The 57,671-nt window shown below is 70.8% G+C and carries 47 protein-coding genes (1 of these 47 running past the window's edge); 21 read left to right on the top strand and 26 right to left on the bottom strand.

Annotated features, from left to right (window positions below; genetic code table 11):
• From N4G66_RS25480 to N4G66_RS25470, 3 genes are all read right to left on the bottom strand, one after another.
• On the bottom strand, window positions 1-590 hold the start of the coding sequence (locus N4G66_RS25480) for a hypothetical protein (protein ID WP_261706521.1). Its footprint begins 622 nt before the window's first position; 590 of the gene's 1,212 nt are visible here — the first part of the coding sequence; its start codon is at window positions 588-590; its stop codon lies off the left edge, out of view.
• Between the two features lie 124 nt (window positions 591-714).
• Window positions 715-1,893, bottom strand: coding sequence for a PP2C family protein-serine/threonine phosphatase (locus tag N4G66_RS25475; protein ID WP_261706520.1), 1,179 nt, complete (start codon window positions 1,891-1,893; stop codon window positions 715-717).
• Window positions 1,894-1,921: 28 nt separating this feature from the next.
• Window positions 1,922-2,560: an NAD(P)-dependent oxidoreductase gene (locus tag N4G66_RS25470; RefSeq protein WP_261706519.1), complete on the bottom strand. Its 639-nt coding sequence runs from the start codon at window positions 2,558-2,560 to the stop codon at window positions 1,922-1,924.
• Window positions 2,561-2,728: 168 nt separating this feature from the next.
• Here N4G66_RS25470 and N4G66_RS25465 point away from each other — a divergent pair, with 168 nt between their 5' ends.
• Window positions 2,729-3,163 carry a hypothetical protein gene (locus tag N4G66_RS25465; protein ID WP_261706518.1) on the top strand — a complete coding sequence of 145 codons (435 nt, stop codon included), beginning with the start codon at window positions 2,729-2,731 and terminating at the stop codon, window positions 3,161-3,163.
• A 104-nt stretch (window positions 3,164-3,267) separates the two neighbouring features.
• On the opposite strand, the gene N4G66_RS25460 is transcribed toward N4G66_RS25465, so the two are convergent.
• A complete protein-coding gene (locus N4G66_RS25460) occupies window positions 3,268-3,825 on the bottom strand; it encodes an SH3 domain-containing protein (protein WP_261706517.1) in 558 nt (185 codons plus the stop codon).
• 246 nt (window positions 3,826-4,071) lie between these two features.
• Here N4G66_RS25460 and N4G66_RS25455 point away from each other — a divergent pair, with 246 nt between their 5' ends.
• The 7 genes from N4G66_RS25455 (at window position 4,072) to N4G66_RS25425 (ending at window position 15,726) form a co-directional block, all read left to right on the top strand.
• Complete coding sequence (locus tag N4G66_RS25455; protein WP_261706516.1) at window positions 4,072-4,971, top strand: hypothetical protein; 900 nt, start codon at window positions 4,072-4,074, stop codon at window positions 4,969-4,971.
• A 118-nt stretch (window positions 4,972-5,089) separates the two neighbouring features.
• Entirely contained in the window at window positions 5,090-7,024 is a 1,935-nt protein-coding gene (locus N4G66_RS25450) for an FUSC family protein (protein ID WP_261706515.1), read from the top strand.
• A 270-nt stretch (window positions 7,025-7,294) separates the two neighbouring features.
• Window positions 7,295-8,980 carry a VWA domain-containing protein gene (locus N4G66_RS25445; protein WP_261706514.1) on the top strand — a complete coding sequence of 562 codons (1,686 nt, stop codon included), beginning with the start codon at window positions 7,295-7,297 and terminating at the stop codon, window positions 8,978-8,980.
• Window positions 8,981-9,145: 165 nt separating this feature from the next.
• Entirely contained in the window at window positions 9,146-10,870 is a 1,725-nt protein-coding gene (gene metG, locus N4G66_RS25440) for a methionine--tRNA ligase (RefSeq protein ID WP_261706513.1), read from the top strand.
• Window positions 10,871-11,057: 187 nt separating this feature from the next.
• Complete coding sequence (locus N4G66_RS25435) at window positions 11,058-14,147, top strand: FG-GAP repeat domain-containing protein (protein WP_261706512.1); 3,090 nt, start codon at window positions 11,058-11,060, stop codon at window positions 14,145-14,147.
• 243 nt (window positions 14,148-14,390) lie between these two features.
• The gene (locus N4G66_RS25430; RefSeq protein WP_261706511.1) at window positions 14,391-14,867 is read left to right on the top strand and encodes a hypothetical protein; all 477 of its coding nucleotides are present in this window, start codon (window positions 14,391-14,393) and stop codon (window positions 14,865-14,867) included.
• Between the two features lie 112 nt (window positions 14,868-14,979).
• Complete coding sequence (locus tag N4G66_RS25425; protein ID WP_261706510.1) at window positions 14,980-15,726, top strand: hypothetical protein; 747 nt, start codon at window positions 14,980-14,982, stop codon at window positions 15,724-15,726.
• 27 nt (window positions 15,727-15,753) lie between these two features.
• On the opposite strand, the gene N4G66_RS25420 is transcribed toward N4G66_RS25425, so the two are convergent.
• Entirely contained in the window at window positions 15,754-15,936 is a 183-nt protein-coding gene (locus N4G66_RS25420) for a DUF397 domain-containing protein (RefSeq protein ID WP_261706509.1), read from the bottom strand.
• Window positions 15,937-16,189: 253 nt separating this feature from the next.
• On the opposite strand from N4G66_RS25420, the gene N4G66_RS25410 reads away from it, so the two are divergent.
• Window positions 16,190-16,582 carry a hypothetical protein gene (locus tag N4G66_RS25410; protein WP_261706508.1) on the top strand — a complete coding sequence of 131 codons (393 nt, stop codon included), beginning with the start codon at window positions 16,190-16,192 and terminating at the stop codon, window positions 16,580-16,582.
• Between the two features lie 112 nt (window positions 16,583-16,694).
• Here the strand turns inward: N4G66_RS25410 and N4G66_RS25405 are convergent, their stop codons facing one another.
• The 3 genes from N4G66_RS25405 to aspS all read right to left on the bottom strand — a co-directional run bounded on the left by N4G66_RS25405 (window position 16,695) and on the right by aspS (window position 20,935).
• Window positions 16,695-17,678, bottom strand: coding sequence for an intradiol ring-cleavage dioxygenase (locus tag N4G66_RS25405; RefSeq protein WP_261706507.1), 984 nt, complete (start codon window positions 17,676-17,678; stop codon window positions 16,695-16,697).
• 351 nt (window positions 17,679-18,029) lie between these two features.
• The gene (locus tag N4G66_RS25400) at window positions 18,030-18,992 is read right to left on the bottom strand and encodes an intradiol ring-cleavage dioxygenase (RefSeq protein ID WP_261706506.1); all 963 of its coding nucleotides are present in this window, start codon (window positions 18,990-18,992) and stop codon (window positions 18,030-18,032) included.
• 179 nt (window positions 18,993-19,171) lie between these two features.
• Window positions 19,172-20,935 carry an aspartate--tRNA ligase gene (gene aspS, locus N4G66_RS25395; protein WP_261706505.1) on the bottom strand — a complete coding sequence of 588 codons (1,764 nt, stop codon included), beginning with the start codon at window positions 20,933-20,935 and terminating at the stop codon, window positions 19,172-19,174.
• Between the two features lie 167 nt (window positions 20,936-21,102).
• Here aspS and N4G66_RS25390 point away from each other — a divergent pair, with 167 nt between their 5' ends.
• Window positions 21,103-23,424, top strand: a complete 2,322-nt coding sequence (locus N4G66_RS25390) for an ATP-binding SpoIIE family protein phosphatase (protein WP_261706504.1) — start codon at window positions 21,103-21,105, stop codon at window positions 23,422-23,424.
• Here N4G66_RS25390 and N4G66_RS25385 read toward each other — a convergent pair.
• From N4G66_RS25385 to N4G66_RS25375, 3 genes are all read right to left on the bottom strand, one after another.
• On the bottom strand, window positions 23,322-24,440 hold the full coding sequence (locus N4G66_RS25385; protein ID WP_261706503.1) for an AI-2E family transporter: 1,119 nt from the start codon (window positions 24,438-24,440) through the stop codon (window positions 23,322-23,324). The two genes, N4G66_RS25390 and N4G66_RS25385, sit on opposite strands and share 103 nt — an antisense overlap.
• A gap of 206 nt (window positions 24,441-24,646) precedes the next feature.
• On the bottom strand, window positions 24,647-25,618 hold the full coding sequence (locus N4G66_RS25380; protein WP_261706502.1) for a pirin family protein: 972 nt from the start codon (window positions 25,616-25,618) through the stop codon (window positions 24,647-24,649).
• Window positions 25,619-25,806: 188 nt separating this feature from the next.
• Window positions 25,807-26,298, bottom strand: coding sequence for an SseB family protein (locus N4G66_RS25375; RefSeq protein WP_261706501.1), 492 nt, complete (start codon window positions 26,296-26,298; stop codon window positions 25,807-25,809).
• 142 nt (window positions 26,299-26,440) lie between these two features.
• Here N4G66_RS25375 and N4G66_RS25370 point away from each other — a divergent pair, with 142 nt between their 5' ends.
• The 4 genes from N4G66_RS25370 (at window position 26,441) to N4G66_RS25355 (ending at window position 31,872) form a co-directional block, all read left to right on the top strand.
• Window positions 26,441-28,267: an acyl-CoA dehydrogenase gene (locus tag N4G66_RS25370; protein WP_261706500.1), complete on the top strand. Its 1,827-nt coding sequence runs from the start codon at window positions 26,441-26,443 to the stop codon at window positions 28,265-28,267.
• Between the two features lie 187 nt (window positions 28,268-28,454).
• Complete coding sequence (locus tag N4G66_RS25365; RefSeq protein ID WP_261706499.1) at window positions 28,455-29,750, top strand: M18 family aminopeptidase; 1,296 nt, start codon at window positions 28,455-28,457, stop codon at window positions 29,748-29,750.
• Between the two features lie 132 nt (window positions 29,751-29,882).
• Window positions 29,883-31,529, top strand: a complete 1,647-nt coding sequence (locus N4G66_RS25360; protein ID WP_261706498.1) for a hypothetical protein — start codon at window positions 29,883-29,885, stop codon at window positions 31,527-31,529.
• Window positions 31,530-31,632: 103 nt separating this feature from the next.
• On the top strand, window positions 31,633-31,872 hold the full coding sequence (locus N4G66_RS25355) for a DUF6458 family protein (RefSeq protein ID WP_261706497.1): 240 nt from the start codon (window positions 31,633-31,635) through the stop codon (window positions 31,870-31,872).
• A gap of 6 nt (window positions 31,873-31,878) precedes the next feature.
• Here the strand turns inward: N4G66_RS25355 and N4G66_RS25350 are convergent, their stop codons facing one another.
• A complete protein-coding gene (locus N4G66_RS25350; RefSeq protein WP_261706496.1) occupies window positions 31,879-33,726 on the bottom strand; it encodes a thioredoxin-like domain-containing protein in 1,848 nt (615 codons plus the stop codon).
• Between the two features lie 133 nt (window positions 33,727-33,859).
• A complete protein-coding gene (locus N4G66_RS25345) occupies window positions 33,860-34,270 on the bottom strand; it encodes a cupin domain-containing protein (protein ID WP_261706495.1) in 411 nt (136 codons plus the stop codon).
• Window positions 34,271-34,321: 51 nt separating this feature from the next.
• Between N4G66_RS25345 and N4G66_RS25340 the strand changes: the two genes are divergently transcribed.
• Together N4G66_RS25340 and N4G66_RS25335 are read left to right on the top strand one after the other, a co-directional pair.
• Window positions 34,322-35,377: a GlxA family transcriptional regulator gene (locus tag N4G66_RS25340; RefSeq protein WP_261706494.1), complete on the top strand. Its 1,056-nt coding sequence runs from the start codon at window positions 34,322-34,324 to the stop codon at window positions 35,375-35,377.
• Entirely contained in the window at window positions 35,374-35,868 is a 495-nt protein-coding gene (locus N4G66_RS25335) for an LURP-one-related/scramblase family protein (protein WP_261706493.1), read from the top strand. The genes N4G66_RS25340 and N4G66_RS25335 overlap by 4 nt, the downstream gene beginning before the upstream one ends.
• Window positions 35,869-35,972: 104 nt before the next feature.
• On the opposite strand, the gene N4G66_RS25330 is transcribed toward N4G66_RS25335, so the two are convergent.
• Window positions 35,973-36,788: a carbon-nitrogen family hydrolase gene (locus tag N4G66_RS25330; protein ID WP_261706492.1), complete on the bottom strand. Its 816-nt coding sequence runs from the start codon at window positions 36,786-36,788 to the stop codon at window positions 35,973-35,975.
• A gap of 154 nt (window positions 36,789-36,942) precedes the next feature.
• Between N4G66_RS25330 and N4G66_RS25325 the strand changes: the two genes are divergently transcribed.
• On the top strand, window positions 36,943-37,767 hold the full coding sequence (locus tag N4G66_RS25325) for a maleylpyruvate isomerase family mycothiol-dependent enzyme (protein WP_261706491.1): 825 nt from the start codon (window positions 36,943-36,945) through the stop codon (window positions 37,765-37,767).
• A 366-nt stretch (window positions 37,768-38,133) separates the two neighbouring features.
• On the opposite strand, the gene N4G66_RS25320 is transcribed toward N4G66_RS25325, so the two are convergent.
• Together N4G66_RS25320 and N4G66_RS25315 are read right to left on the bottom strand one after the other, a co-directional pair.
• Window positions 38,134-39,432 (bottom strand): MFS transporter, encoded by a 1,299-nt coding sequence (locus tag N4G66_RS25320; protein WP_261706490.1) that lies wholly within the window; start codon window positions 39,430-39,432, stop codon window positions 38,134-38,136.
• Window positions 39,429-40,103, bottom strand: a complete 675-nt coding sequence (locus N4G66_RS25315) for a GntR family transcriptional regulator (protein WP_261706489.1) — start codon at window positions 40,101-40,103, stop codon at window positions 39,429-39,431. The genes N4G66_RS25320 and N4G66_RS25315 overlap by 4 nt, the downstream gene beginning before the upstream one ends.
• 212 nt (window positions 40,104-40,315) lie before the next feature.
• On the opposite strand from N4G66_RS25315, the gene N4G66_RS25310 reads away from it, so the two are divergent.
• A complete protein-coding gene (locus tag N4G66_RS25310; RefSeq protein WP_261706488.1) occupies window positions 40,316-41,212 on the top strand; it encodes a D-alanyl-D-alanine carboxypeptidase family protein in 897 nt (298 codons plus the stop codon).
• 199 nt (window positions 41,213-41,411) lie between these two features.
• On the opposite strand, the gene N4G66_RS25305 is transcribed toward N4G66_RS25310, so the two are convergent.
• From N4G66_RS25305 to pdhA, 3 genes are read right to left on the bottom strand one after another with little or no spacing between them, the layout of a single operon-like run.
• Window positions 41,412-42,875 (bottom strand): dihydrolipoamide acetyltransferase family protein, encoded by a 1,464-nt coding sequence (locus N4G66_RS25305; RefSeq protein ID WP_261706487.1) that lies wholly within the window; start codon window positions 42,873-42,875, stop codon window positions 41,412-41,414.
• Between the two features lie 10 nt (window positions 42,876-42,885).
• Window positions 42,886-43,866 (bottom strand): alpha-ketoacid dehydrogenase subunit beta, encoded by a 981-nt coding sequence (locus N4G66_RS25300; protein WP_261706486.1) that lies wholly within the window; start codon window positions 43,864-43,866, stop codon window positions 42,886-42,888.
• Window positions 43,867-43,868: 2 nt separating this feature from the next.
• Window positions 43,869-45,098, bottom strand: a complete 1,230-nt coding sequence (gene pdhA, locus N4G66_RS25295; protein ID WP_261706485.1) for a pyruvate dehydrogenase (acetyl-transferring) E1 component subunit alpha — start codon at window positions 45,096-45,098, stop codon at window positions 43,869-43,871.
• A 413-nt stretch (window positions 45,099-45,511) separates the two neighbouring features.
• On the opposite strand from pdhA, the gene N4G66_RS25290 reads away from it, so the two are divergent.
• Entirely contained in the window at window positions 45,512-46,174 is a 663-nt protein-coding gene (locus N4G66_RS25290) for a response regulator transcription factor (RefSeq protein WP_315903689.1), read from the top strand.
• 229 nt (window positions 46,175-46,403) lie between these two features.
• Here N4G66_RS25290 and N4G66_RS25285 read toward each other — a convergent pair whose 3' ends face one another.
• Window positions 46,404-47,969 carry a protein kinase domain-containing protein gene (locus N4G66_RS25285; protein ID WP_261706483.1) on the bottom strand — a complete coding sequence of 522 codons (1,566 nt, stop codon included), beginning with the start codon at window positions 47,967-47,969 and terminating at the stop codon, window positions 46,404-46,406.
• A 305-nt stretch (window positions 47,970-48,274) separates the two neighbouring features.
• Here N4G66_RS25285 and N4G66_RS25280 point away from each other — a divergent pair, with 305 nt between their 5' ends.
• The gene (locus N4G66_RS25280; protein ID WP_261706482.1) at window positions 48,275-49,888 is read left to right on the top strand and encodes a protein kinase domain-containing protein; all 1,614 of its coding nucleotides are present in this window, start codon (window positions 48,275-48,277) and stop codon (window positions 49,886-49,888) included.
• 205 nt (window positions 49,889-50,093) lie between these two features.
• Here the strand turns inward: N4G66_RS25280 and N4G66_RS25275 are convergent, their stop codons facing one another.
• Window positions 50,094-50,636, bottom strand: a complete 543-nt coding sequence (locus N4G66_RS25275) for a bacterial proteasome activator family protein (protein WP_261706481.1) — start codon at window positions 50,634-50,636, stop codon at window positions 50,094-50,096.
• Window positions 50,637-50,864: 228 nt separating this feature from the next.
• Between N4G66_RS25275 and N4G66_RS25270 the strand changes: the two genes are divergently transcribed.
• A complete protein-coding gene (locus tag N4G66_RS25270; protein WP_261706480.1) occupies window positions 50,865-51,581 on the top strand; it encodes a hypothetical protein in 717 nt (238 codons plus the stop codon).
• A 338-nt stretch (window positions 51,582-51,919) separates the two neighbouring features.
• Here N4G66_RS25270 and N4G66_RS25265 read toward each other — a convergent pair whose 3' ends face one another.
• From N4G66_RS25265 to N4G66_RS25245, 5 genes are all read right to left on the bottom strand, one after another.
• Entirely contained in the window at window positions 51,920-52,900 is a 981-nt protein-coding gene (locus tag N4G66_RS25265) for an NAD(P)H-quinone oxidoreductase (RefSeq protein ID WP_261706479.1), read from the bottom strand.
• A 30-nt stretch (window positions 52,901-52,930) separates the two neighbouring features.
• Window positions 52,931-54,028: a potassium channel family protein gene (locus N4G66_RS25260; RefSeq protein ID WP_261706478.1), complete on the bottom strand. Its 1,098-nt coding sequence runs from the start codon at window positions 54,026-54,028 to the stop codon at window positions 52,931-52,933.
• Between the two features lie 48 nt (window positions 54,029-54,076).
• Window positions 54,077-55,525, bottom strand: a complete 1,449-nt coding sequence (locus N4G66_RS25255; protein WP_261706477.1) for a molybdopterin molybdotransferase MoeA — start codon at window positions 55,523-55,525, stop codon at window positions 54,077-54,079.
• Window positions 55,522-56,571, bottom strand: coding sequence for a molybdenum cofactor guanylyltransferase (locus N4G66_RS25250; protein ID WP_261706476.1), 1,050 nt, complete (start codon window positions 56,569-56,571; stop codon window positions 55,522-55,524). The genes N4G66_RS25255 and N4G66_RS25250 overlap by 4 nt, the downstream gene beginning before the upstream one ends.
• A gap of 81 nt (window positions 56,572-56,652) precedes the next feature.
• The coding region (locus tag N4G66_RS25245; protein WP_261706475.1) for a dihydrolipoamide acetyltransferase family protein at window positions 56,653-57,671 on the bottom strand (1,019 nt) is incomplete at its 5' end.

Below are 57,671 nucleotides of genomic sequence, written 5' to 3'. Positions count from 1 at the left end.
CCCGATGTCCTCGTCAGGGCCTGCTGGTGGAGCTGGAGGAGAGGAGGACGGTGGCCGCTGCGGAGAAGGGTGGCGACGGCTCTCATGTAGGCCGGCTGCGCCACCGTACGACGGGGCGGCGGCGGGGCGACGCGGCCGTACAGCGCGGTCGCCGGGCCCACCGTGAGAGGGCGCCCGGCGAGGAACGTCCAGGTGTCCGCGTCCGCGTGCAGGTCGATGAAGACGGTCGTCGAACCCGGTGGGCGCAGCCGGAGTTCCTCGGTGACCCAGTGCCAGGGGAAGGCCGTGTAACGGACCGTCGACGGGGTGGTGCGGGCCAGCGCGAGGTGCGGAAGCCGCTGGCGGCGGTCCAGTTGGAGCTGTCCCGTCACGAACATCGTCAGCGGTCCCGGAGCCGTCGCCGCCGCGCGCAGCCGGGTCAGCACGGCCTGCGGCTCCAACGGGTCGGCCAGTTCGACGACGTTCGCGGTGTCGGTGCCCGACAGCACCGACGGGGCGACGGCCGCGAGCACGGGGAGCACGGAGGCCGCGTCCACCAGACACCCCTTGCCCACCGGCGAAGCAGCGAGGAGCAGCACGGTTCCGGGCATAGGTTCCCTCCCCCATCGATCAGGTACCTCAGCACCGTAACGGCTGCGCATGCAAAGGGGGGACGCGAAGAGCGCGAACGCCCGGCCCGGCCCAGTGCCCCGAAGCCCGCGTCCGCCGCCCCGGCTACGTCCCCCGCCCGCCGCGCGCCCGGCGCCGTACGGCGAAGATCGTCGTGTCGTCGGCGAGCCGGCCGCCGCAGTGGTCCAGGGTGGCGTCGCACACGAACCGTACGAGGAGATGCGGGTCGGCGGTGCGCGGGTCCCGCGCCAGCGCCTTCGCGAGGGCGTCGCGGAGCGGGAAGAAGTCGCCCGCCGCGTCCCGGGCCTCCGTCACCCCGTCCGTGACCAGGAGCAGCGTCTCGCCGGGGGCGAGCGGGACACGGAGCACCGGCGGCGGCGCCAGCGTCAACTCGCTGAGACCGAGCGGGAGTCCGTCCCCGGGCGGCAGCCTCCGTACGCCGTCGGGGGTGACCACGAGCGGAGGTTCGTGGCCGAAGTTGATCACCTCGACGGTGGCCGGCGTTTCCTCGGGGAAGGCGACCAGGACTCCGGTCGCGAAACGGTCGGCCTCGTCGCGGCCGACCGCCGCGCAGTAGCGGACGTGCCGCAGCATCCGGATCTCCAGCCGCCCGGCGACCGTGTCGAGGACCCGCTCGTGGTACGCCGCCTCGCGGAAGGTTCCGAGCAGCGCGGCCGCCGCCTCCACCGCCGCGAGTCCCTTGCCCTGCACGTCACCGAGCAGCAGACGGGTCCCGTGCAGGCCGGGCTGGATGTCGTAGAAGTCGCCTCCGACGCGGGCCTCGCTGTCGGCGGTGAGGTAGACGGCCGCGTGGTCCAGGCCGCCCCAGCCCGGCGGCATCGGACGCAGCACGGTTCGCCTGGTCGTCTCGGCGACATCCCGCATGTGCAGCATGCGCCGCTCACCGCGCACCCGCAGGGAACAGGCGAGGGTCGCGAGGACACCGCCCGCCAGGACGAGGATGAAATCCGGCAGGCCCGTCTGGTACTGATGCGGCCACGCCGTGTCCACGGCACCGTAGGTGAGCAGTGACAGCACGCCGAGGGCCATCGTGCCCAGCACCCCGCAGATCGCCGCGGCGACGGCCGGGACCACCACGACCCAGGAGATGATCCGGAATCGGCCGGAGGTGTTCGCGTCGAGCAGCGCGATGCCGACGAGCAGCAGCAGCGGCGGCACCCAGGCGGCGTTGCGCCCGCGCAACCGCAGCGGCTTCTGCCGCTGGACGGCGTCCGGCGGCCCGCCGTGCGGGAGTTGGCCGAGTACGGATCTCCGGTCGGCCACCTCGCCGTACCGCCTCCTTTTCGTTCTCTCAGTAAGCGACGGACATGCGGCCGTGCGGGTGAATGGGCATCTCCAGCTGGTCGACGAAGGCCATCGCGTAGTCCTCGGCGCTGATCCGGCTGTGGCCTTCCGCGTCGGTCAGCATGCGGTCGCCGCCGATCCTGAATTCGCCCGTGCGTTCGCCGGGTCCGATCTCGGCGGCGGGTGAGATGTAGGTCCAGTCGAGGTCGTCGACGTCGGTCCGCAAGTACGCCAGGGCGTCGCGGTGGGCCAGCGCCTCGGGAAGGTAGGCCTCGGGGAAGTCGGGCTGGTCACAGGCGGCCTCGCCGGGGGCGACCTCCAGGGTACCCGCGCCGCCGACGATCACCAGCCGCTGCACCCCCGCCGACCGGACGCCCTCCACCAGGGAATGGTTGAGGGCGAGGAAGGGTTCTCGGGGATCCGAGCCGTCCCGGGGCGGGACGCAGGCCGACCCGACCGCGTCCGCGTCGGCCACCAGCTCGGCGACCTTCGCCGAATCCGAGGCGTCGGCCGCTGTCGCGGCGACCCCGGGAACCGGGGACTGTCCGGACCGGCTGACCGCGACGACCTGGTGTCCGCGCGCCGACGCCTCCGTGGCGATACGGCTGCCGACCATGCCGGTGGCACCAAAAAGTACGAGCTTCATGCACCTCAGCGAAGCACGCGACCATGATCACCGCATCCCGGCGACGCGACGGACCGGGGTGCCGTGGGGGTCCGGTGGGGCGTCCCGTGCGGGGCCCCTTCCCGACTTGCCAGGGACTTCGGCGAGGTGTGACCTGGAAGGCGGGGGCGAGCAGAGAGGAGTCCTTCCATGGCTCAAGCCGCACCCGTGTCAGGGACACCACGTACATCCGGGTCGACCGACGTCTTCGGGGAACAGACCCACACGATCACGAAGTGGGCCGTACCCGTCGTCGGCGGGCTCGTCTACGGCTTCTGGGCCGCCAACATCAACCGGGACGCAGGTGCCGTCACGGGCTGGAACGTGCTGTTCGGCTTCGTGTGCGCCATCGCGTTCGCGGCGGCCTACATGGGCGTCCGCATGCTGGCTCCGCTGATGCGGCGCGAGATGCACGCGCTGCTGTGGGCCGTGTTCGCGGGCTGCGCGTTCGGCTTCCTGTACAGCCAGACCGACGCGACCGTCCTGCGGTCCGTGTTCATGTCGCTGCCGGTGGCGGTGGGTGTGTTCGCGGTGGCCTTCTACCGCTACTACACGCACGAGGACGCGGCGGGAAAGGCGAGCTGACGCCGTACTGTGCCGGTCCTGCGTCGTAGTACGCCGGACCGGCACACGGCGCATGAGGCCCCGGCGGACTGCCGGGGCCTCATGCGTCTCCCTCACTCACCTACTCACCTGCCACCTGGGACCCAGTCCCAGGAGTTCGAGGAGGAGCCGGACACGGTCCAGCTCCACGCACTGGAGACGGTGAAGGTCCAGGAGCCGGAGGCGGTCACACTCCAGCCGGGGTCGTCGGCCGGATTCCGGTTGTTGTCCCAGTGCGCGTTGTGCCACACCCCGTCCTTCTGGTCGGGGCACGGGTCCGAGCAACTCGGCACCCACCGGCCGCCGGTGTCGACGAAGGCCGCGCTGGCCCAGGCATGGGCGCCGACGAGCCAGTACCAGCTGGTGTCGCCGGACACGCTCTGTCCTCTCACCGAGCACTCGACGCGGTCCTGGCTGCCCGGTGAGAGCGCGCCGACGACGGGCGATCCGGTACTGGGCTGAAGCCGCAGGTTCAGTTCTCCACGGGAGACGACGGTGCCCCAGACAGGACTGCCGGAGCCGCCACCGTCGCCGGTGTGCGCCGACGGGACCGCCGCCATGGAGGTGCCGGCGGCCGCGACGGTCAGTACACCGCCGCTGAGCAGGGCCGCGGCGAGAGTCCGCAGGGCCGGGGTGGTGCGCATATCGGCCTCCTTTTCCCCAGATCCAGGAAACACCCGTTCGGGTGAGGGCTCCACCTGAGCGGCCAAGACCCTTGGGGCCACTGGGATGCACGGGGGTGAGCCACGCCGCCGGGGGCCTCCGGCGAGGTCCAGGACGGGGTTACGGGCGGCCCTGCGACTGCGGCGGCTGCCCGTTCGGCTTGTCATATGCGCCCATTTGCAGTCAAACCGGTCGCGCACGGCGGCCGAGAGGCCTTGCCTGAAGACGTGTCCCCTCGTGTCCGGAGCGCTGTGTCGGCCGTGCTGATCGTGCTCGCCTGCCTCCTCGCGCCGCTCGGCGCGCTGTCGACGTGGGCGACGTACGGGCTCGGCGACTCCGAGCGGTACGAGGCCACCATGGCGCCGCTGGCCGCCGACGACGACGTCCGGGACGCCATCGCGGCCGGCGTCACCGACGACATCCTGCGCGAAGTCCACGTACGGCCGAGGCTCCAGGGGCCGGTGAACCACTTCGTGCGGGACGCGGTGCGCTCGTTCACCGAGACCGAGGCGTACCGCACCGCGTGGGAGGCCGCCAACATGGCCGCGCACGACGCCGTGATGCGGGCTCTGCGCGAGGACCAGGAGGGTGCGGTGACCGTCGACCTCGCGCCCGTCACCGAGCGGGTCAAGCGCCGGCTCGCCGACGACCACATGCCGTTGGCCAACCGGATCCCCGTCGAGCACACCGAGATCACCGTGCTCGAGGCCGAGGACCTGGCCCGGCTCCGGAAGGGGTTCCACGTGCTCGAAGTCGCCGGTTTCTGGCTGCCGGTGGCGTCGGTCGTCTTCGCGGCGGTCGGGATCGTCGTCGCCGTACGCCGCCGCCGGGCGGTTCTCGCGACGGGCCTCGGCACCGCGCTGGGCGCCGCGCTGCTCGGTGGCGCGATCACCGTCGGCCGCAGGCTCACCCTCGACGACCTGCCGCCCGATGTGTCCCGCATGGCCGCGGGCGCGGTGTACGACGCCCTCACCGAGACCCTCCGGTTCGTCAGCTGGCTGCTGCTGGCCGCGGGTCTGACGGTGGCTCTGACCTCCGCGCTGGCCGACGCGTACGCGCGCTACCGGCGGGCGGCCGAGGCGCCCCCGCGGACTCCGGCCGAGCAGTCGACACACGTGGGCGCCTGACCCGCCCCGAGCACGCGGAACGCGCCACCGGCCGGACTTCGCACCGGCCGGCCCTCGCAACCCTCCACCAGCGGGACCGAGCCGGAGACCGGCCCCGGGAAACCGCCATACTCGGTACATGTCCCGCGAGTTCCCCATCGGCCTCACCCCTCCCGACTGGCTGGTCAGGAACCTCAAACCGCAGCGGGCACCCGTCAACCGGGCCGCCACCGCCCGCGCCGCCGTCGCCCTGTCGCTCCCCCTCGCCATCGGCCTCGCCCACGACCAGCCCGCGTACGGCGCGCTGGCCTCCATGGGCGCGCTGTCCGGAGTCATCGGCGACACCGCGGACGCGTACCGCATGCGGATCTTCAACATCGCCGTCCCGCAGTTCTTCGGCGCGATCGGCGTCACGATCGGCGCCGCGGTCTTCGGGCACGGCTGGGCCGCCGTCGCCGCCGTGACCGGCGTCGCCCTGATCTCCGGGATGATCTCGTCGATCGGCGCCGTCGCCTCCGTCACCGGACTGCTGCTGCTCCTCAACTGCGTGATCGGCGCCGGACTCCCGCTGCCCGGCGCCTGGTGGCTCGCCCCGCTGCTGATGTCCGGCGGCGGGCTTCTCGTCCTCGCGCTGACCCTGCTCGCCTGGCCGCTGCGCTCGGGGGTGCCGGAGCGGTCCGCCGTCGCGGGCACCTACCGCACGGTCGCGGACCTGCTCGCCGCGAGCGGCACCGACGACTACGAACGCATCCGCCTCGCCGTCACCCAGTCACTGAACGAGTCGTACGACATCGTCCTCGCGCGGCGCGCGTTCCACCACGGCCGCAGCCCCGACCTCGTCCGGCTGCTCGCCCAGCTGAACGCCGTCACCCCCGTCGTCGAGGCCGCCCCCGCCGCCCACCAGCGGGGCGTACCGCTGCCCGCCGGGATCGCCGCCGCCGTACGCCGGCTCGCCGAGACCGTCGAGACCGGCGGCACCGGCCCCCTGGAACTGCGGCTGCCCACCCCGGCCGACGAAACCGGGCGCGCCGTCGACCACGCCCTGCGGCACGCCGCCGACGTCGTGACGGAACGGTCCCCCGACCCGCACGCCCTCGACGACCGCCTCGGCCGGCCCGCCGCGCTCCGCGTCCGCACCGCCCGCGCCACCCGCAACGTCCTGCTGTCCGCAGCCTCCTGGCGCTACGGCACCCGCCTCGCCCTGTGCATCGGCCTCGGCCAGGTGCTGGTCTCGACCGTCGCGGTGCCGCGCTCGTACTGGGTCGCGCTCACCATCACCTTCGTCATGAAGCCCGACTACGGCTCCGTCTTCTCCCGGGCGCTGCTGCGCGCGCTCGGCACGGTCGCGGGCCTCGTGGTCGCGGCGGCCGTGCTGACCGTCGTGCCGCGCGGCTGGTGGGACGTGCCCGTGCTGATGCTGCTCGCCGCGCTCATCCCGGCCCTGACCCCCCGTGGCTACGGCTATCAGACCGCCGCCATCACCCCGGTGATCCTGCTGCTGTCCGACATCCTCAACCACCAGGGAACCGGGCTGATCGTCCCGCGCCTCGTCGACTCCCTCATCGGCTGCGCCATCGCCCTGGTCGCCGGATACCTCCTCTGGCCGGAGAGCTGGCACGCCCGGGTCGGCGACCGGCTCGCGGACGCGGTCGCCGACACCGCCGGCTATGTCGAGCTGGCCTTCGGGGACGCCGCCGAGCCCGCGGCCCGCGCCCGCAGCAGGCGCCGTCTGTACCGCGACCTGTCCTCCATCCGTACGGAGTTCCAGCGCGCGCTGACCGAACCGCCCCCGAACGGGCGCCGAGCCGCCGCCTGGATGCCGCTCGTCGTCGCCGTCGAACGGATCGTGGACGCGACGACCGCCGCCCGGGTCCGCGTCAAACAGGGCGCGACCGAGCCGTCCGCCGTCGAGATCTCCACCATCGCGCGCCAGCTGCGGGAACTGTCCGAGGGACTGCGCGAGACGGACGTGCTCTTCGCCGTCCGCACCGGTCTCACCGGGCCCTCGGAGAGCGTTCTCGAACCGGTGCGGCAGGAGGTCGCGGCGGCCAGGGCGATCGCCTCCCCGCACTGACCTGAGCCGTGCCGGCACCCGGGACGCGCTTTACTCTCCCATTGCGATCCGTTCACACAAGCGTGACACCAGGGGAGGGTATGCGGCCGAACGTAGAAATCCGACAAATCCCCGTGATAGGAAAGTGAACCAGTGGGCGCTGTAAGGGGGTTGACGTGGCGGTCGTCCGGTGTGCCGCCCCTGCCGAAGATCACCATCTATGGCCGCTAACCTTACGTGTCCGTCCTGGCCAGGGATTGACGGGATCAACTCACGCGAAGGGTTGCGCACATGGGCATTCTCACTCTCCTGCGGAATGCGATCGGCCGCTCACGCAAGGGTCGTGACGCCGACGCGGAGACCTCGCGAGAGGCAACGTCGACCGCGACGGTCCCGGCTCCCGCCGCGGAGCCGACGCTTTCTCCGGAGGCCGAGCCGGCCTCCACCCCCGTACCGGAGGCCGAGGCCACCATCCCGGCTCCCGCGTCCGAGCCCACGCCCTCCGTGGTCGACGAGCTGGTGTCGGCCGCCTTCGACAACGTGACGGTGCCGAAGCAGACCTCGTCTTCTTCCGCGGAAGAGACGCCTGCGGTGGAGCACCCCACGCAAGAACCCGCGGAAACGCCCGCAGCGGCGGAGGCCGCGCCTGCCCTCGCCCCCGAGGCCGAGGCCACCACCGAGGCCGCCGCCGAGCCCGCCGCCGAGGCCGAGGTCGAGGCTGAAGTTGAGCCCGTAGCCGAGACTGCGGCGGAGCCGGTCGTAGAGACCGCGCCTGCCGCCGAGGCTGAGCCCGCGACCGAGGTCGAGGCCGAGGTCGAGGCCGAGGTCGAGGCCGAGGTCAACGCTGTCGCCGAGCCCGAGGCGGAGCCGGTCGCAGAGGCCGAGCCCAGAGCCGAGGCCGAGCCGGTCGCCGAGGCGGAGGCTGAGGCTGAACCCGTCGTCGAGCCGGAGGCCGAACCCGCCGCCGAGGCGGAAGCCACTGCCGAGCCCGAGGCGGAGCCTGTCGTCGAGGCCGAGGTCGAGGCGGAGCCTGAGGTCGAGGCTGTCGTCGAGCCCGCGGCCGAGCCCGTCGCCGAGACCGAAGCTGCCGTCGAGGCCGAGCCCGTCGCCACGACCGAGGTCGAAGCGGAGCCTGAGGTCGAGGCTGTCGTCGAGCCCGCGGCCGAGCCCGTCGCCGAGAACGAGCCGGTCATCGAGGCCGAGCCCGTCGTCGAGACCGAGCCCGTCGTCGAGACCGCGCCCGTCGTCACCGAGGAGGTCACTCCGGTGGCCGCCCAGGTGGACGAGCCCGCGGCCGAGGCGGCGACGCCGGGTACCCCCGCCGTCACGGCAGCCCGCGTCAAGGAGGAAGCCCCGGCCCTGGTCACGGCGTACCAGGAAGCGGGTACCGCGCTCCAGAAGCGGGACCTCACCGGCGCGCGCGCCAAGGTCTACCTCGTGCTCGACCGCTCGTCGTCCATGCGCGCGTACTACAAGGACGGCTCCGCCCAGGCCCTCGGCGAGCAGGCCCTCGCCCTCGCCGCCCACCTGGACACGGACGCGGCCGTCCACGTCGTCTTCTTCTCCACCGAGCTGGACGGCACCGGCGCTCTCACGCTCACCGGGCACGAGAACAAGGTCGACGACCTGCACGCCGGCCTCGGCCGCATGGGCCGTACGAGCTACCACGCCGCCGTGGAGGAAGTCGTCACCCACTACCAGCAGTCGGGCACCACCGACCCGGCCCTGGTGATCTTCCAGACGGACGGCGCCCCGGACGCCAAGACCCCCGCCACCCAGTCCCTCACGGACGCGGCGAAGGACCACCCGGGCGTCTTCTTCTCCTTCATCGCCTTCGGCGAGCACGACAACAAGGCCTTCGACTACCTCCGGAAGCTGAAGACCGGCAACACGGCCTTCTTCCACGCGGGCCCGACCCCGCGCGAACTGACGGACGTCGAGGTCTACGACGGCGTGCTGGAGAACTGGCGCCCGTAACCCCCCGTCCGACCACCACCTCGGCCGCCCCCTTCCCACGCCTTAAAACGGGAAGCGGGCGGCCCACCCATGTCGGCTACGATTTCAAGGTTCACCGGCGACGACCCGCCCACCGGAAATCCGACGCGATCGTCGCCCCACGTAGCGACCTGGGAGCAGCCCGCGATGGCTCGACACCTCATCACCAGCGCCCTTCCGTACATCAACGGGATCAAGCACCTGGGCAACATGGTGGGGTCCATGCTCCCGGCGGACGTGTACTCCCGGTACCTCCGCCAGCGCGGCCACGACGTCCTGTACATCTGCGCGACGGACGAGCACGGCACCCCCGCCGAGCTGGCGGCCAAGGAGCGCGGCCTGCCGGTCGACGAGTTCTGCGCGCAGGCGCACGACGCGCAGAAGGCGGTGTACGACGGCTTCGAGCTGGCCTTCGACTACTTCGGCCGCAGCTCGAGCCCGGAGAACCATGACATCACGCAGCACTTCGCGCGACGCCTGAACGAGAACGGCTTCATCGAGGAGCGCGCGATCCGTCAGGTGTACTCGCCCACGGACGGCCGCTTCCTCCCGGACCGCTATGTCGAGGGCACCTGCCCGCACTGCGGTTACGACAAGGCCCGCGGCGACCAGTGCGAGAACTGCACGCGTGTCCTCGACCCCACGGACCTGATCGACCCGCGTTCGGCGATCTCCGGCTCGACGGACCTGGAGGTCCGCGAGACCAAGCACCTCTTCCTCCTCCAGTCGAGGCTCCAGCACGAGGTCGAGGAGTGGGTGGCCCGCCACGAGTCCGAGTGGCCGCAGCTCGCCTCCTCCATCGCCCGCAAGTGGCTGACCGAGGGCCTGCACGACCGCGCGATCACCCGTGACCTGGACTGGGGCGTCCCCGTCCCGGCCGACACCTGGCCGGAGCTGGCCGCCGAGGGCAAGGTCTTCTACGTCTGGTTCGACGCCCCGATCGAGTACATCGGCGCGACGAAGGAGTGGTCCGACCAGGACACGGAGAACCGCGACTGGAAGTCCTGGTGGTACGACGCGGACTCCGGCGAGAACCCGGTCCGCTACACGCAGTTCATGGCGAAGGACAACGTGCCCTTCCACACCGTCATGTTCCCGGCCACCGAGCTGGGCGTGCGCGAGCCGTGGAAGAAGGTCGACTACGTCAAGGCCTTCAACTGGCTGACGTACTACGGCGGGAAGTTCTCCACGTCCCAGAAGCGCGGCGTCTTCACCGACCACGCCCTGGACATCCTGCCCGCCGACTACTGGCGCTACTTCCTCATCGCCAACGCCCCCGAGTCGGACGACTCGTCGTTCACCTGGGAGCACTTCACGGCCACGGTCAACAAGGACCTGGCCGACACCCTCGGCAACTTCGTCAACCGCGTCCTGTCCTTCTCCAAGAAGCGCTTCGGCGAGGAGGTCCCGGCGGGTTCGGAGGCCGGCGAGGCCGAGGCGAAGCTGGGCGTGGAGATCGCGGGCCTGCTCGCGGAGTACGAGACCCAGATGGAGGCCCTCCAGTACCGCAAGGCGGCCGCCGCGCTGCGCGCCCTGTGGTCGGCGGGCAACTCCTACCTGGAGGAGAAGGCTCCCTGGCTGGAGATCAAGACCAGCCCCGAGGGAGCCGCGCTGACGCTCCGTACGGCGATGAACCTGATCCACCTGTACTCGGTGGTCTCGGAACCCTTCATCCCGGCGTCCGCCCGCGCGATGCGCTCGGCCTTCGCCCTCGCGGACGACACGGCGACCTGGGTGAGCGCCGACGAGGCCCGCGCCCTGTCCTTCCTGCCCGCCGGAACCCCCTTCACCGTTCCCCCGGTCCTCTTCGCCAAGATCACGGACGAAGACCTGGAGTCGTACAAGGAGCGCTTCGGCGGCGCGCCGGAGTAACAGCGACCGCTCGACAGGGCCCGGGAACGAACGGTTCCCGGGCCCTTCGCGTGTCCCGAGCGGCCAGGAAACAGGCCGGTCCACCAGCGGCTTTACCGGACCCTGACCATCGGACCCGTCGTCATCTCCTGTTAGCATCCGCGCACTTGTGCGAGGGCGGGGGCCCTCGCGGGGAGGGACACTTCACGTGGGCAGAAACGCCCCGAGACGGCGCGGCCTTGCCGCGGCCGTCTCCGCCTTCGCGGTCGCCGTGGCGGCCGCCACCATCGCCGTTCTGCCGCAGCACGACGCCTCGGCGGACCCGGCCGCACCGGCCGCGAACGCCTCCGAGATCACCCTGACCGACCCCGCCGACACACAGCCGCGCGCCGACCGCCCGCTGGTGGCCGGCGCGAGCGGCTTCCTGCACCGGCAGACCGGGATCACCGGGCTGCTGTGGACGGACTACGCCGACGGCACCAGCACGGTCGTCAGGACCGCCGACGGCGTGTACGCGCCCGCGGGTGTGTGCGCGAGCCTCGGCTCTTCGACCTGCCCCACCGCCTGGTACGGCAGCGACGCCGACCTGGTCGCGCTGCCGTCGTCCGGCTCCGTCGCCCTGTGGGACCCGGCGACCCGGACGACGTCGTCGTTCACCTCCGACGAGGGGTACCGGGGGCTGGCCGGACGGACCGTCGTCACCGAGGAGTCACTGCACGACCTCGTCGACGGCACCTGGCGCTCCCGCGCCATCACACCCGACTGGGTGCGGATCACCTCGGGCGCCATCACCGCCGCCGACCGTCACGGGGCGCTGTTCAAGGTCGACAGCTACCTGTATTACCTCGACCTGGCGACGGCCACGGCCACCCAGGTCTTCTCCGGCATGGACGCGCGGCCGTACACCGTCCTCAGTGACGATCGGATCGGCTGGTACGACCCGGCCGGCGGCAACCTGCACGTCAAGCCCCGCACGGACCCCGAAGCCGCCGAGCAGGTGATCGACCTGCCTACGCCCGGTGCCCAGCTCGACGGCACCCCCGTGCTCTCCGGCGACCGGCTGCTGCTCCCGCTGCACACCGGCACCGGGACCAGCGCGCTGCGGGCCGACTCCCTCCTGGACGGCTCCTCTCGCACCCTGGCGGCCGAGGCGGGGGCGTACATCGTCCGCGCGTCCGGCGGCACCGCCCTCGTCACCGGCGGCACCGGCGCGAGCGACTGGTGGGTACGGCGGTTCGCCCAGGCCGGGGACGGCACGCCCGGCCTGCAGCAGCTCGCCCAGATCCCGGCGGCGGAGAACGCGAAGACCGGCCTGGCGCTCAGCCGGGGCAGTCTGCGCGTCGCCGAGGACGACCCGAGCGGCACCATGGACACCACCTCGCTGCGCACGCTCGCCGTGGTCGGCGGGCAGCTCACCGCCTCCGCTCCCGGGGCCGGGGACAAGGTGCTCACGCGCTGCCCGTACACGGGCGTGGCCTGTTCGGTGCTCTGGGGCAACCTCGGCAACAACCCCCGGGACGCCTTCCTCGGCACCACCGACACCGGTCTGACCGGCAAGGACCGGCTGGTCGCCATGCTGGACGGCTCCTCGGACTGGACCCTTGAGTTCGGCACCACGGGCGGTCACATCGTCGACGTCTCGGACAACTACGCGGTCTACGACTCCGGGGGCGCCTCCCCGGAGCAGTACATCGGCGAGTTCGGCCAGGGCCAGAAGCTGAAGCGGTCGGTGCGCGCCGCCGCGCTGAACGGCTCGACCCTCTGGAGCGCCTCGACGACCGGCAAGCTCACCTCGTACAGCCTGCCCGAGGACAAGACCCTCGCGACGGTGACCGTTCCCGGCATGACCTGCGTGCCGGGCGAACTCCAGGCGGCGGGCCGCTGGGTGTACTGGGCGTGCGGCGACGGCTCGGCCGGCGTGTACGACACCAAGGCCTCCACCTCCCGGGCGGTGAGCGGCGGCGACGAGCTGCTCGGCGACGGCTTCACCGTCCGCCACGACCGTGCCGCAGGCACCCTGGTACTGACGGACGCGGCCACCGGCACCAGCCGTGTGCTCGCGACCGATGTCGCCGACACCGGCCTCGCCATGGACCGCCGCTTCAAGTGGACCGTGGACGAATACACGGGCCTGGTGGCCTGGACCGATCTGTACGAGCGGACGCACATCGCCAGGACCGGTGTCACGCCGTCGGCCGTGACGGCCTTCAGGCCCGAGGCAACGGACTTCGTCGGCTCCAACACACCCTTCCACGGCTCCTGGCTGCTGTCCCGCCCGGTCACCTCCTGGTCGGTGACCTTCGCGTCCGTCCAGAGCGGTGCGCGGGGCAAGGCCACCCGCACGGTCGGCGGGGGCGCGTCCACCGCCTGGGTGGCCACGGACTGGTCCGGCACGACGGTCGACAACGCCCGGTTCCCCAACGGGCACTTCACCTGGACCCTCAAGGCCACCGGCATCGGAACCGCCTCGGCGGTCACCGTCGCGACCGGCAAGGGCTTCCTGCAGGGAGGCGCGCCGGTGCGGCACGACTTCGCCGGCGCGGAAGGACCGGACGGCCGCGGCGACCTCCTCACCTTGAACTCGTCCGGCGGTCTGACCTTCCAGTCGGGCACCGGCACCGGAAAGTTCGGCGACAAGATCAGCGGTTCCGGCTGGGCCACCAGCATCAAGGCCGTGCCGTTCGGCGATCTCAACGGCGACCGCTGCAACGACGTCCTCGTCCGGCTGAGCAGCGGCGCCCTGCGGGCGTACAAGCCGCACTGCGGCGCCGCGGTCACCCCGAAGACGTCGTACACCACGCTCGCGAGCAGCGGCTGGACTCAGTACGACGTCCTGACCTCGCCCGGCGACGTGAGCGGCGACGGCCGACCCGACCTGATCGCGCGCGTCGCGTCCACCGGGACCGTCTACGTCTACAAGGGGACGAGCACGGGAACGCTCTCCGCGCGCGTGAAGCTCTACGACAACTGGAAGAGCTACAAGAAGATCGTCGGGGCCGGTGACCTCAACGGCGACGGCATCGGCGACCTGCTCGCCCAGGACACGTCCAACACCCTCTTCCGCTACAACGGCAAGGGAGACGGAACCTTCGCCGCCCGCGTGAAGGTGTTCGCCGACTGGGGCGGCTCCTACAACGCCGTCGTCGGGGTCGGTGACATCACCGACGACGGCAGGGCCGACCTGGTCTCCCGGGACACCGGCGGCAATCTGTACCGCAACAGCGGGGACGGCAAGGGATCGTTCGGCTCGCGCACGAAGATCGCCACCGGCTGGAGCGGATACCGGTCGATCTCCTGAGGCTCCTCGCCTGGGGAAGGGGGCACGGACGACACGTCCTGTGCCCCCTTTCGCCGTCCCCGGACCCACCCGCCGCGGCCGCCGCCCCGGCGCCCGGGGGACCGGCCGGACAGCACGGAAGACCAGGTGAGAGCCCGGTGAAGACCCGGCAAAGAGCCGGGAAAGCCACCCTCTGTCCGATGCCGCCGATCCGTAACGGACCCCGGCGCCACAAGGACCTCGACCACCCGTATGGTTTCCGCCATGGCAGTCCCCGAGGTCATTCCGATCGCCTACGAACCGAAGCACCGCACCGAGACAATCGGCCGGTACGCGGACGGTCAGTTCTTGGCGTCGATCACGTACGCCTTCCCCGAAGGATTCCGTCCCGATGACGGCTGGGAAGAGCACAAACGTCTGTACGTGGTGCTCCACACCTTCGACACCGAGGGCCGCTACCGCGACTCGGAGGTCTGGTGCGCAGGCACGTGGGCCGAACAGCAACGGGCCGCCCAGGGCGAATACTCGGTGCTGTCGCGCGCCCGCGTCCACCTGGCGAAACTGCTGCGCAGCCTGCCCCGGCGCTCGTACACGGACATCGCGATACGACCGTTCCAGCTCACCGTCGACGGCGTGCTGTTCGGCCTGCTGACCGGCGTGGACGAGGGCGAGGCCTGGGCCGAGCTGTACCCCGACCGCCTCGGCTTCGCCGAACCGTGGGACGGCACGTACGACGTCTGAGCGGATCCTCATTCCCGACGTGACCCTGACAAGCGCCCCCGGCCGTTAGCATCGGGTCCTTTGAGTCACGAGGGGCTGGGGGGCACGAGTGCGGATACAGGTGCGGGTGCGGGTGCGGGGAAACAGGTGGCTGCTGGTGGGCGCGGCACTGACCGCGTGGGGGATCACCGCCTGCGCCGGTACGGGCGGGGGAACGCCCGGCTCCCCGGCGGCAAGCAGTTCACCCGGCGGCGCCTCGACCGCGTCCACCGCGCCGGGGCCGCCGCTCTCCGCCGAGGCCCTGAAGTCCATCGCCCTCACCGGTGAAGACGTGCCGGACAGCTTGGCCGTCTCGGCGGACGAGCGGTCACCCGCCGACTCTGACAGCACCTCCCCGCCGGTCTCGGACCCCTCCTGCGAGACGCTCCTCGACGCCACCCACGCCATCGGCGCATCGGCCGTCGTGGACCAGAACATCACCTGGAAGGGCAGCATGCTTCCCGGCGGCAACACCCTCGCCTCCTACGAAGGCACGGGAGCCGAGAAGGCGATCGACCGTGTCCGTACGTCACTGACAACCTGCCACGACTTCACCGGCGACAGCCGCGGGGGGAAGTACACCGCGCACGTCGCGCCGGAGAAGGCCCCCCGGCTCGGCGACGAGTCGATCGCCTTCCGGGTCACCACCCCGGTGAAGCTGGAGGCGCCAGACCTGCCCAGCGGTCTACCTGTCCCCGTGCAGAACGAGCAGCACATCCTCGTGAGAGTCGGCGGCGTCACCGCGTCCTTCTCGATGCTGGACCTGGACAACAGCAACCGCTTCCCCCTGGCCCTCATCCGAAAAGAAGTCGCCCGCATGGCAAAGGCCCAGCACGCCTGACGCGAGACACCCCGCAAGGCACGATGGTCACCCGTCGCGGCCCACCCGGAGCCGCCCCAGAAGCGCGGCCGGCCCCTGCGGGGTGACAGGAAGTATTCGGCCGGAGTCATCGCTCTCGCGGAGCAGCAATGTGCCCTCTTGCAGGGCGACTTCCACACACTCGTCGCCATCCCCGCCTCCGGAGTAGGAGGACTTCTGCCACTGGATCACGCTCTTACAGCTCCTTCGTCATGCGGTGAAGAAAATCCCGCGACTTCGCAGGGTCGAGCGACGCCGATTCCACCTTACGAAAGAACGTTCGGAACCGAGCCAGCTGGGACTGGGCGTCCAGGAACGGACCTCCATGCGGCGCGTCCCGCTTCGCGGTGTCCAACTGGGGCACGGGGCCACCCGTGTACAGCATGGACGAATTGGCGCCGGCGAACCCGTCGGCCTGGAAGCGCTGGGCCGTGCCCTGCAAGGGATGGACTGGCAGGCCTCCGACTACTTCTACGAGTTCCTCGACGTCAATCTGGGGAATACCCCCGCCGGCGATAAATGGAGGGAAATCTTGAGCTTCGTCACCTACTTCCCCGGCAGGGGAACCGTCCGCGAGACGGCCTATCTCGAGGGCAAGGCTGAAGGCAAGGCAGAAGGCATGATCCAAGGCGTGGCCGAGGGGGAGGCGAAGGGGGTCCTTCGGGTGCTGGAGGTGCGCGGGCTGACCGTCTCCGACGACGTCCGTACGCGGATCACCACCTGCACCGACCTCGACCGTCTCGGCGACTGGCTCGACCGGGCCGGCGCGGTCGCGCACGCCGAGGAACTGTTCGGCGAAGCCCCGCGCGGCCCGGAGAGCACTTCGGAGCAGAGCTGAGCAAGCCCCGCACGGGGAGGGCCCGGAACCAGCGTGCTCCGGGCCCCTGCCCGTCAGGGAGTCAAGGGGCCCGGAACCCGTGGTGTTCCGGGCCCCTGTGTGTCGGGAGGGGTCAGGACGCCGAGGCCGACGCGCTCGGCTGGGTGTCCGTGCTGTCGTGGGTCTCGTCCGGGGCGACGCCCATCGTCAGGTCGGCGTGGACACCCTTGGCGATGTTCTTCTTGTCGTACTTGAGGTACAGCAGGCCCCCCTCATGGCCGTTCTGGGGGTAGATCGTGTCCTCGGTGAGGGTGGTGCGGGTGGTGGTGTTCGTGGAGTACGGGGAGACCGCCGCCGACGCCAGGACCGCCTTCTCGTCGAAGAAGAACTGGCCCGTGTGGCAGGCGTGGCCGCCCTCGTAGCCCGCGTCGGTCCACGTGCCGTCCACATGGACCTTCACGTGGATGTGGACGCAGCGGCCCTGGTACCAGCCGGGGAACACCGTCTTGAAGGTGACGTAGCCGTGCTTGTCGGTCTTCCAGGTGCCCCGGAGGTAGCGCTCGTCGTCGGTCGGCTCCGAGTGGCCGCCGCCGGTGCCGCCGGAGGGAGCGCCCGACGGAGGCTCACCTGTGGGCGTACCCGAGGGGGCGTCGGACGGGGAGCCGGAGGGCGGGGTGCCGCCGCCACCGCCACCGCCGCTGCTCATCGCCTCGTAACCGGAGTAGAGGCCCAGTGCGCTGCAGTGCCAGATGTCGACCGCCGCGTTCTTCACCGGCTTGCAGGTGTCCGCGTCGATCACCTTGAGCTTGAGGGTCAGAGGGATGCCCTCTTCGTCCTCGGTGATGTCCTGGCGGATCTTGTCCGCATCGATGTAGTAAGGGCCTTCGGTGGTCTCGGTGGTGAGCTTGTAGCAGAGCTCGGAGGCGGTGGCGCTCGCCGAGGCGGTCGGGCCCTTCCCCTTCGTCTCCCCGGCGAAGGCGCCGGCGGCGACCGTCCCGCCCACACCGACAGCGGCGACCGCACCGGCACCGGCGACGACGACCTTACGACGCGTCAGATTGCGTTTGTGCTTGGGTCCTTGCTGGTTCTCATGGCCGTTCTCGGCGTTTCCCGTCATGGGCAGGGACGCTAGGAGGCGGGCCTGTCAGGGACGTGAGAAAGGCCTATGGAATCCCATGCACACGCAAAAGAGCGTCGCGGGAAAGCCCTGTTTCCAGGCCTTTCCAGTAAACATAAAGCAAGGCTTGCCTTACTTTTTATAGATCAGCGCGGAGGAGGAGCAGAACCTGTCCGCGAGCGAGCTCGATGCACGAGTTGCCGTCAGCGCCGCCGGAGACGACCCAGAGCCTGCGGGCGGACCTGTGGGGCGGCCCCTCTGGATTCCTATGGGGCTCCGGTGAGGTTTCCAGGAGGGTCCGGTCCCCGGCCGTGAAGGGCGGGGACCGGAGACCGCCGGTCCGTCGGTCCGTCAGCTCGCCGAAGCCGATGGTGACGCCGACGCACTCGCCTGGGGCGGCGCGCCCTGGCCGTCCTCCGTCGCGCCCGGGTCGACGCCGACCGTGAGCGACGCATGGACGCCCTTGGTGATGTCCCGCTTGTCGTAGTGCAGCCTGAGCAGGCCGCCCTGGGCACCGCTCTGGTCGTAGATCGTGTCCTCGGTGAGCGTGGTGCGCTCGGCGGCGTTGGCGGAGTACGGCTCCACCACCGCCGAGGCCAGGACGGACTCCTCGTCGAAGAAGAACTGGCCGGTGTGGCACGTGTGCCCGCCCTCGTAACCGGCGTCGGTCCACTCGCCGTCCACGTGCACCTTGGTGTGGATATGAACGCAGCGGCCCCGGTACCAGCCCGGGAAGACCGTCTTGAAGGAGACATGGCCGTGCCGGTCCGTACGCCAGGTGCCGCGCAGGTAGCGTGTGTCGTCCGTCGGCTCCTGGTGGCCGCCGCCCGGCATCCCGGTCGGGGGCGCACCCGTGGGCGCACCGGTCGGCGGCTCGCCGGTGGGAGCGGGGCCGCCACCGCCGCCGTTGCCCTGGTTCTCGTAGCCGGAGTAGACGCCTGCGGCGTCGCAGTGCCAGATGTCGACGGCCGCGTTCCGGATCGGCCTGCAGGTCTCGGAGTCGATCACCTTGAGGCTGAGGAGCAGGGGGATGCCTTCGCGGTCCTCTCTGACGTCCCGGCGGATCTTGTCGGCGTCGATGTAGTACGGGCCCTCGACCGCCTCCGACGTCAGTCGGTAGCAGGCCTCGGCGCTCTCCCCGGCCGCCGGTTCTCTGTCCTGCGCGACCGCGTTCGCCGCGAAGGCGCTGCCGCCGAGGCCGGCCACCGCGAGCGCACCCGCGCCGACGACCACGACCTTGCGGCGCGTCAGTTCACCGCTTTCCTGGGGTACTTGGGGGACCTGGGGTTCCTGGTGCTGTCCATTCACTGTCATGCGCCCGGAAGTTAGGCAAGAAGGCTGTCAGCAGGCTGAGAAAACAGCGGTCTTTGCTGCGGGCACGCGAAAGGGACCTGAAATCGACGTCGACTTCAAGCCCCTTTGCGGTCAGGCCAGTTGAAAGGCTTGCCTTACCTCGGCCGCGGCCACTTCGGCCGTGACCACCTCGATAACGGCTACTTCGGCTGCGGCTTGCGCACCGAGATGTGCAGCTCGCGCAGCCGCGTCTCGTCCAGCTCCGTGGGCGCGCCCATCATCAGGTCCTGCGCGTTGCCGTTGAGCGGGAACGCGATCGTCTCGCGGATGTTCGGCTCGTCCGCGAGCAGCATGACGATGCGGTCGACGCCCGGGGCGATCCCGCCGTGCGGCGGGGCGCCGAAGCGGAAGGCGCGCAGCATGCCGGCGAACTGCTCCTCGACGGTCTCCCGGTCGTAGCCCGCGATCTCGAAGGCCTTGAGCATGATCTCGGGCTCGTGGTTCCGGATCGCGCCGGAGGAGAGCTCGACGCCGTTGCAGACGATGTCGTACTGCCAGCCCAGGATGTCCAGCGGGTCCTGGGTCTCCAGGGCCTCCAGACCGCCCTGCGGCATCGAGAACGGGTTGTGCGAGAAGTCGATCTTCCCGGTGTCCTCGTCCTTCTCGTACATCGGGAAGTCGACGATCCAGCAGAAACGGAAGACGTTCTCCTCGAAGTTGCCCGAGCGCTTCGCGGCCTCGACCCGCACCGCGCCCATGATCTTCGAGACCTCTTCGAACTCGCCCGCGCCGAAGAACACCGCGTGGCCGGGGGCCAGCGAGAGGCGCTTCGTCAGCTCGGCGACGTTCTCCTCGGTGAGGAACTTGGCGATCGGGCCCGTCAGCGAACCGTCCTCGCCCACGCGCACCCAGGCCAGGCCCTTGGCGCCCTGCTCGACCGCGTAGTCACCGAGACCGTCGAAGAACTTCCGCGACTGACCGGCGACGTCCGGCACCGCGAGGGCGCGCACGTGCTTGCCCGCGAAGGCCTTGAACTCGGAGCCCTCGAAGATGTCGGTGATGTCGGTGAGCTCCAGCTGAGCCCGCAGGTCCGGCTTGTCGGAGCCGTACTTCAGCATCGACTCGCGGAACGGGATGCGCGGGAAGGGGGAGGTGACGTGACGGTCACCGCCGAACTCCTCGAACAGCTCCGTCATGAGCTTCTCGATCGGCTGGAACACGTCCTCCTGCTCGACGAAGGACATCTCGACGTCGAGCTGGTAGAACTCGCCCGGCGAACGGTCCGCGCGGGCGTCCTCGTCGCGGAAGCAGGGCGCGATCTGGAAGTAGCGGTCGAAGCCGGAGATCATCAGCAGCTGCTTGAACTGCTGCGGCGCCTGCGGGAGCGCGTAGAACTTGCCGGGGTTCAGCCGGGAGGGGACCACGAAGTCGCGCGCGCCCTCGGGGGAGGTGGCGCTGAGGATCGGGGTCGCCATCTCGTTGAAGCCCAACGCCGTCATCTTGTGACGGATCGCGGAGATCACGGCCGTACGCAGCAGGATGTTGCGGTGCATGCGCTCGCGGCGCAGGTCGAGGAAGCGGTACTCCAGGCGCCGCTCCTCGTTGACCCCGTCCTCGGCGTTGATCGTGAACGGCAGCGGGGCGGCGGCGCCGAGCAGCTCGACCTCGCTCACCTCCACCTCGACCTCGCCGGTGGGCAGGTCCAGGTTGACGTTCTCCGCGCCACGCGAGACGACCTTGCCGTCGATGCGGACGGTCGACTCCTTGGAGACCTTGTCGAGGGCCTCGTAGGCGGGCGTGCCGGGGCGGGCGACGAGCTGCGTGATGCCGTAGTGGTCGCGCAGATCGATGAAGAGGATGCCACCCAGGTCTCGGCGATTGTGCAGCCAGCCGCTCAGCCGGACGTCGCTGCCGACGTCAGAGGCGCGGAGCTCGCCGCAGGTGTGGGACCTGTACCGATGCATCGTCGTTTCATCCAGTCTTCGCGGATTGAGGGCGTGTTTCACGTGAAACACCCCCAGGGTACCGGGCAGCCCAGGACCGCCTCCCCATCATTAACCGCTCCGCCACGGCTCGGCGCCCTGGACGGCATCGGTGGCAGGCACCGATCACCTGTTCCTACAGTGGGCGCATGCGCACTGGTGAGCCCCTGCCCGCCGTAGGGGACGTCCTGGCCGCTCTCGCGACCGGCGTGTGGCGCTGGGACAACGCCGCGGGCCTCGTCACCTTCGACGCGGAGGCCGCACGGCTCATCGGTATGCCCGCGGAACTGACGACGCTCTCCGAGGCGGGCGCGCGCTCCCGCATCCATCCCGTCGACTGGAACGAGATGGACGGTGTCGTGCAGCTCGCCGTGGCCGAGGGCACGCTCGCCGAGGCCCGGATGCGGATCATGGACGGGCACGGCCGGGTGCTCCGCACGGTCCGCAGCCGCTCCAAGCCGCTCATCAACCCCGAGACCGGGCAGTACGAGCTGATCGGCACCCTTCAGGAGGTCAGCGAGCAGCCTCCGGACGCCGCCGCGCGGACCCCCGTCACCGGGGACTGGCGCCGCTCGCGGGAGGCGTTCCTGCTGGACGCGGGACGGGCGCTGGCCGAGGCGCGGTCCACGGCGGAGGTACTGCGGGTGGCGGCGGGGCTGTCGATGCCCGGCTTCTCGCCGGACGGTCTCGCCGTGTTCGGCGCGGAGGGCGACCGGCTGACGATCATCGGCCATCACGGGCACCAGCCGGGCGACGAGGACCCCTTCTCGCACATGTCGCTGGCCACGGACTATCCGGCCGCCGAGGTCGTCCGTACGGGCCGCGCGGTCTACCTCTCCACCCCCGACGACTACAAGGAGCGCTACCCGGCGTCCTGGCCGCTCGCCCAGCGCTTCGGGCGGCAGTCGTGGGCTTTCCTGCCGCTCACCGTCGCCGGCAGCACCATGGGCGCGTGGATGGCGGCCTTCACGTATCCCGTCACCTTCACGCCCGACGAGCGCTCGGTCCTCACGACCGTCGCCCGCATGCTCGCGCAGGCCCTGTCGCGCGCCGGAGCCGCCGAGACCGCGCGGGAGCTGACCGACGGCCTCCAGCGCTCGATGATGCCGACGCTCGGCCCGCAGATGCCAGGCATGAGCGTCGCCGCACGCTACGTCCCGACCGGCGGCGGCCTCCAGGTCGGCGGTGACTGGTACGACATGATCCCGCTGCCCGCCGGCCGCTACGCCCTGGTCATCGGCGATGTGCAGGGCCACGACGTCCGAGCGGCCGGCCTGATGGGGCAGCTCCGGATAGCCCTGCGCGCGTACGCCTCCGAGGGCCACCGACCCGACGCGGTGCTGTCCCGGGCCTCGCGCTTCCTCTACGGGGTCACCGACTCGGTGACCTACGGGTCGAGCGGTGGCGCCGACGAGGGTGAGGACCCGGCGGATCCCGCCGATGTGCGCTTCGCGACCTGTCTGTACGTCGAGGTCGACCCGGCGACCGGGACACTCGACATCGCCCGCGCCGGACACCCCGACCCCGCGATACGCATGGCGGACGGGACCGTGCTGATGCGGCCCACGGCGGGCGGGCTGCCGCTCGGCATCGACCCGGACGCCGACTATCCGACCACCCGGCTCGTCCTGGAGCGGGGCGAGACCATGCTGGTCTGCACCGACGGGCTCATCGAGACCGGCGGCCACGACCTCGACACCGGCTGGCGCCGTATCCGCCGGACGCTCGAATCCCACGACGGCGACATGGAGGCCCTCGCCGACGCGCTCGTCCAGGCCGTCCACGGGCCCTCCTCCCACCACACCACCGGTCCGCTGGCCGACCGGCGCGAGGACGACATAGCGGTGCTGCTGCTGTCCCGGCTGGGCGTGGAGGGCGCCTACGACGGCACGGCCCCGGCCGTACGGCCGATGGTGCGCAGGACGATGCTGACCGTGGCGCAGACCGAGCCCGAGCGGATCGCGGACGCCCGTCAGCAGCTGCGGGAGCTCCTGCACGACTGGGCCTCCGCCGACCAGCTCGACTCCGCGGTCCTGCTCGTCTCCGAGATGGCCACCAACGTCCTCGTGCACACCGACGCCGACGCACTGCTCGTCGCCGAGGTGACGGGCGAGCCGGGCAAGCGGCGGATGCGGGTCGAGGTCACCGACGGCAGCGACGACCTGCCGCACCGCCGCCATCCGGGGGAGCTGGCGTCGTCCGGGCGCGGACTGGTCCTCGTCGAAATACTCGCGGACGCCTGGGGGGTGGACCCACGGGGCGAGGGCAAGAGCATCTGGTTCGAGTTCTCCGAGACGCAGGAGGCCGATTCCGGCGAGCCGGGGACCTCGGACCACCCCGCGCTGCTGGACTCGTGGCTCTCCGACGGTTACGAGTCCTCGGACGGGCCCGACGCCCCGGGCACCCCGGGCACCCCGGGAAATCCTGGTGTCTCCGGTCCTTCCGGTCCTTGCGGTCCCTCCGGCGCGTAACGCACGCGGAGTTCGTGCACCACGCCGAAGGCCGCCGCCGTCAGCGGTACGGCGAGCAGCATGCCGAGGACGCCCGCGACGGACGCGCCCGCCGTGATCGCGAGCAGCACCACCGCCGGGTGCATCTGCACCTGCCGGCTCTGGATCATCGGCTGGAGGCCGTATCCCTCCAGCATCTGGATCGCGAGCACGAGCCCGAGCGTCCACAGGGCGATGACGAACCCCCGGTCGGCGAGCGCGACCAGGACGGCCACCGCGCCGGAGAGGAACGCGCCGAGATACGGGATGTACGCCCCCACGAAGACCAGCGCGCCGAGCCCGACGGCGCCCGGGACGCGCAGGACCAGGAGTCCGACGGTGATGCAGAGGGCGTCGATGAGCGCGATGATCGTCGTCCCGCGCATGAAGCCCTCGACGGCCGCGTAGGCGCGCCGGGCCATGGCCTCGACGACGTCGGCGGTCCCCCGGGGCGCGAGCGACCGCAGTGATCCGGCCACCCGGTGCGAGTCGCGCAGGAAGAAGAACACGAGCAGCAGGGCGAGGAAACCCATGGCGAGGGTCTCGGCCACGACGCTGACGCCGCTGACGACGTTGGACGCGGCGGTGCCGCCGAACTTGGCCAGCAGGTCCTTGGAGTTGGCGGCGATGTCGTCGAGCGAGGTGCCCGCCGCGCCGAAGTGCTCGGCGACGGAACGCGAGGCCTGCCGGAGCGAGGACACGATCTGGGCGCCGGTGTGGAAGAGCGCGGCGACGACGACGTAGACGGCGCCACCGACCACGACGGCCACCGCGACGCAGGTCAGGGCGGCGGCGAGCGAGCGGTTGATCCGTGCCTTGACCATCCGTCGGTACAGCGGCCCGAGCAGCGCGGTCCCGAGCAGCGCGAGCAGCACCGGCACCACCGCCGTGCGGAACTCACCGCACAGCAGGATCCCCACCCATCCCACACCGGCGGCCAGCAGGATCACGACACACCAGGCCGCCAACCGCCGGGCACCCTCGGGGAGTAGCTGCACCCTGCCAGCTGACCATGCGTCAGCCGAACCGGCGCCCGGGGAGGCCCGAACGGGGGGGCGCGAACGGGGGAGTCCGGGTACAGCACGCGGAGAAGCCCCGTCCGGTACGGCGGACGGGGCTTCTCCGTGCTCGATCGCTCACGAGGCCTCGGAAGGACGAAGGACTCGTAGGGACTCGTGGCGGACCTACGGCATTCGGGGCGGACCTACAGCCCGCCCTCCGACATCCCGTGCACCGCCGGGATCGTCCCCAGGCGGCCCTTCTGGAAGTCCTCGAAGGCCTGCTGGAGCTCGTCACGGGTGTTCATCACGAACGGACCGTAGTGGGCCATCGGCTCGCGGATCGGCTGACCCCCGAGGAGGACGACCTCCAGGTCCGGCGTGTTGGAGTCCTGCTTGTCGTCCGCGCGGACGGTCAGCGTGGAACCCGCGCCGAACACGGCTGTCTGACCGGTGTGGACCGGGCGGCGGTCCGCGCCCACGCTGCCGCGTCCGGCGAGGACGTACGCGAGGCCGTTGAAGTCCTCGCGCCACGGCAGAGTGATCTCGGCGCCGGGCCGCAGCGTCGCGTGGACCATGGTGATCGGGGTGTGCGTGATGCCCGGTCCCTGGTGTCCGTCGAGCTCACCGGCGATGACCCGCAGGAGCGCGCCGCCGTCCGGGGTGCTGAGCAGCTGCACCGTACCGCCCCGGATGTCCTGGTACCTCGGGGCCATCATCTTGTCCTTGGCCGGCAGGTTCACCCACAGCTGGAGCCCGTGGAAGAGTCCGCCCGACATCACGAGGTGCTCCGGCGGCGCCTCGATGTGGAGCAGGCCGGACCCGGCCGTCATCCACTGCGTGTCGCCGTTGGTGATCGTGCCGCCGCCACCGTTGGAGTCCTGGTGGTCGAAGACGCCGTCGATGATGTAGGTCACGGTCTCGAAGCCGCGGTGGGGGTGCCAGGGGGTGCCCTTCGGCTCGCCCGGCGCGTACTCCACCTCACCCATCTGGTCCATCATGATGAACGGGTCGAGGTGCTTGTAATTGATCCCGGCGAACGCACGGCGGACCGGGAAACCCTCGCCCTCGAAGCCACCGGGCGCGGTCGTCACGGCCAGCACGGGACGCTCCACACCGTCGGCCGGCGCGGCCACACGGGGCAGGGCCAGCGGGTTCTCGACAGTCACTGCGGGCATGTCGGTACCTCCTTGCGCTTCGAGTTTAGTTGAGAGTTGAACTTTCTACTACCCGTAACGACGCGCGCCCGGAGGACATTCCCTCCGGGCGTCACGGGTTCATGAGGCATCTCGGCCGTACGGACGGCGGACGTCGGCCGCGCCCGCGACAGCGGTACAGGCGGCCCGTCGGCCGTCTGCGCGGCCGGTCAGCCGTACATACGGCGCATCGCGAAGTCCACCATCTGCTCCACGGCCTTCGCGTCGAAGACCATGCGGTGCTTGCCCTCCATGTCGATCACGAAGCCGTAGCCCGTGGGCAGCAGGTCGATCACCTCGGCTCCGGTGATCACGAAGTACTTGGACTCCTTGCCCGCGTACCGGCGCAGTTCCTTGAGCGAGGTGAACATCGGGATGACGGGCTGCTGGGTGTTGTGCAGCGCCAGGAATCCGGGGTTGTCCCCCCGCGGGCAGTACACCTTCGAGGTGGCGAAGACCTGCTGGAAGTCCTCGGCCGCCATGGCACCCGTGGTGAACGCGCGGACCGCGTCCGGCAGGGACGGCGGGGACGGCTCGGGATACAGGGGCGGCTGCTGGCCGTACCCGCCGGGCATCTGTCCGTCCGGCATCTGGCCGGGCATCTGCTGCTGCGGCGGGACGTACCCCTGCTGGGCGCCTGCGTTCTGCTCGTAGCCGTACATGCGTCAAAGAGTAGTGGGCCACATATGGCCCGCTCGGGGTTGCTTCTTATTACTGGCGGGTAGCATCATCGTAGCTACTTGCTAGTACGTGAACTGGTGCGAGGAGTCAATACCTCGCCGATCCCTTAACGGAGCCGTCGCCATGGGGCACTACAAGTCGAATCTCCGCGACATCGAGTTCAACCTCTTCGAGGTGCTCGGGCGCGACAAGCTGTACGGCACCGGCCCGTTCGCGGAGATGGACACGGACACCGCCAAGAGCATCCTCGAGGAGCTGACCCGCCTCTCGGAGAACGAGCTGGCCGAGTCCTTCGTGGACGCCGACCGCAACCCGCCCGTCTTCGACCCGGAGACCAACACGGCGCCGGTCCCGGCATCCTTCAAGAAGTCGTACAAGGCGTTCATGGACTCCGAGTACTGGCGTCTCGGCGTGCCCGAGGAGATCGGCGGCTCCACCGCGCCCCGCTCCCTGATCTGGGCGTACGCGGAGCTGATCCTCGGCGCGAACCCGGCGGTCTGGATGTACTCCAGCGGCCCCGCGTTCGCGGGCATCCTCTTCGAGGAGGGCAACGACGTCCAGAAGCACATCGCGACGATGGCCGTCGAGAAGCGCTGGGGCTCCACCATGGTGCTCACCGAGCCGGACGCCGGCTCCGACGTGGGCGCGGGCCGCACCAAGGCGGTCCAGCAGGACGACGGCTCCTGGCACATCGAGGGCGTGAAGCGCTTCATCACCTCGGGTGAGCACGACATGGAGGAGAACATCCTCCACTACGTCCTCGCCCGCCCCGAGGGCCACGGCCCCGGCACCAAGGGCCTGTCCCTCTTCCTCGTCCCGAAGTTCGAGTTCGACTTCGAGACCGGCGAGCTGGGCGAGCGCAACGGCGTGTACGCGACGAACGTCGAGCACAAGATGGGCCTCAAGGCCTCCAACACCTGCGAGATGACCTTCGGCGACCGCCACCCCGCCAAGGGCTGGCTGATCGGCGACAAGCACGACGGCATCCGCCAGATGTTCCGCATCATCGAGTTCGCCCGCATGATGGTCGGCACGAAGGCGATCTCCACGCTGTCGACCGGCTACCTGAACGCGCTGGAGTACGCCAAGGAGCGCGTCCAGGGTCCCGACCTGGCGAACTTCATGGACAAGGCCGCGCCCAAGGTCACCATCACGCACCACCCGGACGTGCGCCGCTCACTCATGACGCAGAAGGCGTACGCCGAGGGCATGCGCGCCCTGGTCCTGCACACCGCCGCGGTCCAGGACGAGATCCAGGTCCTGGAGGCCGCCGGCGAGGACACCTCCGCCGCCGAGGCCCTGAACGACCTCCTCCTGCCGATCGTGAAGGGCTACGGCTCCGAGAAGGGCTACGAGCTGCTCGCCCAGTCGCTCCAGATCTTCGGCGGCTCCGGCTTCCTGCAGGAGTACCCGATCGAGCAGTACATCCGCGACGCCAAGATCGACACGCTGTACGAGGGCACCACCGCGATCCAGGGCCAGGACTTCTTCTTCCGGAAGATCGTCCGCAACCAGGGCGCGGCCCTGAACACCCTCGCCGAGGACATCAAGAAGTTCCTGGCGCTCGGCACGGGCGGCGAGGAGCTGTCCGCGGCCCGCGAGCAGCTCGCGAAGGCGGCCGTCGAGCTGGAGGCCATCGTCGGCCTGATGCTGACCGACCTCGCGGCCACCGAGCAGGACGTCAAGAACATCTACAAGGTGGGCCTCAACACCACCCGCCTCCTGATGGCCTCCGGCGACGTGGTCGTCGGCTACCTGCTGCTGCGCGGTGCCGCCGTCGCCGCCGAGAAGCTGGAGACCGCCTCCGCCAGGGACAAGGCGTTCTACACCGGCAAGATCGCGGCCGCGAAGTTCTTCGCCGCCAACGTGCTGCCCGGCGTCACCGGTGCCCGCAAGCTCGCCGAGGTCGTCGACCTGGACCTGATGGAGCTGGACGAGGCCGCCTTCTAGGACAGGCCCCAGGACGGGCCCCAGGGGTGCCCTGAGGGGCCGCCGCCCCCGCGAAGCCCGGTGGACACCCGACGCCGGACCTGTCCATCGGGTCAGGTGTCCCAAGGTGTCCACCCTTCACATCCCCCTTACGAGGGCCCGCTCCCAACCCCGGGGGCGGGCCCTCGTGCGTCGTTAAGGTGAACCCATGAGTGCACCCACCCGCTTCGATCGCGGCCACACCGACGACCTCATGTCCTTCCTCGCGGCGAGCCCGACGCCGTACCACGCCGTGGCGACCGCCGCCGAGCGGCTGGAGAAGGCCGGATTCCGTCAGGTCGCCGAGACCGACGCGTGGGAGGGCACCAGCGGCGGAAAGTACGTGCTGCGCGGAGGGGCGATCATCGCCTGGTACGTGCCGGAGGGCGCCGAGCCGCACACACCGTTCCGGATCATCGGCGCGCACACCGACTCCCCGAACCTGCGGGTCAAGCCCCTGCCGGACACCGGCGCGCACGGCTGGCGGCAGGTGGCCGTGGAGATCTACGGCGGACCGCTGCTGAACTCCTGGCTCGACCGGGACCTGGGCCTGGCCGGACGCCTGTCGCTGCGGGACGGCTCGACCCGCCTGGTCAACATCGACCGCGCACTGCTGCGCGTGCCCCAGCTCGCCATCCACCTGGACCGTTCCGTCAGCAACGACGGACTCAAGCTCGACAAGCAGCGGCACCTCCAGCCCGTCTGGGGACTCGGCGACACCCGCGACGGCGATCTGATCACCTTCCTGGAGGAGGAGTCGGGGCTGCCCGCGGGCGAGGTCACCGGCTGGGACCTGATGACCCACTCCATCGAGCGCCCCTCCTACCTGGGCCGCGACAAGGAGCTGCTCGCCGGGCCGCGCATGGACAACCTGCTGTCCGTGCACGCCGCCACGGCCGCACTGGCCGCCGCCGCGGCGGCCGACTCCGGGCTCTCGTACATCCCGGTCCTCGCCGCCTTCGACCACGAGGAGAACGGTTCGCAGAGCGACACCGGCGCCGACGGACCGCTGCTCGGCAGTGTGCTGGAACGCTCCGTCTTCGCCCGCGGCGGCTCCTACGAGGACCGGGCGCGCGCCTTCGCCGGCACCATCTGCCTGTCCTCCGACACCGGCCACGCCGTGCACCCCAACTACGCCGAGCGGCACGACCCGACGCACCACCCGCGCGCCAACGGCGGCCCCATCCTCAAGGTGAACGTCAACAACCGCTACGCCACCGACGGTTCGGGCCGCGCGGTGTTCGCCGCCGCCTGCGACAAGGCCGGCGTTCCCGTCCAGTCCTTCGTCTCCAACAACTCGATGCCCTGCGGCACCACCATCGGCCCCATCACGGCGGCCCGGCACGGCATCAAGACGGTCGACATCGGCGTGGCCATCCTCTCCATGCACAGCGCCCGCGAACTCTGCGGCTCCGACGACCCGTTCCTGCTGGCCAACGCGCTGGTGGCGTTTCTGGAGGGATAGTCCTCCGGATGGCTTCCGGAAGCCTCCGGTCTTTCCCCCACAGAACGGAAACCACGGTTTTCGAACCTGCTCGAGCCAGGTCCCGCCGTCGTACGATGCGGGCCGATCTTGAGTCTCGTGGGGGGACCACACATGAACAAGCAGGCAAGAAGACGATCCCTGGTGCTCGGCTGCGCGTCGGTCGCGGCTGGGCTCCTGCTCGGGCCCGTCCCGGCGGCACACGCCGCGACGGCGCCCGAGCTGGTGTACGCGGGCGACATCGGCGGCGGGTCGAGCGGACTCGTCGAGGTCAGCGCGCAATCCGACAGCGCGATCACCTCGATCACGGCGCACCTGTACGCGGAGGACGAGGCGGCCGGAGCCGCCGAGATCACACGTGTCACCGACTTCACCAGGACGTCGGGAACCGACCAGCAGGGCGTCTGGCAGACCGGCACGCCCCTGCGCCTCGCCGACCTCGGCCACTACCGCCTCGTGATCGATCTGACCGACGCGGACGGCGACACGTCGACGACGCAGGCGCGCTACGGCTTCAGCTACTGCCTCACGACGAGCGCGTCCGATTTCCAGGTCACGCCCAGCCGCCCCGACTTCACCCACCGGAAGGTGTCCGTCTCCGGCCGCTACATGATCACTGACCCCCGTACCAGGGACACGACGCCCGCCGACGGCCAGGTCGACATCCACACGAGCAACGGCGGCACCACCACCGTGCACACGGACGCCGAGGGGCGCTTCGCCACGACGTACACGCAGACGGCCACCTCCGGTGACGTCAGCAGCTGGCTGCGGCTGCCGACCCCGGAGCCGATGGAACAGGGCAGCCAGACCGTCTGGGTCTCACCGGTGCGGTCCGACACTCGCGTCACCCTCGACAGCACCGGCCTGAGCCTCAAGGAGGGCGAACCGGCGAAGATCTCCGGTCTCGCCGAGCTGTTCGTCGACGGGGCCTGGCGACCCCTCGCCGGTACGACGGTGGTCGAGGACTGGTGGAGCGACATGGGCGGGGCCACAAGCCGGCCCGTCACCGGCGCCGACGGCCGCTTCACCGGCGAGCTGAAGATGTCGCAGACAGGGAAGGTGCACGTCTCGGTCTCCGACGGCACCTACCTCAACGCGAGCCCGGACCGGACGGTCCAGGTCACGGTCGCCCGCAAGGCGTCGGTCAGCGGCTTCACGGTCAGCCTGAACAAGTACGCCGAACTCACCGCCGCCGGCTACCTGCACACCGGAACGAGCATCCCCCTCGATGCTTACAACCACGTACAGCTGCAGTACTCGGCCGATGGAAAGACCGGCTGGAAGACGATGAAAACGGTCACTCCCGGCCACGGCGAGCCGGAGACCGGCAACCACTTCAAGGGCACGTTCGACGCGCCCGCCAAGGGCTACTACCGGGCCTACTTCGCCGGCAGTCCCAGCTGGCAGCCCGCATACAGCAAGGTTCTCCACGCCGAACGCACGCAGACCCGCATCACCGGCGGGAACGCCTCGCCCGAGCCCGTCACCAAGGGCCGGACCCTCACGGTCGCCGGCACGCTGCAGCACTACACCTCATCGGCGTGGAGGGCGTACTCCGGCCAGAAGGTGAAGATCCTTTTCCGCCCCAGGGGCTCCAGCACCTGGTACGACGAGGGCGACACCACGACCCGCTCCAACGGCTCCTTCAGCAAGGCGTTCACGGCCCGGCAGGACGGAACGTGGGTGGCCGTGCTGCTCTACCCGAACAGCACCCACCTGGTGAGTTCCGGGCGCGAGGACTACGTCGACGTGAGGTGACACGCGGGCGGTGAGGGATCGCCTCCGCATGGCTCGCGGAGTCCCGGGTACCCGGAACGGGCCCGGAATGACTCCGCGTTGCTACTTCAAGGAGGCGACACCCATGGGCCTGGGCGGATGCATCATCCTGATCGCCGCAGGGGCGATCCTCACGTTCGCGACCGACTGGCACATGCAGGGGGTCGATCTCCACATGGTCGGCGTGATCCTCATGATCGTCGGACTGATCGGCGTGGCGACCTTCAGCAGTGTCGCCCGCCGCCGGCGGGTGGTCGTACCGCCGACGGCGACCGTCGTCGAGGAGGACCGGCGGAACGGCTACGCCGACGGATACGGCGTCTGAGCCGACTCAGTCGTCCATGCCCGCGAGTACCAGGGGCAGCCGGTCCGCACCGCCTTCGGTGAGGCGGACCGGCACACCCCAGTCCTGCTGGTGGACATGGCACGCCGGGTACTGTGCGTCCCCAGCCGGATCGTCGTCGCAGGACGCGGCCATCGCGGACACGTGCAGCACGCCCTCCGTGACGGCAGGGTCCAGCTCGACCGTCCGCGAGAGGTCGGTGCCGGCGCCCTCACCCGCGAGCAGCAGCCCGGGCGGGGTCGCGGAGACGAGGAGCCGGGTGGAGGGGCCGTACCGGGTGTCCAGTTTCTGCCCGGCCGGCGCCTGGAAGACGACGTCCAACCGGATTACACCCGGGGCGACTTCGGTGGCCTCGCGCCGAGTGCGATGGGCGACCGACTCCACCCGCACGGCCTCCTCGGGAAGCCGCAGCCGGGTCAGCCTGTGACGGGCGGACTCCACCACCACGATGTCGTCCCCGACGAGCACGGCGTCGCTCGGCTCCCGCAAGTCGGTTGCCAGCGTGGTCACTTCACCCGTCGCCGGGTCGTAACGACGCAGCGCGTGGTTGTACGTGTCGCTGACCGCGACCGAGCCGTCGGGCAGCGCGGTCACACCCAACGGGTGCTGGAGCAGCGCCTGTTCGGCCGCTCCGTCGCGGTGCCCGAAGTCGAAGAGCCCGGTGCCGACAGCGGTGTGCACGGTCCCGTCCCGGTCGACCCAGCGCAGCGCCGAGGTCTCGGAGTCGGCCAGCCAGAGCCGGTCCTCGGTGGCGGCGAGCCCCGACGGCTGCGCGAACCAGGCCTCGGGCCCCGGCCCGTCGACCAGCCCCTCGTTCGTCGTGCCCGCGGTGACCTCGACGGTCTCCGCCGCCGGGTCGAACGCCCACAGCTGGTGCACGCCGGCCATGGCGATCCAGACCTTCCCGCCGAACAGGGCCACGTCCCACGGCGAGGACAGATCGACCTCGCGCGCCGGTCCTGACGTCGGCGCCCCCTGCCACCACTGGCGGCCGGTGCCCGCCAGCGTGCTGACGGCGCCGGTCGCGAGATCGACCCGGCGCAGGGCGTGGTTCACGGTGTCCGCGACGACGACCGCGCCCTCGTCGAGCAGCGCGAGCCCCTGCGGTTCGCTGAAGCCCGCCGCCTCGGCCGTCCCGTCCACGAAGCCCCGCACCCCGGATCCGATGCGCCGGACGACGGTCTCGGCGTCCTCCGCCAGCTCCACCAGCTGATGCCGGGTCGTGTCGCTGACCAGCAGATTTCCGCTCGGCAGGGCGAGCGCCTTGCCCGGGAAGCGCAGCACGGTCGGCTCGGGCTCGGGCGCCACGTACGGCCCGTCGCCGCGCCGCAGGGTGCCCTTCGCCGCGTGCTCGGCCTCCAGCTCCTCCACCAGCAGCTCGATCGCGTGGGCATGCCCCTCACCGGCGTGCTGCGCGACGACGTACCCCTCGGGATCGATCACCACGAGCGTCGGCCAGGCCCGTACCGCGTACTGCTTCCAGGTCGCGAGCTCCGGATCGTCGAGGACCGGATGCTCCACCCCGTACCGCTCCACGGCGTCGACGACCGCCTGATGCTCCGCCTCGTGCACGAACTTCGGCGAGTGCACCCCGATGATCACCACGGTGTCCCGGTGCTTCTCCTCCAGCTCCCGCAACTCGTCCAGGACGTGCAGACAGTTGATGCAGCAAAAGGTCCAAAAATCGAGCAGAACAATGCGTCCTCGCAGGTCAGCGAGGGTGTACTGCTCGTCTCCCGTGTTCAGCCAGCCGCCCTTGCCGATCAGCTCGGGGGCGCGGACGCGGGCACGGCGGTGGGCGGGCGCCGAGGCGGGTGCCCGGGTGGAGTCGTTCATGGATCAAGAGTGCCACCGGGGACGGACAACCGGCCGGGCGGTGGCCCTCACCGTCCGACCGGCCCGGGTGCGACCGTGTCCGGCCGGCCGGCCTTGCCGATCACCGTGTGACCGTGTCCGGTCGGGGCCGTCGTCAGTCCAGGGCATGGCCCGTCGTGGCGTCCACGTGGGTGGGAATCTCGTCGTGGCGGTCGCCGACGGTGAGGGTGCCGGTGGGTTCGAAGAGGAGGATCGCGGCGCCGCCGGGGGCGTACGGCTTGTGCTCGGTTCCGCGCGGGACCGTGTAGACGGAGCCCTTGGGGAGGACGACGGTCCGCTCGCCGGCCGGTTCCCGGAGCGCGATGGTCAGCTCGCCCTCCAGGACCAGGAAGAACTCGTCCGTGTGGTCGTGCGTGTGCCAGACGTGCTTACCCTCGACCTTCGCGACGCGCACGTCGTAGTCGTTGACGGCCGTCACGATGCGGGGGCTCCACAGGTCGGTGAAGGAGGCGAGGGCGGCGGAGAGGGAGACGGGTTCGCCGCGGCGGGCGGGTTCGCTGGTCATGCGTTCATCCTCGGCGCTGCGCGGCGCACCCACGAGTGCTAGAAATCGCTCATGCCGCAAGGATCCTCGCATCGTCCGTCCGCTCGGGAGCTCCCTCCCGGGAACGGACAGGGAGAACCCTTGTCGTCCCGGCCGCATCGCGTCGCCGTGATCGTCGACGAGGGTACGAATCCCTTCGAAGTCGGCGTCGCGACGGAGCTGTTCGGGCTTCCCCGGCCCGAGCTGGGACGACCGGAGCCGCTCTACGAGCTGACCCTGTGCACCCCCACGCCCGGCGTCCGGATGAACCACGGGTTCTTCACCCTGAGCGGAGTGCCCGGCCTCGACGCGGTGGACGACGCCGGAACCCTCCTCGTCCCCGGCCGGCCCGACAACGTCGTACCGCGCCGGCCCGTCGTCCTGGACGCCATCCGGCGCGCCCACGCGCGCGGGGCCCGCGTGGTGAGCTTCTGCACCGGAGCCTTCGCGCTCGCCGAGGCGGGGCTGCTCGACGGGCGGCGGGCCACCACCCACTGGCGCTGGACGAGCGCCTTCCGGGAGCTCCATCCGACGGTGCTGCTGGATCCGGACGTGCTCTTCGTGGACGAGGGGGACGTACTGACGGCGGCCGGCAGCGCGGCCGCGCTCGATCTGGGGCTGCACCTCGTGCGGCGCGACCACGGCGCGGAGACAGCCAACGCTGTGTCGCGCCGACTGGTCTTCGCCGCGCACCGCGACGGGGGCCAGCGCCAGTTCGTGCAGCGGCCGCTGCCCGACATACCCGACGAGTCGCTTGCACCCCTGCTGGCCTGGGCGCAGAGACGGCTCGGTGAGCCGCTGACGGTCGGCGAGCTGGCGGCGCGCATCGCGGTCAGCCCGGCCACGCTGCACCGCCGCTTCCGCGCCCAGCTCGGCACGACACCGCTGGCGTGGCTGACGGCGGAGCGGGTGGCCCTCGCCTGCCGGCTCATCGAGCGCGGCGAGGTCCGGCTCGACGTGGTGGCGGACCGCAGTGGGCTCGGGACCGCCGCGAACCTGCGCGAGCGGGTGCGCCGGGCGACCGGACTCAGCCCGTCGGCCTACCGGCGGCGTTTCGGACCGCCTGGCGGGGAACCGGTGACGGCATGAGATACCTCGTACGCGACCGGCTGCTCGGCTTCGGTGACGACTACTGGATCGAGGACGACCACGGCAACAAGGTCTTCCTCGTCGACGGCAAGGCCATGCGGCTGCGGGACACCTTCCAGCTGAAGGACACCCGCGGACGGGTCCTGATCGACATCCACCAGAAGATGCTCGCGCTGCGCGACACGATGATCATCGAGCGGGACGGCGACCCGCTCGCGACCATCAAGCGCAAACGCCTGTCCCTGCTCCGCAACCACTACCGCGTGTCCCTGGTCGACGGCACCGAGCTCGACGTCAGCGGCAAGATCCTCGACCGCGAGTTCGCCGTCGACTACGACAACGAACTCCTCGCCCAGATCTCCCGCCGCTGGCTCCACCTCCGCGACACGTACGGCGTCGACGTCGTACGGGAGGACGCCGATCCGGCGCTGCTGATCGCGGTGGCGGTGTGCGTGATCCATCTGGCGGAGAAGGAACGGGGGGACGACTGACAGGGACGGCTGGCAGCAGGCAGGGCGGCGGCCCGGCAGGGGCCGACAGGGTTCGGCATCGGGGACGACCGGCCGCGCTGCCGGGTCGGCCGCCCTGCCGCCGGTCAGCGGCGGGGAGTCTCCAGGCCCAGCAGCCGGTCCTTCAGGGCCGGGAACTGTTCCCGTGTCGTCGCGACCTTCGACGGGTCGAAGTCCACCGTGAGGATCTCCTCGTCCGAGCCCGCCTCGGCGAGGACCTCTCCCCACGGGTCGACCACGATCGAGTGACCGGCCTGGGGAACTCCCGCGTGCGTACCGGCCGTTCCGCAGGCGAGGACGTACGCCTGGTTCTCGACGGCGCGTGCCTGTGCGAGCAGGGTCCAGTGGGAGCGGCGCCGTTCGGGCCAGCCGGCCGGAAGGACGAAGGTCTGCGCCCCCGCGTCGACGAGCCCGCGGAAGAGTTCGGGGAACCGGAGGTCGTAGCAGGTGGCCATGCCGAGGACGGTCTCCGGCAGCCGCACCGTCACCAGGTCCGTGCCCGCGCCCATCAGTACGGCCTCGCCCTGGTCGAAGCCGAAGCGGTGGATCTTGCGGTAGGCGGCGACGAGTTCACCTGCGGGGGAGTAGACGAGGGAGGTGTTGTAGAGGGGCGACTCGGTCGTGGAGCCGGCCTCGGACTCGGCGCGCTCGGGGATCGAGCCCGCGTGCAGCCACACGCCCGCGTCGCCGGCCGCCTTGCTCATCGCCTCGTGGGTCGGCCCGTCGAGCGGCTCGGCCTGCGCCCCGAACTCCTCGTAGGCGAAAGCGCCGACGGTCCACAATTCGGGGAGCACGACGAGATCGACTTCGGCTTGATCCCGTACCAGATCGGCCACACGACGTCTGCGGGCCGCGACCGATTCGTTGTCGTTTACGTCGATCTGGAGGAGCGAGGCGCGCACACTACCACCGTCCTGGCATTCGAGCCGTCGATACGGGCCTACGATCGTCACACGAAAGCACTGCCGGGGTGCCTCACAGCAGCGTAACTTAGCGTCCCAAGACACCCGCTGCCTGTGCACTGCCCGCGTCCAACCGCCCGAGGGGTCCCGTTCCGTGAGTCTGCATCCGAGTCTTCAGTCCTACGCCGACGCCTGGGCCCACTCGATCGAAGCGATATCCGAGCTGGTGCAGCCGCTGGTGGAGGGCGAGTGGAACCGGCGGACTCCGTGTCCCGGCTGGTCGGTCCGCGACATCGTCTCGCATGTCATCGGGCTGGACTGCGAGATGCTCGGCGATCCCCGGCCGATCCACACGCTTCCCCGCGATCTCTACCACGTGACGAACGAACACCAGCGGTACATGGAGATGCAGGTCGACGTGCGCCGCCACCACACGGCACCGGAGATGACCTCCGAGCTGGAGTACACGGTCATCCGGCGCAACCGACAGCTGCGGAACGAGTCGCGGCAGCCCGACGCGAAGGTGCGCGGTCCTCTCGGCACCGAGGTCACCCTCGAACACGCGATGCGCAACCGCGCGTTCGACGTATGGGTGCACGAGCAGGACCTGCGGTACACGCTGGGCCGGCCGGGGAACCTCGACTCCCCCGGTTCGCAGATCGTGCGGGACGAGTTGCTGGCCGCACTGCCGAAGGTCGTCGCCAAGAACGCGGGGGCGCCGGCGAACTCCGCGGTCGTCTTCGACGTGCACGGTCCGGTCGAGTTCCTCCGTACCGTCCGTATCGACGCCGACGGGCGCGGTTCGATAGACGGTTCGCCCTCCCTCGGTCCCGCCGCGAGCCTCGCCCTGGACTGGGAGACCTTCGTCCGGCTCGCCTGCGGCCGCGTCCACCCCGACACCGTGTCCGACCGCATCAAGGCCGAGGGCGACCCGGAACTGACCGCGGCGATCCTGCGCAACTTCACCGTCACGCCGTAACGGGGCCGGGCGGGACGGTCCTCCCGCCCCGCCGTCTCGCTCCGCCGTTCCCATGTCCGGAACCGCTCCCGTGTCCGGGGGCCTTCGCGCGCCTGGGATCTTCGGGTGTCCGGGGCCTTCGCGTGTCCGGGATCCCGCCGTCGTACCGACGTGCTCGTCCTCAGTCGCCGGACAACCCAGGGCTTTCCGGCGCGCCCGGACCGCAGGGGCGGCTCGGCTCCTCCGGCCTTCGTGGAGCAGGCCGGGCCGTTGGGCAAACGCCCAGGTCGGGAGCCCGATGGCAGCGGCAGCGGCAGCGGCAGCGGCAGCGGCAGCGGCAGCGGCAGCGGCAGCGGCAGCGGCAGCGGGACGGTACAGCCCCGATGGCTACGCCGGCACGTGCACCGTTTCCACCCGGCTGGCCACCAGCCGCTCCCGCTCCCGGCGGGCCGCCTGCTTCCGCAGCCGGAAGATCTGGCTCAGTCCGAGTGCCTGGAGCACGAACACCGCGGCGAAGGCGACCCGGTAGTTGTCGTCGGTGGCGTCGAGCAGGACGCCGATGGCCAGCAGCGTCGTCATCGAGGCGACGAAACCACCCATGTTGGTGATCCCGGACGCCGTCCCCTGACGCTCCGGCGGATTCGCCGGCCGCGCGAAGTCGAAGCCGAGCATCGAGGCCGGACCACAGGCCCCGAGCACGGTGCACAACGCGACCAGCACCCACATCGGCGCGTGCTCGCCGGGGTACACCAGCACCCCCGCCCACACGAAGGCCGTCGCCGCGACCGTGCCCAGCGCCAGCGGCAGCCGCGCGGTGTGGTGCCGGGCGACGATCTGCCCGTACACCAGCCCGACGACCATGTTGGACAGGACGACGAGCGTCAGCAGTTCACCGGCCGTGGCGCGCGAGAGACCCTGCGCCTGGACAAGGAACGGCATCCCCCACAGCAGCAGGAACACCATCGCCGGGAACTGCGTGGTGAAGTGCACCCACAGACCCAGCCGGGTGCCGGGTTCCCGCCAGGACGCGGCGATCTGCCGGCGGACGTACGCGGCACCCCGGTGCGGGAACGGCTCCGGCTCGTGTCCCTCGGGGTGGTCCTTGAGGAACAGCAGCAGGAGGACGAGGACGAGCACACCGGCGGCGGCGCTGCCGGCGAACGCGGCCGTCCAGCCCACTCCGTGCAGCAGCCGGGCGATCACGAGCGTCGAGACGAGGTTGCCCGCCATGCCGACCAGACCCGCGAACTGCGCGACCAGCGGTCCGCGCCGAGCGGGGAACCACCGCGTGCCGAGCCGCAGCACGCTGATGAAGGTCATCGCGTCACCGCAGCCCAGCAGGGCGCGCGAGGCGAGCGCCATGCCGTACGACGAGGAGAACGCGAAGCCCAGCTGCCCCGCCGTGAACAGCAGCACGCCGATGGTCAGCACCTTCTTCGTGCCGAGCCGGTCGACCAGCAGTCCGACCGGTATCTGCATGCCCGCGTACACGAGGAGCTGCAGGATGGAGAAGGTCGACAGGGCGGAGGCGCCCACATGGAAACGGTCCGCTGCGTCGAGTCCGGCCACCCCCAATGACGTACGGAAGATGACCGCGACGAAGTAGACCGAGACGCCGATGCCCCAGACGGCGATCGCGCGCCGGCCACCGGGCGGGTCGCCGGGCAGCGTGGCCGAGGAGCTCATCGGACCTCGCCCCGCGCCAGGTTGGAGAACCAGCTCACGTGTCCGTGGATGAGTCCGACGACCGCGTCGGCGTCGCCGGAGCGCAGCGCCTGGAGGATCTGTTCGTGTTCGACGAGCGTCTTGGTGATCCGGTCGGGGTGCGCGTGCATCACGGCCACTCCCATCCTCAACTGCCGGTCGCGGAGCTGGTCGTAGAGCCGGGAGAGGATCTCGTTGCCGCCGCTGCGGACGATCTCGGCGTGGAAGCAGCGGTCGGTGACGGCGGCGGCGGCCAGATCCCCGGCGGCGGCCTGCTCCTTCTGCTGGGCGAGCAGTTCCTCGAGGCGGGCCAGGAGCTGCGGCGATGCCGGTACGGCCTTGCGCGCGGCGTGCTCCTCGACGAGCTGGCGGGTCTCGACCACGTCCGCGATCTCCTGGGCGGAGACCGGCAGGACGAGCGCGCCCTTCTTCGGGTAGAGCCTGATCAGTCCTTCGGCTTCCAGCCGGAGCAGCGCCTCGCGGACCGGGGTGCGCGAGACGCCCACCGCGTCGGCGAGTTCGCCCTCGGTCAGCAGGGACCCGCCCTCGTAACGGCGCTCCAGGACTCCCTGTTTGACGTGTGCGTAGACGCGGTCGGCGGCGGGCGGCTGCTTCACGGCAGGCCGCATCGGCGCGGGTGGGGCTGAAGGCATGCGCACATCATAGATACAACACGTACGCATGCCGCGAGGTATTTCAGCATGCGGACCCCAACCGACCCCAACTGGCTTCTGGTGTAACCCAGGTCACATGAATTCCACTCGTTCGCCGTACATCCCTTTGCGCGCCCCGCGAGTCCGAACGTGAGACGGCACTGTCATGTGTCGTTCTCCCAGGGGCATTTCGCGCATACGGAGCGTTCATTTTGATTACCGGCATTAAGGGCACGCGTTTCCGCAGGGCCGCCGCTGTGACCCTCACGACCGGCGCCGTGCTGGCAGCCGGAGCCTTCGGCGCCGCGCCCGCGGGCGCGGTCGCCACGCCCACGATCGCCGCCAAGGGCGGCTACGTCATGAACAATGGCACCGGCACCACCCTCTACACCAAGGCGGCGGACACCCCGCTGTCCACCGGCTCCACCACGAAGATCATGACGGCCAAGGTCGTGCTGTCCCAGCCGAACCTGAACCTGGACGCCAAGGTCACGGTCCAGAAGGCGTACAGCGACTACATCGTCGCCAACACCGCCTCCTCGGCCCACCTGATCGTCGGTGACAAGGTCACCGTCCGTCAGCTCCTCTACGGGCTGATGCTGCCGTCCGGCTGCGACGCCGCGTACGCGCTCGCCGACAAGTTCGGTTCGGGCACGACGCGCGCCGCCCGTGTGAAGTCGTTCATCGGCAAGATGAACTCGGCCGCCACGAGCCTCCACCTGGCGCACACGCACTTCGACTCGTTCGACGGCATCGGCAACGGCAACAACTACTCGACGCCGCGCGACCTGACGAAGATCGCCAGCAGCGCCATGAAGAGCGCGACCTTCAAGACGGTCGTCAAGACCCAGACCACCAAGCAGAAGGTGACGACCGCGAGTGGCGGCTACCGCTACTACACGTGGGAGAACACCAACAAGCCTCTGCTGAGCGGCTACAGCGGCACGATCGGCATCAAGACCGGTTCGGGCCCCGAGGCGAAGTACTGCCTCGTCTTCGCCGCCACCCGTAACGGCAAGACGGTCATCGGCACGGTGCTCGCCTCCACGTCGATCACCCAGCGCACGTCGGACGCCACGAAGCTCATGAACTACGCCTTCGCCAGGTAAGGCGCGCAGACGGAAAAGAGGGGCCTGCCGGGCGGTGCGCGGCGGGCCCCTCTCATGTCGCGGGCCGTCCGGGAGCCCGGCTCGACCACGCCGAGGGCGCCTCTTCTCGTACGGGATTCGTGCGAGAAGAGGCGCCCTCGGCGGTTACGGAATCGCTTCCGGGCGGCCGGTGGGACTCACGTCCCACCGGCCGGCCGGCTCACGCCCAGGTGATCAGCCGCTTGGGCTGCTCCAGGACGGCCGCCGTGTCCGCGAGGACCCGGGAGCCGAGCTCGCCGTCGACCAGGCGGTGGTCGAAGGAGAGCGCCAGCGTGGTGACCTGACGGGGCTTGACCTTGCCCTTGTGCACCCAGGGCTGGAGCTTGATCGCGCCCACCGCGAGGATCGCGGACTCGCCGGGGTTGAGGATCGGCGTGCCCGTGTCGACGCCGAAGACGCCGACGTTGGTGATCGTCACCGTGCCGCCCTGCATGGCGGCCGGCGAGGTCTTGCCCTCGCGGGCCGTGGCCACCAGTTCGCCCAGCGACTCGGCCAGCTGCGGCAGGGTCTTGGTGTGGGCGTCCTTGATGTTCGGCACGATCAGGCCACGGGGGGTGGCGGCGGCGATGCCCAGATTCACGTAGTGCTTCTGGACGATCTCCTGGCCGGCCTCGTCCCAGGACGCGTTGACGGCCGGGTTGCGCTTGATCGCGACCAGCAGGGCCTTGGCGACGAGCAGCAGCGGATTGACCCGCAGCCCCTGCATGCCCTTGTCCTGCTTGAGCTCCTCGACCAGGCGCATCGTGCGCGTCACGTCGAGGGTCACGAACTCGGTGACGTGCGGCGCGGTGAACGCCGAGCCCACCATCGCGGTGGCGATCGCCTTGCGGACACCCTTGACCGGGATCCGGGTCTCCCGCGCACCGTCGTACGACGCGGCCGGGGCCGGAGCCTGCGGCTGAACGCGGGCCGGGGCCTGCGGAGCCGGGGCCGGGGCGGCGACCGGAGCGGGTGCCTGTGCCGGGGCTGCCGCCGCGTGCACGTCCTCCCGCGTGATGATGCCGTCCGGGCCCGACGGGGTGACCGTCGCCAGGTCGACCCCGAGGTCCTTGGCGAGCTTGCGGACCGGGGGCTTGGCGAGGGGCCGCTGCCGGTCCGCGGACCCGTGGCCGTTGAGCTCGCCCTGGATCGCGGTGGCCGCGTAGAGCGTCTCGCTCTGCTCCACCGGGACCTCGGCCCCCTTGCGGGGGCGCCGCTTGGTGGAGGACTCCGCCACGCCGTACCCGACGAGGACCGGCGTGCGGCCCTCGGGCTTGGCCTCCTCGGCGGGGGCCGCCTCCGCCACCGGGGCGGCGGGAACGGCGGGAGCGGCGGCTGCCTGCGCGGCGGCCGGAGCCGCTTGCGCGGGCGCCGCCCCACCGGACACGTCCACCGCGATGATCACCTGGCCGACGTCCACCGTCGTGCCCTCGGGGAAGTGGAGCTCGGCCACCACGCCGTTGAACGGGATCGGCAGTTCGACCGCGGCCTTGGCCGTCTCGACCTCGCAGACGACCTGGCCGTCGGTGACCGTGTCACCGGGCTGGACGTACCACTTGAGGATCTCCGCCTCGGTGAGTCCCTCGCCCACATCGGGCATCTTGAACTCGCGGAGTCCCGACGCGTTCTCAGTCATCGTCGTCACGACTCTCTCCTCAGTACGCCAGCGAGCGGTCGACGGCGTCGAGCACGCGGTCCAGGCCCGGAAGGTACTCGTCCTCCAGGCGGGCCGGCGGATACGGGGCGTGATAGCCGCCGACCCGCAGGACGGGCGCCTCCAGGTGGTAGAAGCACCGCTCGGTGATGCGGGCCGCGATCTCCGCGCCCGTCCCGAGGAACACCGGGGCCTCGTGCACCACGACCAGGCGGCGGGTCTTCTCGACCGAGGCCTGGATGGAGTCGAAGTCGATCGGCGACATCGAGCGCAGGTCCAGGACCTCGATCGACTTGCCCTCCTCCTGGGCGGCCGCGGCGGCCTCCAGGCAGACCTTCACCATCGGGCCGTACGCGACCAGGGTCAGGTCGCTGCCCTCGCGGGCCACCCGCGCCTTGTGCAGCGGACCGGGGATGGCGTCCTTGTTGACCTCGGCCTTGTCCCAGTAGCGCCGCTTCGGTTCGAAGAAGATCACCGGGTCATCGCTCTGGATGGCCTGCTGCATCATCCAGTAGGCGTCGTCGGCGTTCGACGGGGAGACCACCTTCAGGCCCGCCACGTGCGCGAAGAGCGCCTCGGGGGACTCCGAGTGGTGCTCGACGGCGCCGATGCCGCCGCCGTACGGGATACGGATGACGACGGGGAGCTTGATCTTGCCCAGCGCCCGCGCGTGCATCTTCGCGAGCTGGGTGACGATCTGGTCGTACGCCGGGAAGACGAATCCGTCGAACTGGATCTCCACGACCGGGCGGTAGCCGCGCAGGGCCAGGCCGATCGCGGTGCCGACGATGCCCGACTCGGCGAGCGGGGTGTCGATGACCCGCTCCTCGCCGAAGTCCTTCTGGAGTCCGTCGGTGACCCGGAAGACACCGCCGAGCTTGCCGACGTCCTCGCCCATGATGAGGACCTTGGGGTCGGTGTCGAGGGCCGTGCGCAGCGATTCGTTGATCGCCTTGGCCAGCGCCATCTTTTCGGTCGCCATGGCTACTTGCCCTCCCCTGCGTCCGCGAACGACGCCTGGTAGGCGGCGAACTGGGCGCGCTCCTCGTCGACGAGCGCGTGCCCGTCCGCGTACACGTTCTCGAAGATGGCGAATTTGTCCGGGTCCGGCATGGCCCGTACGACTTCGCGCACTCGCTTGCCCAACGCTTCGCTCTCGGTCTCGAGTTCCGCGAAGAATGCCTCGTCGGCGTGGTTCGCGGCCTCCAGGTAGGCGCGCAGGCGCAGGATCGGGTCCTTCGCCTCCCACGCCTCGCGCTCCTCGTCGGCCCGGTACTTGGTCGGGTCGTCGGAGGTGGTGTGCGCGCCCATGCGGTAGGTGTACGCCTCGACCAGGGTGGGGCCCTCGCCGCTGCGGGCCCGCTCCAGCGCCCACTTCGTGACCGCCAGGCAGGCGAGGACGTCGTTGCCGTCCACGCGGACGCCGGGGAAGCCGAAGCCCTGCGCGCGCTGGTACAGCGGCACGCGCATCTGGCGCTCGGTCGGCTCGGAGATCGCCCACTGGTTGTTCTGGCAGAAGAACACGACGGGCGCGTTGTAGACCGCCCCGAAGTTGAAGGCCTCCAGGACGTCGCCCTGGCTGGAGGCGCCGTCCCCGAAGTACGCGATCACGGCCGAGTCTGCGCCGTCCTTGGCGATGCCCATGGCATAGCCGGTGGCGTGCAGCGTCTGCGAGCCGATGACGATCGTGTACAGGTGGAAGTTGTTGCCGTTCGGGTCCCAGCCGCCGTTGTTCACACCCCGGAACATGCCGAGCAGGTTCGTCGGGTCGACGCCGCGGCACCAGGCGACGCCGTGCTCGCGGTAGGTCGGGAAGACGTAGTCGTCGTCGCGGGTGGCCCGGCCCGAACCGATCTGGGCGGCCTCCTGGCCGAGCATCGAGGCCCACAGGCCCAGCTCGCCCTGGCGCTGCAGAGAGGTGGCCTCCGCGTCGAAGCGGCGGCTCAGGACCATGTCCCGGTACAGGCCGCGCAGGTCCTCGGGGGTGATGTCGGCGACGTACGGGTCGTACGTGGCGTCCTTGACCCGCTCGCCTTCCGGGGTCAGCAGCTGAATGAGCTCCGGCTCGCCGCCCGTCGCCCCGGGCGACTTCTTGGCGGCCGCGCCGGCGCTCCTGCTCGCGGTGCTCTTGGTACCGGTCGTACTGGCGCTCGCGGCGCTCTTCGTACCGGCGCTGCGTCGCGGCTTTCGCGCGGCAGTGCTCTCCACGGTCACGTGTGCTCCTCCGTCGGTCCGGCCCCCGGGGTTGCCGGAAGGCTGGGGTCCCCCTCGCTCGCGGTTTGAGCTCGGGGGAGCGGCTCGCCTGTACCGGCACCCGTGCACGGGGTGGGTGCCACTCGGCCGGGAACAGGCGTGACAGGTGCCCCGGCGAGCGCCCTGCAACAGTCACGTTACCCAGTGCTTCACAATTCTGTGAAACCCCTCCTGACCTGCGATTTTGATAGGAAATCCAAGTACTTGGATACGTGGATTTCCTACTAGATCGAGCAGATCGGGAACAGTCGCTGGTCACAGCACTGGTTACAGCCTTGCAGGGGGCCGGAACACCGGCACGTTATCCCGGCCACCCCGGGCTCGGGAAGAGCTCACCTGGGGCAATGCCCATGATCGTGTGTGACACTGACAGCGTGCGTGAAATCGGGAAAATCACCGTATTCCTACTCGATGACCACGAAGTCGTCCGTCGCGGAGTCCATGAACTTCTGTCGGTCGAGGACGACATCGAAGTGGTCGGGGAGGCCGGTACGGCGGCCGACGCACTGGTCCGGATCCCGGCCACCCGCCCGGACGTGGCCGTCCTGGACGTACGCCTCCCGGACGGCAGCGGCGTGGAGGTCTGCCGTGAGATCCGCTCCGCGAACGAGGACATCAAGTGCCTGATGCTGACCTCGTACGCCGACGACGAGGCCCTGTTCGACGCGATCATGGCGGGTGCGTCGGGCTATGTCCTCAAGGCTATCCGCGGCAATGAACTGCTCGCGGCCGTACGGAACGTCGCGGCCGGAAAATCCCTGCTCGACCCGGTGGCCACCGCGCGTGTCCTGGAGCGGCTGCGGGACGGCGGCACCAGGGGCGACGACCGGCTCGCCCGCCTCACCGACCAGGAACGCAGGATCCTCGACCTGATCGGCGAGGGGCTCACCAATCGCCTGATCGGAGAGCGACTGCACCTCGCCGAGAAAACGATCAAGAACTACGTGTCGAGCCTGCTGTCCAAACTGGGGATGCAACGCCGGTCGCAGGCGGCGGCCTATGTGGCGCGCATACAGGCGGAACAGCAGCACCACTGACACCGAGCAGCACTGACACCGAACACCACCGAACGAAACACCGCCTCCGAGGGCGGGTGCCTCTTTCCCGCACGGCCCGGATCGGCGGCGCCGGCACGACCTGTGCCGCGCCGGACACCCAACGCCGGACACCCCACCCAACGCCGCGCGCGCGTGAAGCCCGTGTGGGCCTCCCGCGCGCGTGGAAGGTGTGCTCTTCTCGGATCCGTTCGGACCCTGCCGAATCAGGTCAGCCCAGGTCCCCCGCGGCGGGGGACTCGGTGCCGCCGTCCGCCGGATCGCTGGACGTCGGTTCCGTCGTCGGCGTGGTCGGTTCGCCCGTCGGGGCCGCCGTGGTCGGCTTCGTCTTCGTCGGCTGGTCGGTCGGCTCGTCCGTCGGCGGCTCGCTGGTCGCGCTCGGGGTCGGCTGGTACGACGGGGTGTAGCCCGTGCCGTCGCCGGTGTCGGTCGAGCCGTCCGAGGTGTCGTCCGTGGACTGGTCCGTGGCCGTTTCGGTGGGCTGCTCGGTGGAGTCGTCGCTCTTGCTGGAGTGCGTTGCGGCCGGCGGCTGCGAGGTGCCGGTCCCCGCGCCCCCGCCGTTGCCGGTGTTGTTGAGCGCCAGCGCGACACCCGCCGCGATGGCGATCAGGGCGAACACCGCGAGGATCCACAGCTTGCCGCGGCCGCCGCCCTGGTTGCCGTGCCCCTCGAAGCCGCCGTCGTCACCGCCGCCCCGGTAGGGCGGGATGAGCGGCGCCGGGATCTGGGTGGTTCCGTAGTCACCGGGGTGCGGCAGCGCGGCCGTACCGGCGAAACCGGCCGCCGGGGTGTGCAGCCCCTCGTGCAGGGTGACCGGACCGGTGTTCCAGGTGCCGGTGTGACTGCCCTGGTCGTACAGCATCTGCAGCGCGTACTGGACGAGGCCGCGCATCTCCTCGGCGGTCTGGAACCGGTCGTCCGGATCCTTCGCGAGGGCGCGCATGACCAGCCCGTCGAGCTCCGGCGGCGCCCCGGCCGCGACCTCCGACGGGGGCACCGGGATGTCCTGGACGTGCTGGTAGACCACCGAGAGCGGCGTCTCGCCGGTGAACGGGGGCCGCAGCGCGAGGAGTTCGTAGAGCAGACAGCCGGTCGCGTACAGGTCGGAGCGGTGGTCGACGGCCTTGCCGAGCGCCTGCTCCGGCGAGAGGTACTGCGGGGTGCCCATGACCATGCCGGTCTGGGTCATCGTCGACTGCGCGCCGTGCAGGGCGCGCGCGATGCCGAAGTCCATCACCTTGACCGCGCCGGTCTCCGTGATGATCACGTTCGCCGGCTTGATGTCACGGTGCACGATGCCGTGCTGGTGCGAGTAGGCGAGCGCCTCCAGGACACCGGAGACGATGATCAGCGCCTGCTCGGGCCCGGGGGCCTCGGCGTTGATCAGCAGATCGCGGATCGTGTGACCCTCGACGATCTCCATCACGATGTACGGGACGACACCGTGCCCGACCACGTCCTCGCCGGAGTCGTACACGGCGACGACCGCATGGTGGTTGAGCCCCGCGACCGACTGTGCCTCGCGTGTGAAACGCGCCTTGGACACGGGGTCCTCGGCCAGGTCGGAACGGAGCAGCTTGACCGCCACGGTCCGCCCCAGGCGAACGTCCTCGGCGGCGAACACCTCGGCCATACCGCCCCGGCCGAGTCTGTGCGTCAGCCGATACCGGCCGTCGCCGACCAGCCCGCCGTTACCCCACATCTCCGGCGCATCTGACATACCGCCGCCAGTCGCCTCGGGGTCGGACGGGCCCTGAGCGCGCTGCTGCTGTGCCATCAGTCCTCGCCGTCGTTTCTGCCCGCGGTCTGCGCGGTGGTTGTTACGGTCTCCGTCGGGCCACGCTACAGGCTCCACGCAGGGCGCCGGTCCGAGATGAACGTGAGATGGACCGGCCATCCAACCCGTCGGAGTGCCGTCGGTGCAAATTCCGTGTACCGGCCGTACGCCACCTGTAACGCTTCCGCGACGCTTCTTTCTCAGACGGTCACGGAACGGGCACCGAGCTTGACGTGTCCGTGCCCTCGGGCAGACTTGGCCCGGAATAAGCCAATCGATCACCGATGCCTCGGGGGACGCAGAACATGAGCCAGGACGGCGCACAGGGCCGGTACGCGGGGCGCGCGGTCGCCGGCGGCCGCTACCAGCTGCGCGATCTGCTCGGCGAGGGCGGTATGGCCTCGGTGCATCTCGCCTACGACTCGGTGCTCGACCGCCAGGTCGCGATCAAGACGCTGCACACCGAACTCGGCCGCGAGCAGGCCTTCCGCGAGCGCTTCCGCCGCGAGGCCCAGTCGGTCGCCAAGCTCACCCACACGAACATCGTCTCGGTCTTCGACACCGGCGAGGACGACCTCGACGGCATGACGACGCCGTACATCGTCATGGAGTACATCGAGGGCAAGCCGCTCGGCTCCGTCCTCGACGCGGACATCCAGCAGTACGGCGCGATGCCCGCCGACAAGGCCCTGAAGATCACCGCGGACGTGCTGGCCGCCCTGGAGATCAGCCACGAGATGGGCCTGGTCCACCGGGACATCAAGCCGGGCAACGTGATGATGACCAAGCGCAATGTCGTCAAGGTCATGGACTTCGGCATCGCCCGCGCCATGCAGTCCGGCGTCACCTCCATGACGCAGACCGGCATGGTCGTCGGCACCCCGCAGTACCTCTCACCGGAGCAGGCCCTCGGCCGGGGCGTCGACGCCCGGTCCGACCTGTACTCGGTCGGCATCATGCTGTTCCAGCTCGTCACCGGGCGGCTGCCGTTCGAGGCGGACTCTCCGCTGGCCATCGCCTACGCGCACGTCCAGGAGGAGCCGGTCGCGCCCTCCTCGGTCAACCGCTCGCTGCCCCCGGCGGTGGACGCGCTGATCGCCCGCGCGCTGAAGAAGAACCCGAACGAACGCTTCCCGAGCGCCGAGATCATGCGGGACGAGTGCCTGCGGGTCGCCCAGTCGTTCCAGGCGGCCGCGCCGAACATCGTGCCGGGCGCCCAGACGCCGAGCGGCTCGGGCGTCGGCTCCGCCGTCTTCCCGCCGGTCGACCAGGGCACCCCGGCACCCGGACCCGTACAGATGCCGTACCAGCCGGGCCCGTACGGCACGCCGACCCCCGCCCCCGCGTACGGCTACCCGCAGCAGGGCGGCTACCAGACTCCGCAGACCGCCGCGTACTCCCCGCAGCACGGCACGTCGACCCCGCCGCCGTACAACCTCACGCCCCAGCCCGCCCCCGGCGGCTCGGGCGGCGGCAGGAGCAACAAGGCGGTCGTGATCGGTTCCGTCGTGGTCGCGCTCATCGCGATCGGCGGCCTGATCACGGCGCTCGCCATGAGCGGCGGGAACGGCGACGACAACAAGGGCGGCGGGAACGGCGCCAGCAAGTCGCCCACCGTGGTCGAGGGGTACAAGGGTCCGGACACGTCGAAGAAGATCGACACCGAGAAGTGCACGGATCCGCAGGAGGCGTACGACGACCCGGACAAGATCCAGGTCCCGGACTTCCACTTCAAGAACCTCGACTCGGTGAAGTCCTGCTTCCAGGCCGCCGGTTGGCAGATGAAGATCACGCGCGTGGACGAGAACACGTACGGCAAGGACACGGTCATGGACCAGTTCCCCTCCGTCGGCGACGACGTCGACCCGAAGAACATGCCCGAGATCGAGCTCAAGGTGTCGACGGGCAACCCCGCCTGAAGCCTCCCTGAACGCTCGCAGCGGTTCGGGCGGGCCGTGCGGTTCGTGCGACCGCGCGATGCAAGTGGACCCTGCAGTCCGAGTGGCCCGAGCGTGCCTCGGCAGCGGAATCGGGAACGGGCCCGGCACTTCGGTGCCGGGCCCGTTTCGGTCGGGGTGACCTTGGCTCGCTGGGGTGACGGGGATGACTCGGTGACCCGCGTAATTACAGGTACGGTCCGCCCGAGCGACCTCCCGTGCGGGGGTCCTCATCGCCGTCCAGACCGCCGACACCCGGCGGAAGGGCACGGCGCATCTGCTCCAGCTGCGCCCTGGCCGCCATCTGCTGGGCGAACAGGGTCGTCTGGATCCCATGGAAGAGTCCCTCGAGCCAGCCCACCAACTGAGCCTGCGCGATCCGCAGTTCCGCGTCGCTGGGGGTGCCCTCGTCCGTGAAGGGCAAGGAGAGCCGCTCCAGTTCCTCCACGAGCTCGGGGGCCAGACCGTCCTCCAGCTCCTTCACGGAACTCGCGTGGATCTCCTTCAGCCGGACCCGGCTGGCCTCGTCCAGAGGTGCGGCGCGCACCTCCTCCAGCAGCTGCTTGATCATGCTGCCGATGCGCATCACCTTGGCGGGCTGTTCCACCATCTCCGTCACCGGGATCTCGCGGGAGTCCTCGTCCCCGGTGCCGCCGAGAGCCATTCCGTCCTGGCCGACAACCAGGATCTGAGGGTTCTCCGGCGACCGTTCGTTCCTCGGCATCTCCATGCCGCCATTCTCTCGCACCCACGTACTCCATCACGGTGGTGCCCCCCGTACACGGTGATCCACCACGTACGAAGGCCCAGTTCGCGACGGGACGGAGGTCTACGGCCCCTGAAGTGCGCGAATGAAGTCACTTTCTGTCGAGATGCCGGGATCACGGCGTCATGTGAGGCTTGTTGCGTCGATCACGGCACCCGTCTTGGCGAACCGTACCGGGAGGGGGTCACCGAGGTGACTCCATGGCTGCGCACCCTGCCCACGGCCGGACTGCTGACGATCGCCCTGCTGAACGGCCCGGGCCCCCTCGCGAACACCGCCCCCACAAGCTCCGGAGCCCCCTCGGCCCGGGCGAGCACCGGGGCTCCCGCGTCCGCCCCCGCGAACTCCGGGGCCCCCTCGTCCCGGGCAAGCTCCGGGACCCCCTCGGCTCCCGCAAACTCCGGGGCTCCCTCGTCCGTCGCAAGCTCCAGGGCTCCCTCGTCCCGGACAAGCTCCGGGATTCCCTCGTCCCGGACAAGCTCCGGGGTTCCCTCGTCCGCCGCCGCGTCGGCTCCGTCCGCCGAAGGGAGCTCGGCCTCGGACGCCGCCGGCCCCGCCGCCTCCGATCCCGCACGGCCCACCCTTACGGCGGACCCCTCCCGTGCGGGCAGCTTCGCGGGCGAGGGACGTACACGGCCCGGCCGCACGGAACCGGACACTCCGAACAGCCAGGACAACCCTGATCTCCAGAACACGGCCCCCGCCGCCGACACCGACCCCGGGCTCACGGAGCCGAGTGCGACCCCCGAGCCCTCGCGCAACGACGCGGTCCCCGTTCAGCAGAGCGTCGTGGGCCCCGGCTCCACGCCCGAGCCGGAGCCGGCGATCCTGCCGCTGGGCAGCGGCCTGATCCTCATCGGCCTGGGCCTGGGACTGGCGTTCCTGGCGCTGCGGGCGCGACGCGCCTGAGGCACCCCGCACGGAAGCGGTGCGCTTCGTCGCACTGTTCTCGGACTGAGGCACCCGGCACCGAAGCGGTGGGCCCCGTCGCACTGTTCTCGGACTGAGGCGCCCCGCACCGAAGCGGTGGGCCTCGTCGCACTGTTCTCGGACTGAGGCGCCCCGCACCGAAGCAGTGCACCTCGTGACCGCCTCTCGCCTCGTCGCCCTGTCCTCCTGGGCACACGGCACCCCAGGGGCCTGCGGCCCGCCACCGGGCGGGCACCTGAAGTCCGCCTCCGGGCGGCCACAGCACCCCCGGAAGAGGCCCGGCACTCCACCGGGGCCCGGGGAAGAGCGTGCCCGCCCTAGGGGGCGACCAGCAGCACCTTTCCGATATGGCTGCTCTCCTCCAGCACCCGGTGCGCCCCTGCCGCGTCGCTCATCGGCAGTTCACGGTCGATGACCGGACGGACATGGCCGGAGTCGATCAACGGCCACACATGCTCGCGTACGGCCGCCACGATCGCCGTCTTCTCGCTGAGCGGCCGGGCACGCAGCGAGGTCGCGCTGACGGCGGCGCGCTTGTTCAGGAGAACGGCGATGTTCAGCTCCGCCTTGATGCCGCCCTGCATGCCGATGATGGCGAGCCGGCCGTTGACGGCGAGAGCGCGCACGTTCGGGTCGAGGTACTTGGCGCCCATGTTGTCGAGGATGACGTCGGCACCCGCCCCGCCGGTGGCCCGCTTGATCTCCTCCACGAAGTCCTGCTCGCGGTAGTTGATCAGGATGTCCGCGCCCAGCTCGGCACAGAAGTCGAGCTTCTTCTTGGTGCCCGCCGTGACCGCGACCTTCGCTCCGACGGCCTTCGCCAGCTGGATCGCCATGGTGCCGATGCCGCTGGAGCCGCCGTGCACGAGCAGGGTCTCACCGGGGCGCAGGTGGGAGACCATGAAGACGTTCGACCAGACGGTGCACGTCACCTCGGGCAGCGCCGCCGCCTGCCGGACGTCCAGGCCCGCGGGCACGGGCAGCAGCTGCCCGGCCGGGACGGCGACCTTCTGGGCGTATCCGCCGCCCGCGAGCAGCGCGCACACCTCGTCGCCGACCGCCCAGCCGAGGACGCCCGTGCCGACCGCGGCGATGCGCCCCGAGCATTCGAGTCCGGGGTAGGGGGACGCCCCGGGCGGCGGGTTGTACAGGCCCTGCCGCTGCAGCAGATCAGCACGGTTGACGGCGCTGGCCACCACCTCGACCAGCACTTCGCCCTCGGCCGGCACCGGATCGGGGACCTCGTCCCACACCAGCGCCTCGGGCCCACCAGGTTCAGGAATCGTGATCGCGTACATGAGAGGGACGCTACTCCTGAGGGGCGCTGCCTATTCCTGCGGCAGGGGCCGAATGCCCGGCGTCGTCCAGGTGCCCCGAGTGACCCGCGCGATCGTGATCAGCCGGTCCGTCAACTGCAGTGTGCCGACGTCCGGATCGTCGTATCCGAGCACGCGATGCCCCCGTACGACGCTGACGACCAGGTCGGCGGTCTCCCGGACACCCTGGCCCACCTCGGCCTTCGTGACGGGCCGCTCGACGATGTCGAGCCCGCTGCCCTGATGGATCAGGTCCTCCATCACCATGCCCGCAGCGGGGCTGAGCACGGAGAGCCCGAGCAGCCGGCCGGCCGCGCTGGCGCTGGTGATGACCGCGTCGGCGCCGGACTGGCGGAGCAGCGGCGCGTTCTCCTCCTCGCGGACGGCAGCGACGATCTTCGCGCCGCGATTGAGCTGCCGGGCCGTCAGGGTGACCAGGACCGCGGTGTCGTCCCGCTGGGTGGCGATGATGATCTGCCGCGCCCTGTGGACCTCGGCACGCATCAGCACATCGCTGCGCGTGGCGTCCCCGATCACTCCCGCGTACCCGTCGGCCGTCGCCGCGTCGACCACCCTGGGGCTCGGGTCGACGACCACGACCTGTTCCTTCTTGAGCCCGGTCGCACAGACGGTCTCGACGGCCGACCGCCCCTTGGTCCCGAATCCGACAACGACGGTGTGATTCATCAAGGCCGTCCTCCAGCGGTTCAAGCGCCACTCCTCACGGGTGCGTTCCGTGAGGACCTCCAGCGTGGTGCCGACCAGGATGATCAGGAACAGCACCCGCAGGGGCGTGATGACCAGGATGTTGATGAGCCGGGCGACATCGCTGGTCGGGGTGACGTCGCCGTAGCCGGTGGTGGAAAGGGTGACTGTCGCGTAGTAGAAGGCGTCGAGCAGGTCGACGCTCCCGTCCGAGCTGTCGTTGTAGCCGTCGCGGTCGAACCAGACGATGAGCGCGGTGACCACGAGCACCAGCAGCGCCATCGCCAGCCTCTTGGCGACCTGCCGGATCGGACGCTCCACGACCTTCTGCGGCAGTCTCACCTGATGGGTCACGAGATGTTCGTCCGCTTGGCGGGCGATCGCGTCATGGCCCGGAAGTTTCACGTGAAACACTCCCCGCTCGGATTCATGCCGCTCCCGCCCTCGACCGGCTCAGACGAAGCACGCGTCGATCCCCGCGGTGGCCCACGGCAGATCGATGAGTTCCAGTTCCTGGCCGGCCCGCGCACCGCCCGGCGGTACGACCGCGAGCGCATCGGAGGCGGCGATGCCGCGCAGCATCGCCGGGCCGTTGTAGTGCAGCGGCGCGGCCCGGTCGCCTCGCAGCGAGACGGGGACGATCCGGGTGTCGTACGGGTGCCCCTGCACGGCTTCCTTGAGGGGCAGCGTGTACGGCTCCGGGGCCGCGCGTCCGGCCAGGGTGCGCAGCAGCGGCTCAGCGAGCGTGAGCAGTCCGGAGACGGCGGCGAGGGGGTTGCCGGGCAGGCCGACGAGGTGCTGGTTCTCCTGGGTGCGGGCCAGCAGCATCGGATGACCCGGCCGCACCTTGACGCCGTCCACCAGCAGTTCTGCGCCGATCCGGCGCAGCGTGGGGTGGACATGGTCGACGGGGCCGCCCGCGGTGCCGCCGGTGGTGACGATCAGGTCGGCCCGGGAGCCGGTGATGGCCTTGTGCAGCGCCTTGGCGTCGTCGCCGAGCCGGCGTACCGCGACGACCTCGGCGCCCAGCGCCCTCAGCCATGGCGGCAGCATGGGTCCGAGCGCGTCCCGGATGAGCCCCTCCCGGGGCAGTCCCTCGGTGAGCAACTCGTCGCCGAGGACGAGAACTTCGGCGCGCGGGCGGGGGACGACGGCGAGCGTGTCGTACCCGGCGGCCGCCGCGAGCCCCAGCACCGCGGGGGTGATCAGCGCTCCGAGCGGCAGCAGCTGGTCGCCGCTGCGGCACTCCTGGCCGCGCGGGCGGATGTCCTGACCGTGCGCGATCGCCGGGATTCCCCGGGAGCGGGCGGAGCCGGGCGTTTGCGCGCCGCTCGCGTGCAGCCGCCCCTTGTCGTCGAGGCGGCCGTGCTCGCTGCGCAGGACGGCGGTCGCGTCCCGCGGGACCCGCGCCCCGGTGGCGATCCGGACCGCCTCGCCGTCGCTGAGCCGCTCCGGCTCCGCGTGCCCGGCGAGTACGCCGTCCTCGCGCACGTCCCAGGGACCGGGTCCGGCGACCGCCCAGCCGTCCATGGCGGAGGTGTCGAAGGAGGGAAGGTCCGTGAGCGCGGTCAGGGGTGCGGCGAGGACGAGGCCGAGGGAGGCCTCCAGGGGGACCGAAACGGGGGTGCGGCGCGGCAGGGACCGGGCGGCCCGCTCGGCAACGGCTCGGGCCTCGGGCCACGGGGTGGACCGGTGATGGGTGTGTGCGCCCTTGCCGCTTTCCTGCGCGTCGGGCGCGGGAACCGCTGTCCGGTCGGTTCCCTGGGGGCCGAAGGCGGCGCTGTCCGCTCGGCCGGGCTCACCGGGCGCGCGGGCACCGGCTCCCTTGACCAGGGCGAGTGCCTCCTCGACGTCGAAGTCGTCGGCGTCCTGGCTGTCCCTGGTGGAGCGGGCGGCGGTCATCCGGCGTCCGGCTCGGTGGCGGGGGCCGTCGGGGTGGCTCCGGCGGGCGTGGTGGGGGTGGCGGCGTCCGGTTTGGCGTCGGGGGTGTCCTCGTCGGCCCAGCGGAGCGCGAGCGCGGTGGCCTTGCGGGCGGCCTCGGCGACCGCCTCCGGTCCTCCGCCGGCCAGCGCGGCCGCGTATCCGACGAGGAACGTGGTCAGTGGCGCGGCGGGCCTGGCCACCCCGTGCGCGGCATCGCGGGCCAGGTCGAGCAGAACGTCGGTGTCGACGTCCAGGTCGATGCCCAGCTCGTCCTTGACTGCGGAAATCCATTCATCCAGCACGTGCCCATGCTCCCTGATGCGTGCTCTGGCGGCGGCGATGTCGTCCCAGGTGTCGCAGTCGAAGGACGCGACGGGGTCGGAGATACGAGTGAGGTCGAGGGCGGCGACGAGCCGTCGGAGCGGCAGCCCGTCCAGTCCCCCGTGCGCGGCGGTGAGGACGGCCAGCTCACGGCGCAGCGCTTCCGCACGGTAGACGGCCACGAGGGGCTGATCCCGCCCGTCGGGGTCGGTGAGGAGGACGCCGTCGGGGCGGATGCCGGGACCGGTGCGGGCCGGGCGGGCGTCTTCGGCAGCGGGACGGGACTCGTGGGTGCCGTCGGGGCGAAGGGTGTCCAGCAGGCGCCGTACCGTCTCCTCCTCCAGGAACGGCAGGTCGGCCGAGAGCACGACGACACAGGGCGCCGTGGTGTGTCGCAGCCCGGCGTCCAGCGCGGCGAGGGGTCCCCCGCCCGGCGGGTCCTCGCGGGCCCACTCCACGGGGTGCGCGGTGGACCTGGGTTCGGCCACGACCACCGTGCGGTTCGCACCGGCGCACGCGGCCAGCACCCGGTCCAGCAGCGCCCGGCCGCCCACCCGTACGCCGGGCTTGTCCGCGCCGCCGAGCCGACGGGCCGCACCGCCCGCGAGCACGACGGCGTCGTACCCGGCATCGGCACCGGGGGTGCCCTGGGGGCCGGAGCTGCCCGAACGCCCGGTCGCGCCCTCGGGCTCGTACGCGGTCATGCCCCGAGTATGGGCGCCCGAGGGATCAGTGCCACCCCCCGGGGCACGGCATGGAAACGGGGGTGACCGGATCCCCAGGGGCTACAGGGTCCGCAGCAGCACCGCCGGCTGTTCCACGCAGTCCGCCACATACCGCAGGAAACCGCCCGCCGTACCGCCGTCGCAGACCCGGTGGTCGAAGGCGAGCGAGAGCTGGACGACCTGGCGCACCGCCAACTCGCCCTGGTGCACCCAGGGCTTGGGGATGATGCGGCCGACGCCGAGCATGGCCGCCTCGGGGTGGTTGATGATCGGCGTGGAGCCGTCGACGCCGAACACGCCGTAGTTGTTCAGCGTGAAGGTGCCGCCCGTGAGGTCCGCGGGCGTCAGCGTCCCGGTCCGGGCCGCCTCGGTCAGCCGGCCGAACTCCGCGCTCAGCCCTTCGGCGTCCCGTGTGTGCGCGTCGCGTACGACGGGGACGACGAGCCCCCGTTCGGTCTGGGCCGCGAAGCCCAGGTTCACGTGGTCGAGGCGGACGATCTCGCGGGCGTCCATGTCGACCGTCGAGTTGAGTTCGGGGTAGCGGGCCAGTGCCGCGGTACAGATCCGGGCCAGCAGGGCGAGCAGGGAGATCTTCGGGCCTCCCGCCGCGTTCATCGCCCTGCGTGCCTGCATGAGCTCCGTCGCGTCGGCATCCACCCAGCAGGTCGCGTCGGGGATCTCACGCCGACTGCGCGAGAGCTTGTCGGCGACGGCACCGCGGACTCCCCGGAGGGGGACACGGACACCGTGCGGGATGGCGCTCCGGGCGACACCGGCCGCACCGGGCACGACCGACGCGATGTCCGTGAGGGGCGCGTCGGGGCCGAGTCCGGCCGCCGGAGCGTGGTGCGGCTCCATGGTGGCGGACGATCGCAGCCGGCCGGTCGCCGCCGCACGCAGCGCGTACTCGACGTCGGCCCGCAGGATGAGTCCTTCGGGACCGGAGCCCTCCAACTCCCGCAGATCCACGCCGTTCTCCCGGGCGAGCCGGCGCACGAGGGGCGAGATGACCGGCACGGGGCCGTCACCTCGCGTCGCGGCGACGCCGTTCCGGGCGGCAGGCTCCTGGCCTGCCGCAG

Origin of the sequence: Streptomyces rhizosphaerihabitans, from assembly GCF_025399795.1 — a bacterium.
GTDB lineage: Bacteria > Actinomycetota > Actinomycetes > Streptomycetales > Streptomycetaceae > Streptomyces > Streptomyces rhizosphaerihabitans.
This window is presented reverse-complemented; position numbering and strand designations above follow the sequence as displayed.

Coding starts and splice junctions, on each gene's coding strand:
- N4G66_RS25300 (WP_261706486.1), bottom strand. CDS start 43,866: ATGGCGACCGAAAAGATGGCGCTGGCCAAGGCGATCAACGAATCGCTG.
- N4G66_RS25450 (WP_261706515.1), top strand. CDS start 5,090: ATGTCCCGCGAGTTCCCCATCGGCCTCACCCCTCCCGACTGGCTGGTC.
- N4G66_RS25350 (WP_261706496.1), bottom strand. CDS start 33,726: ATGAACGACTCCACCCGGGCACCCGCCTCGGCGCCCGCCCACCGCCGT.
- N4G66_RS25355 (WP_261706497.1), top strand. CDS start 31,633: ATGGGCCTGGGCGGATGCATCATCCTGATCGCCGCAGGGGCGATCCTC.
- N4G66_RS25400 (WP_261706506.1), bottom strand. CDS start 18,992: ATGACAGTGAATGGACAGCACCAGGAACCCCAGGTCCCCCAAGTACCC.
- N4G66_RS25345 (WP_261706495.1), bottom strand. CDS start 34,270: ATGACCAGCGAACCCGCCCGCCGCGGCGAACCCGTCTCCCTCTCCGCC.
- N4G66_RS25430 (WP_261706511.1), top strand. CDS start 14,391: ATGGCAGTCCCCGAGGTCATTCCGATCGCCTACGAACCGAAGCACCGC.
- N4G66_RS25375 (WP_261706501.1), bottom strand. CDS start 26,298: ATGTACGGCTACGAGCAGAACGCAGGCGCCCAGCAGGGGTACGTCCCG.
- N4G66_RS25320 (WP_261706490.1), bottom strand. CDS start 39,432: ATGAGCTCCTCGGCCACGCTGCCCGGCGACCCGCCCGGTGGCCGGCGC.
- N4G66_RS25340 (WP_261706494.1), top strand. CDS start 34,322: ATGCCGCAAGGATCCTCGCATCGTCCGTCCGCTCGGGAGCTCCCTCCC.
- N4G66_RS25335 (WP_261706493.1), top strand. CDS start 35,374: ATGAGATACCTCGTACGCGACCGGCTGCTCGGCTTCGGTGACGACTAC.
- N4G66_RS25285 (WP_261706483.1), bottom strand. CDS start 47,969: ATGGCACAGCAGCAGCGCGCTCAGGGCCCGTCCGACCCCGAGGCGACT.
- N4G66_RS25465 (WP_261706518.1), top strand. CDS start 2,729: ATGGCTCAAGCCGCACCCGTGTCAGGGACACCACGTACATCCGGGTCG.
- N4G66_RS25470 (WP_261706519.1), bottom strand. CDS start 2,560: ATGAAGCTCGTACTTTTTGGTGCCACCGGCATGGTCGGCAGCCGTATC.
- N4G66_RS25445 (WP_261706514.1), top strand. CDS start 7,295: ATGGGCATTCTCACTCTCCTGCGGAATGCGATCGGCCGCTCACGCAAG.
- N4G66_RS25255 (WP_261706477.1), bottom strand. CDS start 55,525: ATGACCGCCGCCCGCTCCACCAGGGACAGCCAGGACGCCGACGACTTC.
- N4G66_RS25390 (WP_261706504.1), top strand. CDS start 21,103: ATGCGCACTGGTGAGCCCCTGCCCGCCGTAGGGGACGTCCTGGCCGCT.
- N4G66_RS25275 (WP_261706481.1), bottom strand. CDS start 50,636: ATGGAGATGCCGAGGAACGAACGGTCGCCGGAGAACCCTCAGATCCTG.
- N4G66_RS25280 (WP_261706482.1), top strand. CDS start 48,275: ATGAGCCAGGACGGCGCACAGGGCCGGTACGCGGGGCGCGCGGTCGCC.
- N4G66_RS25460 (WP_261706517.1), bottom strand. CDS start 3,825: ATGCGCACCACCCCGGCCCTGCGGACTCTCGCCGCGGCCCTGCTCAGC.
- metG (WP_261706513.1), top strand. CDS start 9,146: ATGGCTCGACACCTCATCACCAGCGCCCTTCCGTACATCAACGGGATC.
- N4G66_RS25370 (WP_261706500.1), top strand. CDS start 26,441: ATGGGGCACTACAAGTCGAATCTCCGCGACATCGAGTTCAACCTCTTC.
- N4G66_RS25380 (WP_261706502.1), bottom strand. CDS start 25,618: ATGCCCGCAGTGACTGTCGAGAACCCGCTGGCCCTGCCCCGTGTGGCC.
- N4G66_RS25405 (WP_261706507.1), bottom strand. CDS start 17,678: ATGACGGGAAACGCCGAGAACGGCCATGAGAACCAGCAAGGACCCAAG.
- aspS (WP_261706505.1), bottom strand. CDS start 20,935: ATGCATCGGTACAGGTCCCACACCTGCGGCGAGCTCCGCGCCTCTGAC.
- N4G66_RS25250 (WP_261706476.1), bottom strand. CDS start 56,571: ATGACCGCGTACGAGCCCGAGGGCGCGACCGGGCGTTCGGGCAGCTCC.
- N4G66_RS25265 (WP_261706479.1), bottom strand. CDS start 52,900: ATGTACGCGATCACGATTCCTGAACCTGGTGGGCCCGAGGCGCTGGTG.
- N4G66_RS25315 (WP_261706489.1), bottom strand. CDS start 40,103: ATGCCTTCAGCCCCACCCGCGCCGATGCGGCCTGCCGTGAAGCAGCCG.
- N4G66_RS25365 (WP_261706499.1), top strand. CDS start 28,455: ATGAGTGCACCCACCCGCTTCGATCGCGGCCACACCGACGACCTCATG.
- N4G66_RS25360 (WP_261706498.1), top strand. CDS start 29,883: ATGAACAAGCAGGCAAGAAGACGATCCCTGGTGCTCGGCTGCGCGTCG.
- N4G66_RS25410 (WP_261706508.1), top strand. CDS start 16,190: ATGGACTGGCAGGCCTCCGACTACTTCTACGAGTTCCTCGACGTCAAT.